50 protein-coding genes and 1 tRNA gene (1 of these 51 cut by a window edge) are annotated in these 57671 nt (G+C 41.8%); 17 read left to right on the top strand and 34 right to left on the bottom strand.

Going from position 1 to position 57671, the window contains the following annotated elements:
* Positions 1–19 precede the first annotated feature (19 nt).
* From KXV15_RS09905 to KXV15_RS09845, 13 genes are all read right to left on the bottom strand, one after another.
* Positions 20–655, bottom strand: a complete 636-nt coding sequence (locus tag KXV15_RS09905; RefSeq protein WP_240008025.1) for an HAD hydrolase-like protein — start codon at positions 653–655, stop codon at positions 20–22.
* Positions 652–1071, bottom strand: coding sequence for an acyl-CoA thioesterase (locus KXV15_RS09900; RefSeq protein ID WP_240008024.1), 420 nt, complete (start codon positions 1069–1071; stop codon positions 652–654). Before KXV15_RS09900 ends, KXV15_RS09905 begins: the two co-directional genes overlap by 4 nt.
* Before the next feature lie 104 nt (positions 1072–1175).
* On the bottom strand, positions 1176–5354 hold the full coding sequence (rpoC, locus tag KXV15_RS09895) for a DNA-directed RNA polymerase subunit beta' (RefSeq protein ID WP_240008023.1): 4179 nt from the start codon (positions 5352–5354) through the stop codon (positions 1176–1178).
* Positions 5355–5444: 90 nt separating this feature from the next.
* Positions 5445–9566 carry a DNA-directed RNA polymerase subunit beta gene (rpoB, locus tag KXV15_RS09890; RefSeq protein ID WP_240008022.1) on the bottom strand — a complete coding sequence of 1374 codons (4122 nt, stop codon included), beginning with the start codon at positions 9564–9566 and terminating at the stop codon, positions 5445–5447.
* Between the two features lie 295 nt (positions 9567–9861).
* Positions 9862–10494 (bottom strand): hypothetical protein, encoded by a 633-nt coding sequence (locus tag KXV15_RS09885; RefSeq protein WP_240008021.1) that lies wholly within the window; start codon positions 10492–10494, stop codon positions 9862–9864.
* Positions 10495–10791: 297 nt separating this feature from the next.
* A complete protein-coding gene (locus KXV15_RS09880; RefSeq protein ID WP_240008020.1) occupies positions 10792–11193 on the bottom strand; it encodes a DUF1398 domain-containing protein in 402 nt (133 codons plus the stop codon).
* Between the two features lie 125 nt (positions 11194–11318).
* Positions 11319–11696 (bottom strand): 50S ribosomal protein L7/L12, encoded by a 378-nt coding sequence (rplL, locus tag KXV15_RS09875; RefSeq protein WP_240008019.1) that lies wholly within the window; start codon positions 11694–11696, stop codon positions 11319–11321.
* Positions 11697–11745: 49 nt separating this feature from the next.
* Positions 11746–12261 (bottom strand): 50S ribosomal protein L10, encoded by a 516-nt coding sequence (gene rplJ / locus KXV15_RS09870; RefSeq protein WP_240008018.1) that lies wholly within the window; start codon positions 12259–12261, stop codon positions 11746–11748.
* A gap of 315 nt (positions 12262–12576) precedes the next feature.
* On the bottom strand, positions 12577–13275 hold the full coding sequence (rplA, locus tag KXV15_RS09865; RefSeq protein ID WP_240008017.1) for a 50S ribosomal protein L1: 699 nt from the start codon (positions 13273–13275) through the stop codon (positions 12577–12579).
* A gap of 12 nt (positions 13276–13287) precedes the next feature.
* Positions 13288–13716 carry a 50S ribosomal protein L11 gene (gene rplK, locus KXV15_RS09860; RefSeq protein WP_240008016.1) on the bottom strand — a complete coding sequence of 143 codons (429 nt, stop codon included), beginning with the start codon at positions 13714–13716 and terminating at the stop codon, positions 13288–13290.
* A 106-nt stretch (positions 13717–13822) separates the two neighbouring features.
* Positions 13823–14368, bottom strand: a complete 546-nt coding sequence (gene nusG / locus KXV15_RS09855) for a transcription termination/antitermination protein NusG (RefSeq protein WP_240008015.1) — start codon at positions 14366–14368, stop codon at positions 13823–13825.
* A gap of 34 nt (positions 14369–14402) precedes the next feature.
* A complete protein-coding gene (secE, locus tag KXV15_RS09850) occupies positions 14403–14645 on the bottom strand; it encodes a preprotein translocase subunit SecE (protein WP_240008014.1) in 243 nt (80 codons plus the stop codon).
* 94 nt (positions 14646–14739) lie between these two features.
* Positions 14740–14815, bottom strand: a tRNA-Trp gene (locus KXV15_RS09845).
* Between the two features lie 377 nt (positions 14816–15192).
* Here KXV15_RS09845 and KXV15_RS09840 point away from each other — a divergent pair.
* Positions 15193–17427 carry a TonB-dependent receptor gene (locus KXV15_RS09840; protein ID WP_240008013.1) on the top strand — a complete coding sequence of 745 codons (2235 nt, stop codon included), beginning with the start codon at positions 15193–15195 and terminating at the stop codon, positions 17425–17427.
* Positions 17428–17479: 52 nt separating this feature from the next.
* On the opposite strand, the gene KXV15_RS09835 is transcribed toward KXV15_RS09840, so the two are convergent.
* Together KXV15_RS09835 and KXV15_RS09830 are read right to left on the bottom strand one after the other, a co-directional pair.
* Positions 17480–17917 carry a hypothetical protein gene (locus KXV15_RS09835; RefSeq protein ID WP_240008012.1) on the bottom strand — a complete coding sequence of 146 codons (438 nt, stop codon included), beginning with the start codon at positions 17915–17917 and terminating at the stop codon, positions 17480–17482.
* On the bottom strand, positions 17907–18356 hold the full coding sequence (locus tag KXV15_RS09830; RefSeq protein ID WP_240008011.1) for a MarR family winged helix-turn-helix transcriptional regulator: 450 nt from the start codon (positions 18354–18356) through the stop codon (positions 17907–17909). Before KXV15_RS09830 ends, KXV15_RS09835 begins: the two co-directional genes overlap by 11 nt.
* A gap of 140 nt (positions 18357–18496) precedes the next feature.
* Here KXV15_RS09830 and aroC point away from each other — a divergent pair, with 140 nt between their 5' ends.
* Both aroC and KXV15_RS09820 read left to right on the top strand, forming a co-directional pair.
* Positions 18497–19588: a chorismate synthase gene (gene aroC, locus KXV15_RS09825; protein ID WP_240008010.1), complete on the top strand. Its 1092-nt coding sequence runs from the start codon at positions 18497–18499 to the stop codon at positions 19586–19588.
* Between the two features lie 15 nt (positions 19589–19603).
* Positions 19604–20794 carry a hypothetical protein gene (locus KXV15_RS09820; protein ID WP_240008009.1) on the top strand — a complete coding sequence of 397 codons (1191 nt, stop codon included), beginning with the start codon at positions 19604–19606 and terminating at the stop codon, positions 20792–20794.
* Positions 20795–20809: 15 nt separating this feature from the next.
* Here KXV15_RS09820 and KXV15_RS09815 read toward each other — a convergent pair whose 3' ends face one another.
* Together KXV15_RS09815 and KXV15_RS09810 are read right to left on the bottom strand one after the other, a co-directional pair.
* The gene (locus tag KXV15_RS09815; RefSeq protein ID WP_240008008.1) at positions 20810–21820 is read right to left on the bottom strand and encodes an adenosine deaminase; all 1011 of its coding nucleotides are present in this window, start codon (positions 21818–21820) and stop codon (positions 20810–20812) included.
* A 136-nt stretch (positions 21821–21956) separates the two neighbouring features.
* Complete coding sequence (locus tag KXV15_RS09810) at positions 21957–22247, bottom strand: hypothetical protein (protein WP_240008007.1); 291 nt, start codon at positions 22245–22247, stop codon at positions 21957–21959.
* Positions 22248–22411: 164 nt separating this feature from the next.
* Here KXV15_RS09810 and ubiA point away from each other — a divergent pair, with 164 nt between their 5' ends.
* Positions 22412–23350 (top strand): 4-hydroxybenzoate octaprenyltransferase, encoded by a 939-nt coding sequence (ubiA, locus tag KXV15_RS09805; RefSeq protein ID WP_240008006.1) that lies wholly within the window; start codon positions 22412–22414, stop codon positions 23348–23350.
* 15 nt (positions 23351–23365) lie between these two features.
* On the opposite strand, the gene fliP is transcribed toward ubiA, so the two are convergent.
* Both fliP and KXV15_RS09795 read right to left on the bottom strand, forming a co-directional pair.
* Complete coding sequence (gene fliP, locus KXV15_RS09800; protein WP_240008318.1) at positions 23366–24088, bottom strand: flagellar type III secretion system pore protein FliP; 723 nt, start codon at positions 24086–24088, stop codon at positions 23366–23368.
* 118 nt (positions 24089–24206) lie between these two features.
* Positions 24207–24581, bottom strand: coding sequence for a flagellar biosynthetic protein FliO (locus KXV15_RS09795; protein ID WP_240008005.1), 375 nt, complete (start codon positions 24579–24581; stop codon positions 24207–24209).
* Between the two features lie 95 nt (positions 24582–24676).
* Between KXV15_RS09795 and flgB the strand changes: the two genes are divergently transcribed.
* The 5 genes from flgB (at position 24677) to KXV15_RS09770 (ending at position 32335) form a co-directional block, all read left to right on the top strand.
* Complete coding sequence (gene flgB / locus KXV15_RS09790) at positions 24677–25114, top strand: flagellar basal body rod protein FlgB (protein ID WP_240008004.1); 438 nt, start codon at positions 24677–24679, stop codon at positions 25112–25114.
* 31 nt (positions 25115–25145) lie between these two features.
* Complete coding sequence (gene flgC, locus KXV15_RS09785) at positions 25146–25562, top strand: flagellar basal body rod protein FlgC (RefSeq protein ID WP_240008003.1); 417 nt, start codon at positions 25146–25148, stop codon at positions 25560–25562.
* 26 nt (positions 25563–25588) lie between these two features.
* Entirely contained in the window at positions 25589–25888 is a 300-nt protein-coding gene (gene fliE / locus KXV15_RS09780) for a flagellar hook-basal body complex protein FliE (protein ID WP_240008002.1), read from the top strand.
* Between the two features lie 342 nt (positions 25889–26230).
* Positions 26231–29077 carry a TonB-dependent receptor plug domain-containing protein gene (locus KXV15_RS09775; protein WP_240008001.1) on the top strand — a complete coding sequence of 949 codons (2847 nt, stop codon included), beginning with the start codon at positions 26231–26233 and terminating at the stop codon, positions 29075–29077.
* Positions 29078–29434: 357 nt separating this feature from the next.
* Positions 29435–32335: a TonB-dependent receptor domain-containing protein gene (locus KXV15_RS09770; protein WP_240008000.1), complete on the top strand. Its 2901-nt coding sequence runs from the start codon at positions 29435–29437 to the stop codon at positions 32333–32335.
* 67 nt (positions 32336–32402) lie between these two features.
* On the opposite strand, the gene KXV15_RS09765 is transcribed toward KXV15_RS09770, so the two are convergent.
* Positions 32403–34406 carry a TonB-dependent receptor gene (locus KXV15_RS09765; protein ID WP_240007999.1) on the bottom strand — a complete coding sequence of 668 codons (2004 nt, stop codon included), beginning with the start codon at positions 34404–34406 and terminating at the stop codon, positions 32403–32405.
* 294 nt (positions 34407–34700) lie between these two features.
* Here KXV15_RS09765 and KXV15_RS09760 point away from each other — a divergent pair, with 294 nt between their 5' ends.
* The 3 genes from KXV15_RS09760 to KXV15_RS09750 all read left to right on the top strand — a co-directional run bounded on the left by KXV15_RS09760 (position 34701) and on the right by KXV15_RS09750 (position 38717).
* Entirely contained in the window at positions 34701–36059 is a 1359-nt protein-coding gene (locus KXV15_RS09760; RefSeq protein WP_240007998.1) for a trypsin-like peptidase domain-containing protein, read from the top strand.
* Positions 36060–36177: 118 nt separating this feature from the next.
* On the top strand, positions 36178–37848 hold the full coding sequence (locus tag KXV15_RS09755; RefSeq protein WP_240007997.1) for a phosphate ABC transporter substrate-binding/OmpA family protein: 1671 nt from the start codon (positions 36178–36180) through the stop codon (positions 37846–37848).
* Positions 37848–38717, top strand: a complete 870-nt coding sequence (locus KXV15_RS09750; protein WP_240007996.1) for a DUF817 domain-containing protein — start codon at positions 37848–37850, stop codon at positions 38715–38717. Before KXV15_RS09755 ends, KXV15_RS09750 begins: the two co-directional genes overlap by 1 nt.
* Here KXV15_RS09750 and KXV15_RS09745 read toward each other — a convergent pair.
* The gene (locus tag KXV15_RS09745) at positions 38694–39659 is read right to left on the bottom strand and encodes a quinone oxidoreductase family protein (protein WP_240007995.1); all 966 of its coding nucleotides are present in this window, start codon (positions 39657–39659) and stop codon (positions 38694–38696) included. The two genes, KXV15_RS09750 and KXV15_RS09745, sit on opposite strands and share 24 nt — an antisense overlap.
* A 106-nt stretch (positions 39660–39765) precedes the next feature.
* Between KXV15_RS09745 and KXV15_RS09740 the strand changes: the two genes are divergently transcribed.
* Positions 39766–40620, top strand: a complete 855-nt coding sequence (locus KXV15_RS09740) for a LysR family transcriptional regulator (protein ID WP_240007994.1) — start codon at positions 39766–39768, stop codon at positions 40618–40620.
* Here KXV15_RS09740 and serB read toward each other — a convergent pair.
* The 8 genes from serB to KXV15_RS09700 all read right to left on the bottom strand — a co-directional run bounded on the left by serB (position 40610) and on the right by KXV15_RS09700 (position 48771).
* Positions 40610–41467: a phosphoserine phosphatase SerB gene (gene serB, locus KXV15_RS09735; RefSeq protein ID WP_240007993.1), complete on the bottom strand. Its 858-nt coding sequence runs from the start codon at positions 41465–41467 to the stop codon at positions 40610–40612. The two genes, KXV15_RS09740 and serB, sit on opposite strands and share 11 nt — an antisense overlap.
* A gap of 61 nt (positions 41468–41528) precedes the next feature.
* Positions 41529–42128, bottom strand: coding sequence for a CDP-alcohol phosphatidyltransferase family protein (locus KXV15_RS09730; protein ID WP_240007992.1), 600 nt, complete (start codon positions 42126–42128; stop codon positions 41529–41531).
* A gap of 642 nt (positions 42129–42770) precedes the next feature.
* Entirely contained in the window at positions 42771–43475 is a 705-nt protein-coding gene (locus tag KXV15_RS09725) for a DUF4386 domain-containing protein (RefSeq protein WP_240007991.1), read from the bottom strand.
* Between the two features lie 264 nt (positions 43476–43739).
* A complete protein-coding gene (ilvC, locus tag KXV15_RS09720; RefSeq protein ID WP_240007990.1) occupies positions 43740–44759 on the bottom strand; it encodes a ketol-acid reductoisomerase in 1020 nt (339 codons plus the stop codon).
* Between the two features lie 164 nt (positions 44760–44923).
* Positions 44924–45760 (bottom strand): nuclear transport factor 2 family protein, encoded by an 837-nt coding sequence (locus tag KXV15_RS09715; RefSeq protein ID WP_240007989.1) that lies wholly within the window; start codon positions 45758–45760, stop codon positions 44924–44926.
* Positions 45720–46400, bottom strand: coding sequence for a hypothetical protein (locus tag KXV15_RS09710; RefSeq protein WP_240007988.1), 681 nt, complete (start codon positions 46398–46400; stop codon positions 45720–45722). The genes KXV15_RS09715 and KXV15_RS09710 overlap by 41 nt, the downstream gene beginning before the upstream one ends.
* Positions 46401–46412: 12 nt before the next feature.
* Positions 46413–46955 carry an acetolactate synthase small subunit gene (gene ilvN, locus KXV15_RS09705; protein ID WP_240007987.1) on the bottom strand — a complete coding sequence of 181 codons (543 nt, stop codon included), beginning with the start codon at positions 46953–46955 and terminating at the stop codon, positions 46413–46415.
* Positions 46956–46977: 22 nt separating this feature from the next.
* Positions 46978–48771, bottom strand: coding sequence for an acetolactate synthase 3 large subunit (locus tag KXV15_RS09700; protein ID WP_240007986.1), 1794 nt, complete (start codon positions 48769–48771; stop codon positions 46978–46980).
* Between the two features lie 359 nt (positions 48772–49130).
* Here KXV15_RS09700 and KXV15_RS09695 point away from each other — a divergent pair, with 359 nt between their 5' ends.
* The gene (locus tag KXV15_RS09695; protein WP_420830579.1) at positions 49131–50330 is read left to right on the top strand and encodes a pyridoxal phosphate-dependent aminotransferase; all 1200 of its coding nucleotides are present in this window, start codon (positions 49131–49133) and stop codon (positions 50328–50330) included.
* Positions 50331–50337: 7 nt separating this feature from the next.
* Here the strand turns inward: KXV15_RS09695 and KXV15_RS09690 are convergent, their stop codons facing one another.
* Entirely contained in the window at positions 50338–50571 is a 234-nt protein-coding gene (locus KXV15_RS09690) for a hypothetical protein (RefSeq protein ID WP_240008330.1), read from the bottom strand.
* Between KXV15_RS09690 and KXV15_RS09685 the strand changes: the two genes are divergently transcribed.
* The gene (locus KXV15_RS09685) at positions 50474–51034 is read left to right on the top strand and encodes a LysE family translocator (protein ID WP_338050444.1); all 561 of its coding nucleotides are present in this window, start codon (positions 50474–50476) and stop codon (positions 51032–51034) included. The genes KXV15_RS09690 and KXV15_RS09685 overlap by 98 nt on opposite strands.
* Positions 51035–51164: 130 nt before the next feature.
* Positions 51165–51602, top strand: coding sequence for a coiled-coil domain-containing protein (locus KXV15_RS09680; RefSeq protein ID WP_240007985.1), 438 nt, complete (start codon positions 51165–51167; stop codon positions 51600–51602).
* A gap of 6 nt (positions 51603–51608) precedes the next feature.
* Here the strand turns inward: KXV15_RS09680 and KXV15_RS09675 are convergent, their stop codons facing one another.
* The 3 genes from KXV15_RS09675 to KXV15_RS09665 are packed head-to-tail and all read right to left on the bottom strand — an operon-like array spanning position 51609 to position 56239.
* Complete coding sequence (locus KXV15_RS09675; RefSeq protein WP_240007984.1) at positions 51609–52370, bottom strand: hypothetical protein; 762 nt, start codon at positions 52368–52370, stop codon at positions 51609–51611.
* Positions 52371–52387: 17 nt separating this feature from the next.
* Positions 52388–54298, bottom strand: a complete 1911-nt coding sequence (locus KXV15_RS09670; RefSeq protein WP_240007983.1) for a M61 family metallopeptidase — start codon at positions 54296–54298, stop codon at positions 52388–52390.
* A 30-nt stretch (positions 54299–54328) separates the two neighbouring features.
* Positions 54329–56239, bottom strand: coding sequence for a M61 family metallopeptidase (locus KXV15_RS09665; RefSeq protein ID WP_240007982.1), 1911 nt, complete (start codon positions 56237–56239; stop codon positions 54329–54331).
* Positions 56240–56373: 134 nt separating this feature from the next.
* Here KXV15_RS09665 and KXV15_RS09660 point away from each other — a divergent pair, with 134 nt between their 5' ends.
* Positions 56374–56991 (top strand): TIGR02466 family protein, encoded by a 618-nt coding sequence (locus tag KXV15_RS09660; RefSeq protein ID WP_240007981.1) that lies wholly within the window; start codon positions 56374–56376, stop codon positions 56989–56991.
* Positions 56992–57141: 150 nt separating this feature from the next.
* Here KXV15_RS09660 and nth read toward each other — a convergent pair whose 3' ends face one another.
* A protein-coding gene (nth, locus tag KXV15_RS09655) for an endonuclease III (RefSeq protein WP_240007980.1) crosses the window boundary here: on the bottom strand, positions 57142–57671 show its 3' portion. It continues 118 nt past the right edge of the window; the window shows 530 of its 648 coding nt (coding positions 119–648); its start codon lies off the right edge, out of view — the gene reads right to left on this strand; it ends in the stop codon at positions 57142–57144.

The following is a 57671-nucleotide window of genomic DNA, read 5'->3' as shown; positions in this document are numbered from 1 at the left end:
TCAGATTACAAACTCTAATCTACGAATCAACAACCACTTTTAAGAGTTCACCTGGATTTTCAACCAAAATATGTGCGCCAGCATTGCTTAATTCTTCTTCTTTGCCATAGCCCCATAATACGCCAATGCCATTAATTCCATTTTTGCGGGCAGCAATAATGTCATGCTCACGGTCGCCAATCATTATTGTTTCGCTTTTGTTTAGGCCATGGGTATCGATTATGTGCCCAACCAACTCTGCTTTATCATCAAATTTGCCATCAAGGTGCGAACCGTAAATTTCAGTAAAATATCCTTCAAGGTTAAATTGTTCGATATTTTGCCTTGCAAATGGAACATTTTTGGCGGTGCAAATAAATAGTTGGTGTCCAGTGTCGTTTAATTGCGCAATAATATCCGCAATCCCATCATATAAAACCGCTTCTTTTAAACCACCTTGGGCGTGAAATTCGCGGTATTTTGCAACCGCTTCTTCGACCATTTCTTCGGGAAGAATTGTGGCAAAACTTTTCCTTAAAGGTGGGCCAACCACCCAGCTCATATCAAGTGTAATTTTATCCTGATGGCCCAAAGCAACCAATGCTTTTGAATATGATTTTATAATCCCATCACCTGGGTCGATGATTGTTCCGTCTAAATCAAAAAGGATGTTCATATTAATTCTTGTAAATTAGCTTTTAGTTTTTCGGTCAATGCGCTTGCCCGACCACCGACAACATTGACCATAGTCAAAGTTGAAAGGCCGACCGCCTTCCCTTCTTGAACGGCAAGTTGATATAATTCAAATGATGAATTGCCAACTTTTGAAACTTTTACATAAATTTCAACTGGGGCGGGCCAAAAACATTCCGCCAAATAATCAACCTTATTGGTAACGACCATAAGCACATTTTCACCCGAAAATTCAGCGCCATATTGGATTAAAAACCTTGCACGCGCATCCTCTATCATCTGCACTAATGCAGTATTAGAAACATGTTGCGCAACATTTAGATCGGTAAATCTGGTTGGTACGTCAACTTTGTAGGGATAATTAGCGGGGTTTAATATTTCGGGGTCTGGTCTTGGCATTATATGATTCCGTTTTGGGTTTAGTAGTTCAACAAGCAAATTTTCGCAAACAAAAAAGGGCGCGAAACCGCGCCCTTTTGATATTCATTTCGAATTGGTTGGAATTAGTCATCCAAACCTTCTGGCAATGCCTCTTCTTCGGTGTGACGTTCATCAGAAATTGCGTTGGCATCTTGATGCGCCGCAATTGCTTTAAGACGACGAAGCGCGCCACCAGTACCAGCAGGGATAAGACGACCAACGATGATATTCTCTTTAAGACCATCAAGAGGGTCAACTTTACCGTTGACTGATGCATCGGTAAGAACACGAGTTGTCTCTTGGAACGATGCCGCAGAGAAGAATGAACGAGTTTGAAGAGATGCTTTGGTAATACCCAACAATACTGGTGAAGCAGTAGCAGGTTTAAGACCAAGTTCTTCAATACGTTTATTTTCATCAACAAGATCGATTTCGTCAACCGCATCGCCTTTGATAAAGTCGGTATCGCCGGCATCGGTGATTTCAACGCGTTGCAACATCTGACGTACGATAACTTCGATGTGCTTATCGTTGATGACCACACCTTGAAGACGGTAAACTTTTTGAACCTCTTCAACAAGGTATTCAGCCAATGCCTCAACGCCTTGAACCGCAAGAATATCTTGTGGTGCAGGGTTGCCCGCAAGGATGTGTTCACCGCGTTTAATCCAGTCACCATCTTGAACCGGAAGGTGTTTACCTTTTGGAATCATGTATTCCACTGGCTCGATAGTTTCATCATCAGGAACGATACGAATGCGGCGTTTGTTTTTGTAGTCTTTACCAAACTCAACGCGACCATCGATTTCCGCGATAATTGCGTGGTCTTTAGGACGACGTGCTTCAAACAATTCAGCAACGCGTGGAAGACCACCCGTAATATCGCGTGATGTAACACCACCAGCAGCAACACGGGCAAGTGTATCACCACCTGCAACCAATGAACCATCAGCAACAGAAAGGGTTGCACCAATTGGCAATGAATAGCGTGCTTCTTTACCATTTGGAAGTTTAACCGGCTCACCGCTATCGTCAAGAATTACGATAGACGGACGAAGGTCGGCATGAACTTTTGAACCACCGCGCCAGTCGATAACAACTTTTGAAGAAATACCAGTGTTTTCGTCAAGTTCGTCACGAGCAGAAACACCATCAATCAAGTCTTCAAGTTTTGCATGACCTGCAATCTCTGAAATGATTGGTGTTGCATACGGATCCCAATCAGCAAGACGATCGCCACGTTCGATTTTTTGACCATCTTTAACGCGAATACGGCTACCAAATGGAAGTTTAAGCGATTGACGGGTTTTGCCATCCGCATCCACAACAGACACAGACATTGAACGACCCATACAGATGATTTCGCCATTTTCACGGGTAATAGTTGCCGCGTTCTGGTATTTGATTTTACCAGACAAGCCAGCATCCATAGACGAGTTGTTAACAACCGATGCCGCACCACCGATGTGGAACGTACGCATTGTAAGCTGTGTACCAGGCTCACCGATTGATTGCGCCGCAATAACACCAACTGCCTCACCCATATTAACGCGGGTGTTACGTGCAAGGTCACGACCATAGCAAGTACCACAAACGCCGTTACGAGTTTCGCAAGTTAATGGAGAGCGAACTTTAACCGATTGAACACCCGCTTTGTCAATTGCCGCAGCAATATCTTCATCGCAATATGTATCACGCGCATAAAGAACTTCTTGAGTTTCCGGATCAACCGCATCTTCGGCAAGAACACGACCCAAAATACGTTGTTCAAGAGATACGATAACGTCCGCACCCTCGATAACAGGTTTAAGTTCGATACCATGTGCAGTGCCGCAATCTTCCTCAGTGATGATGCAATCTTGGGCAACGTCAACCAAACGACGGGTCAAGTAACCAGAGTTTGCAGTTTTCAACGCGGTATCGGCAAGACCTTTACGCGCACCGTGGGTAGAGTTGAAGTACTCAAGAACCGATAGGCCTTCTTTAAAGTTAGAAATAATCGGGGTTTCGATGATTTCGCCAGATGGTTTCGCCATCAAACCACGCATACCGCCCAACTGCTTCATTTGGTTTTTAGAACCCCTCGCACCAGAGTGAGCCATCATATAAACCGAGTTAAGCTGTTGTGAACCGTCACGAGCTTTGATTGGTTTTGCGATTTCTTCCATCATCGCATCCGCAACGCGGTCAGTACATTTTGACCAAACGTCAACTACTTTGTTGTATTTCTCGCCTTTGGTGATTTGACCATCAGCATATTGAGTTTCGTATTCGTTTACTTCTTTACGTGCTGCCTCAACCAATTCTTCTTTGGCTTTTGGAACAACCATATCGGCCATACCGAAAGAAATACCCGCTTCGAACGCTTTGGCAAAACCAAGGTTTTTCAAACGGTCAGCGAATATAACAGTCGCTTTTTGACCACAGTAACGATAAACGCGACCGATAAGGTTTGCGATCTCTTTTTTGGTCAAAACGATGTTACAGATTTCAGGCTGTAATTTAGGGTGACGCGGCAACAAATCCACAATCATGAAACGACCAGGAGTGGTTTCAATAACGCGGGTGATGTCATTGCCATTTTCGTCAACACCGTGCCAACGAACGCGAACTTTGGTGTGAACGTTTACTTGTTTTGCATCCAAAGCGGCCTCAATTTCACCCATGTTTACGAATGCGCGACCTTCACCAGGCTCACCTTCACGAACGGTTGAGATGTTATAAAGACCCAAAACGATATCCTGTGATGGTTCGATGATTGGACGACCATTCGCAGGAGAAAGAATGTTGTTGGTTGACATCATCAATACGCGTGCTTCAAGCTGTGCCTCGATTGATAATGGAACGTGAACCGCCATTTGGTCACCGTCGAAGTCGGCGTTAAATGCGGTACAAACCAATGGGTGAAGCTGAATTGCTTTACCTTCAATAAGTTTTGGTTCGAACGCCTGAATACCAAGTCTGTGTAGAGTTGGTGCGCGGTTAAGCATTACAGGGTGTTCGCGGATAACTTCATCAAGGATATCCCAAACTTCTGGCTTTTCTTTCTCAACAAGTTTTTTCGCTTGTTTAACGGTTGCAGAAAGACCTTTTGCTTCAAGGCGTTGATAGATGAATGGTTTGAACAATTCCAAAGCCATTTTCTTTGGAAGTCCGCATTCATGCAATTTCAAATCTGGACCAACGGTAATAACCGAACGACCAGAATAATCCACGCGTTTACCCAACAAGTTCTGACGGAAACGACCTTGTTTACCTTTAAGCATGTCTGCCAAAGATTTAAGAGGGCGTTTGTTTGCACCAGTAATAACGCGACCACGACGACCGTTATCAAACAATGCGTCAACCGCTTCTTGAAGCATACGCTTCTCGTTACGGATGATGATGTCTGGCGAACGTAGGTCGATAAGGCGTTTTAGACGGTTGTTACGGTTGATAACGCGGCGATACAAATCGTTCAAATCTGATGTCGCGAAACGACCACCTTCAAGTGGAACAAGCGGACGAAGTTCAGGAGGAATTACCGGAACAATTGTCATAACCATCCATTCAGGACGGTTACCAGACATCATAAACGCTTCGATAAGTTTCAAACGTTTTGCAAGTTTTTTAGGCTTAAGTTCAGTTGTACAAGCCGCGATTTCTTCACGAAGATTTTTCGCAGTTTGTTCAAGATCGATTGAAGCAAGCATTTGGCGAATAACTTCGGCACCGATACCAACAGTGAAGCTATCTTCACCATATTGGTCTTGGGCATCGAACAATTCATGCTCATCAATAAGTTGTTTTTCAGTGAATGGCGTGATGCCTGGTTCAACAACGATATATTTTTCAAAATAAAGAACGCGCTCAACATCTTTTAGCGTCATATCAAGCATTGTTGAAATACGGCTAGGCAGTGATTTCAAATACCAAATATGTGCAACCGGTGCAGCAAGTTCGATGTGGCCCATACGTTCGCGGCGAACGCGTTGCAATGTTACTTCAACACCGCATTTTTCGCAGGTTAGACCTTTGTGTTTGATACGTTTATATTTACCGCACAAACATTCATAATCTTTCATAGGCCCGAAAATACGTGCGCAGAAAAGACCGTCTTTCTCTGGTTTGAAAGTACGATAGTTAATAGTTTCAGGTTTCTTAACCTCACCTTTTGACCAAGACAAAATCTGCTCAGGCGCGGCAAGAGAGATACGAATTGAGTCAAATTGTGGCGGCAATTCCGATGGGATGCCAAAGCGGTTAGTTACATGTTGGTTCATTACCAATAGCTCCTTAAAGCCTTAAAAAATTTTGGGTTCAATTACCCGTGAAAACCTTTGTTGGTGGCGGTTACCCGCCACCAGTTTAAATTAGATGCTCAAATCGTCTTCGTAATTGTCAAGCGGCGCTTCGGTAAGGTCGATATTAAGACCAAGTGAACGCATCTCTTTAACAAGAACGTTGAATGATTCAGGGATACCGGCATCAAATTTGTCATCACCACGGGTGATTGCTTCATAAACCTTGGTACGTCCGGCAACGTCATCCGATTTAACGGTCAACATTTCTTGAAGTGTATAAGCAGCACCATAAGCCTCAAGCGCCCAGACCTCCATCTCACCGAACCTTTGACCACCAAATTGCGCCTTACCACCAAGCGGCTGCTGAGTAACAAGTGAATATGGGCCAATTGAACGGGCGTGGATTTTATCGTCAACAAGGTGGTGAAGTTTAAGCATGTAGATGATACCAACAGTAACATCACGGGCAAACGGTTCACCAGTTCTGCCGTCGAATAGGGTTGATTGACCATTCTCTTTATTACCAGTTTTATTTAGGTAATAACGAATGTCGCTTTCTTTAGCACCATCAAACACCGGTGTAGCAATCGGAACGCCGTTTCCAAGGTTTTGACCCAAAGTGATCAATTCCTCATCAGATTCTGGAAGCTCCTGATTTTCACCGTAAATGTCTTTTAGTTTTGCGATATATTTATCTTTCTCGCCCGCACGTTGGTATGCTTCTAATGCTTCGGTAACTTGCTTACCAAGACCAGAACAAGCCCAACCAAGGTGGGTTTCAAGAATCTGTCCAACGTTCATACGCGAAGGCACGCCCAGTGGGTTTAGAACGATATCAACCGCAGTACCATCTTCAAGGAATGGCATATCTTCGATTGGCGAAATGCGTGAGATAACACCCTTGTTACCATGGCGACCCGCCATTTTATCACCCGGTTGAAGTTTACGTTTAACCGCAACGAAAACTTTAACCACTTTCATAACACCTGGAAGAAGGTCATCACCTTGACGGCACTTTTCAACTTTATCTTCAAAGCGGCTGTCAAGTTCACGTTTAGAAGTTTCATAACGTGATTTGATTGCTTCGATTTCGCTCATAACTGCTTCATCAGCAAGCGCAAACTGCCACCATTGACCTTTTGAGTATTGAATAAGTGTGTCGTCAGTAATTACGCCACCAGCAAAACCTTTAGGACCTTGAACCGCTTCTTTGCCAACCAAGATTTCTTTAACGCGGCTATAAATGTTGCGTTCAAGAATTGCCAACTCGTCATCACGGTCTTTGGCAAGGTTTTCAATTTCTTCACGTTCAATTTGTTTTGCACGTTGGTCTTTTTCAACACCATGACGGTTGAATACGCGAACTTCAACAACCGTACCAGAAACACCCGGTGGAAGGCGAAGTGAGGTATCACGAACGTCAGACGCTTTTTCACCGAAAATCGCACGAAGCAATTTTTCTTCTGGTGTCATTGGGGTTTCGCCTTTTGGCGTAACTTTACCAACCAAAATATCACCAGGGTGAACTTCGGCACCAATTGCAACGATACCAGCTTCGTCAAGGTTACGAAGTGCTTCTTCACCAACGTTTGGAATATCGCGGGTGATTTCTTCAGGACCTAATTTGGTATCGCGTGCAGACGCTTCAAATTCTTCAAGGTGGATAGAGGTGAACACGTCATCACGAACGATACGTTCAGAGATTAAAATCGAGTCCTCGAAGTTGTAACCGTTCCAAGGCATGAACGCCACAAGAACGTTACGACCAAGTGCCAATTCACCAAGGTTGGTAGAAGGACCGTCGGCAATGATGTCGCCGGCTTTAACGTTGTCACCAACTTTAACCAACGGACGTTGGTTAATACAAGTGTTTTGGTTAGAGCGTTGGAACTTCATCAAACGATAAATATCAACACCAGGTTTAGTTGGGTCAGTTTCCGCAGTTGCACGAACAACGATACGTGTACCGTCGATTTGTTCAACGATACCAGTACGGCGGGCAACGATGGTTGCACCTGAATCGCGTGCCACAACCGCTTCCATACCAGTACCAACAAGTGGTGCCTCGGCTTTAACCAACGGAACGGCCTGACGTTGCATGTTTGCACCCATCAATGCGCGGTTCGCGTCATCGTTTTCAAGGAACGGAACAAGTGCCGCCGCAACCGACACAACCTGTTTAGGAGAAACGTCCATAAGGTTGATTTCACCGCGGTGCGCCATTGTCGCCTCACCTGCTTGACGAGCTTCTACAAGTTCGTGTGCAAGTGTGCCATCAGTAGCAACTTCAGAGTTTGCCTGTGCGATTGTGTATTTTGCTTCATCAACCGCAGAAAGGTAAACCACTTCTTCTTGAAGCTTGCCTTCCTCAACTTTACGATAAGGGCTTTCGATAAAGCCATATTTGTTTACGCGCGCAAATGTCGCCAATGAGTTGATAAGACCGATGTTCGGACCCTCTGGAGTCTCAATTGGGCAGATACGACCATAGTGAGTTGGGTGAACGTCGCGCACTTCAAAGCCCGCACGCTCACGAGTAAGACCACCAGGGCCCAACGCAGAAAGACGACGTTTGTGGGTAATTTCTGAAAGTGGGTTGGTTTGGTCCATAAATTGTGAAAGCTGTGATGAACCAAAGAATTCACGAACCGATGCAGTAACTGGTTTAGAGTTAATCAAATCATTCGGCATAACAGTATAGATTTCGATTGAACCCATACGTTCTTTGATGGTGCGTTCCATACGGGTTAAACCGATACGGTATTGGTTTTCCATCAACTCACCAACCGAACGAACACGGCGGTTGCCAAGGTTATCGATATCGTCAATTTCACCTTTGCCGTCACGAAGGTCGTGAAGAACGCGAAGAATTTCAACGATGTCTTCTTTGCGAAGAACGCGGTATTCGTCATCGCACTCTAGGCTTAGGCGTGAGTTCATTTTTACGCGACCAACCGCAGAAAGGTCATAACGTTCTTTTTCAAAGAACAATGACTGGAACATTGCTTCAGCAGTTTCTTGGGTTGGCGGCTCACCAGGGCGCATAACGCGGTAAATATCGGTTAATGCACCTTCACGGCTGTCATTTTTATCAAGGGTTAGTGTGTTTCTGATCCATGGGCCAGTGTTTTGACCGTCGATTGCAAGAACTTCGACATCATCAATACCGGCACTTTTCATTTCAACCAATGAAACTTGTGACAATTCTTCACCAGCTTCGGCAAAGATTTCACCAGTTTCAGGGTTAACATGGTCATACGCAACATAACGACCGATAAGGTCATCATCACCAACCAAAAGCTCTTTTACGCCGTCTTCAGCAAGTTTGTTTGCCGCACGCGCAGAAATTTTAACATGTGCTTTGGCAACCACTTTACCAGTCGCAGCATCAACCAAATCATAGTTTGGTTTTTCACCACGCCATTGTTCTGGCAAGAATGGTTTTGCCCAACCACCGTCAACACGGCGATAAGCAACAGATTTATAATAGGTTGAAAGAATTTCTTCCGGATCCATGCCCAATGCAAGCAACAATGAAGTCGCAGGCAATTTACGCTTACGGTCGATACGAACGTTGATAACGTCTTTGGCATCAAATTCGAAATCAAGCCATGAACCACGGTAAGGAATTACGCGCGCAGCAAATAGCAATTTACCAGATGAGTGGGTTTTACCTTTATCATGGTCAAAGAACACACCAGGTGAACGGTGCATCTGGGAAACGATAACACGCTCTGTACCATTTACGATGAAAGTTCCTTTTTCAGTCATCAAAGGAATTTCGCCCATATAGACATCTTGTTCTTTGATGTCTTTAATCATGTGAACTTGCTGTTCTGCTTCTGGTGCATCCGGATCGATTTCAAAAGTCACAAGGCGCAAAGTAACTTTTAATGGCGCAGCAAAAGTAAGGTCGCGGCGAATACATTCATCAACGTCGAACTTAGGACGTTCAAACTCATATGCAACATATTCAAGAGTTGCACGGTTTTGTGAATCTTTGATTGGGAAAACGCTTCTGAAAACAGCTTCGATGCCTTCATCCTTGCGTTGATCTTTCGGGGTATCCATTTGCAAAAATGCGTCATAAGAAGATTTTTGCACCTCGATGAGGTTTGGCATAGTCACGGTTTCGTGAATTTTGCCGAATGATTTGCGAATTCGCTTCTTGCCAGTGAACGACAAAGTCATTGCGCGCTTTCCTTATTTAAATTTTAATATTGTGTCTGTTTTTAAAAGAATAATCTGTTCAAAATATTGTTTGACATAACCAATTTGCGGCAATGCCATTTGTGGTAATTCCGGGCGACTGAACCCAATCTTGACCACCGTAAACATAAGACGCAAAATTGACCCATACCAAAGGGTATGAGTCGCAAAAACGCCTTGAATCAGTCAGACGCTGTGTCCCTTATAGCATTTTGGATAAAATGTGAAGAGGGGTAAGGTGCGAATTTATATAAACCATCTTAAAATCTATAATCAATTACTTTTCATTAGTATTAGTCAATTCATCGCTATCTGTAACATTGCCTATAATTTTTCGATAAGTCATTCCAGATTTTTTTTTACTGTCACGTCTATAATACATAAAATCTTGATTGAAAATTTTAGAAAGAGATTTTAGAAGCTCATAAATATCTTTATGCCTCATACCTTCGTGCCCCATGCGCTCACTTTTATCAAAAATTCTATTATAGAACGCCAGCCAAAAGGCAGCAGCACATGAGAAGCTTATATCATCGCATGGACCAATAATAGAATATAAGTCTGTACTTCTAAACAATTTTAAAGCAAGCTTCTTATGAGGCAATCCACATGCAGAAAAAAATATTCTCTTTTTATCAACGTAAAAATTTAAAATTTTTGCAAATTCATCATCGCTTATATCATCTAAAGTAAAACCAACGCCCTTTTCACTACCATGACACGAAAAGTGTAAATATCGAAAGTTTGACTTATCAAATATATCCAAAATCCTTACTAATTCTTGCTTTGTTCTAACGTAAAAATATTTTGTCTCGCATTTTCCAGATAACCTTAACATATCTTGAAGAACATAACCTTCCATACGTTTTTTTTCCTCATCTTCAAAACTCAATGATTCAATTATAAACACTTGAGACTTCGACATAGCACCCCATCCAATTCAAAGCTTTATTTAACATTGCCACCAAACACTACCTTAAAGGGATTTTAATAAAATACAATAAATTATTTACTGAATTTCAATATTGAAAATAAAAACGCCGCATCGCTTTCGATACGGCGTTAATTCTCTCAAGGTTTAGAATTAATTCGTGATGATAAGGTCAAACCTTCTACTCACTTTTAAGAAAAATCGAACTACTTTTCGGGTCTAATAGAGATAAATTATTATATATTTATGCTATTAAGCAACCTACAAAGCGTCAAATCATTTCGGAAACTCCTCCACATGGGTTTCGCCGGTGCGGCCGAAATAAACTGCGCGTCTTCCAACGAAGGAAACAATATAACCAACACAACCCGCAAGCATAATTTTTTCACAAAAACCTTTATAGGTATAACCGTCAACCTGTTGCTGCGCCTCTTTTATTGCGGCCTTGATTGCATCAACATCAAAATCATTGCCGATTTCAACTGGCACTTTATGGGTTTCAAGTTCGACCACCTCACAATTTGGCAAATAATAAAATGCTTTTGATAGTCGATAATCAATATTATAGGATTCAAACCCCGCCTCTATTAATTTACCAACAATTTGCGGAAAAATGAGCGTGTCATTCTCAGCGGCTTTTAAGCACTCTTGTGCGATATCTATTTGGTTTTGTTCCATAAGACCACTTTAATTGAATTTATAGTTTTGTATACCCACAAAGAAAAACGCCGCATCGTTTCCGATACGGCGTTAATTCTTTTAAACTTTAGATCCCGCAATAAATGCGGAATGACAAAGATGAATTATTTCAATTCAACTTTTGCACCAGCTTTTTCAAGCTGTTCTTTTAGTTTGTTAGCTTCGTCTTTAGAAACACCTTCTTTAACTGCTTTAGGAGCAGCTTCTACAAGGTCTTTAGCTTCTTTCAAGCCAAGGCCAGTGATCGCACGAACTTCTTTGATCACTTCGATTTTCTTGTCGCCAGCAGAAGCAAGCATAACAGTGAATTCTGTTTGCTCTTCAGCAGCAGCAGCAGGAGCAGCGCCACCAGCAACAGCAGCAACAGCCACAGGAGCAGCAGCAGAAACGCCCCATTTTTCTTCTAACATTTTTGAAAGTTCAGCAGCTTCAAGAACTGTAAGTGCTGATAATTCTTCAACTAAAGCTTCTAAGTTTGCCATTTTTAAATATTCCTATACTTGAACAAATATATGCAGATTTTAACAGATATTATGCGGCGTCTTTTGTCGCATAAGCATTGAAAACGCGTGCCAATTGGGCAGCAGGTGCTTGGGTAATTGAAGCAAGTTTCGAAGCAGGTGCTTGAAGCAGGCCAACAATTTTTCCACGCAACTCGTCCAAAGAAGGCAATGTTGCAAGTGCTTTAACGCCATCAGCGTTAAGAACAGTAGCGCCCATGAAGCCGCCAGTAAGAACAAGTTTATCGTTCTTTTTAGCGAAATCAGCGAATACTTTCGGTGCAACTGTTGGGTCAACCGAATAAGCAATCGCAGTTGGACCAGTTAGATATGCACCCGCGTCTTTCGCGTCGTGATTTTCCAAGGCCAACTTGGCAAGGCGGTTTTTAACCACCTTTACTGATGCACCAGCTTTAGCAGCTTCAATGCGTAGGTCTGTTAATTCCGCAACGGTAAGTCCGGCATAGTGTGCGAACACTACAACCTGATTTTCGGCGAAGACACCTTTTAGTTCTTCGACGACAACACCCTTTTGGGTACGATCCATTACGGTCTCCTTAAGGTTAAGTGGCAGGACAATCCTGACACCACGATTATGAGAGGTGAATACACACCTCCCTACTTACCTGTACCTTTTGGGATGAAACCAGACCTTGAAACAAATGTTCAAGTGAAAAACCTTCATTCCCATCTATTTAGGAAAATTAAGCCATAGGCACCTAAAGTCTCGGACAGGGTGCGGGTAAAACCCGCTTTTAACAGGGTTTCCCCTGTAAAACGCGCACTCCATATAAGAAGTGTGCGAAAAAGTCAATTTAATAAATTTCACCCCGTAATAAATACGGGGTGAGAATTAGTGAAATTATGCGTTCAATGCAGAAGCAGTATCAACTTTAACGCCTGCACCCATAGTTGAAGAAAGTGCAACTGACTTCACATAAGTACCTTTTGCGCCAGTTGGTTTTGCTTTAACCAAAGCGTCAACCAATGCGCGAGCGTTTTGAACCAATGCTTCTTCAGTGAAAGAAACTTTACCGATACCAGCGTGAACGATACCTGCTTTTTCAACACGGAATTCAACAGCGCCGCCTTTAGAATCTTTAACGGCAGTTTTAACGTCCATAGTAACAGTACCAACTTTTGGGTTTGGCATAAGACCACGTGGGCCCAATACTTTACCCAAACGACCAACCAACGCCATCATATCAGGGGTTGCGATTACGCGGTCAAAGTCAGAACGACCATTTTGCATTTCTTCCAATAGGTCTTCTGCACCAACGATATCCGCACCTGCTTCTTTTGCTTCATCAGCTTTAGGGCCACGAGCAAAAACAGCAACGCGAACGTCACGGCCAGTACCATTAGGAAGGTTGCATACGCCACGTACCATTTGGTCAGCATATTTAGGGTCAACACCAAGGTTAACCGCCAAATCAACGGTTTCGTCGAATTTTGCTTTTGCATTTGCTTTTACCGCAGCAATAGCTTCTTCGATTGTATAAAGTTTGTTTGCGTCAACAGCAGCACGAGCAGCAGCCAGACGTTTTCCAATTTTCGCCATCTCTACTACTCCTTAGTCTTTAATCTCAAGACCCATAGAACGCGCAGAACCCGCAATGATTTTCATCGCTTGTTCAACAGTGTTCGCATTTAGATCTTTCATTTTGATTTCAGCAATTTCACGCAATTGAGCTTGAGTAACTGCACCAGACTTATCACGACCAGGTTTTGAAGAACCGCTTTTAAGACCAGCAGCTTTTTTAAGATAATAAGACGCAGGTGAGGTCTTGATTTCAAAAGTGAAGCTTTTGTCTTGGTAATAAGTGATGATTGTAGGCATCGGAGTGCCTTTTTCAATCTCTTGAGTTTTCGCATTGAAGCCTTTGCAGAACTCCATAATGTTCAAACCGCGTTGACCCAAAGCTGGACCAATCGGAGGAGCAGGTTTTGCTTCGCCTGCTGGTACCTCGAGCTTAATCTGCCCGAGAATCTTCTTTGCCATGTTCCACTCCTTTTAATGCCTTTCGGCATCATGTGGTTTGGTGGTGCGGGTAACAATGGACTTTAGCCCCCTACCACCGGTTATGCCCCAAATGGGGCGGTTAAAATCAGGCGACTTTTTGCACCTGATTGAAATCCAAATCGACAGGTGTTGCGCGACCAAAAATCGAAACACCAACTTTTAAACGTTCTTTCGCATTATCAACTTCGTCAACGATACCTTCAAATGAATTGAATGGACCATCGATAACACGAATTTTTTCGCCAACTTCGAATGTAACGACCACTTTAGGACGCTCTGCACTTTCGACAGCCTGACCAAGAATTCTATCAACTTCACCCTGAGTAACCGGAACCGGACGCTTACCATGATCTGAACCAAGGAAGCCGGTAACACGCGGTGTTTCTTTTACAAGGTGATAAGTATCGTCGTTAAGAACCATTTTCACCAAGACGTAGCCAGGGAAAAATTTACGTTCTGTAACGCGTTTACGACCACGGACAACTTCGGTAACCTCTTCAGCAGGAACAAGAACTTGCTCTACCAAGCTATCAAGGCCCTTGGTAACCGCAGCTTCTTTAATAGCCTCTGCAACCTTTTTCTCAAAGTTTGAGTAGGCATGAACAATATACCATCTTGCTTTATCTGACATTTGTTAAAACCCCCTAAGGAAAACTATTGAGAAATTACTTACCGCCAAGCCCAGCCGCAAAGCTTAAAAGACCGCCGATACCATATTGCAAGATAACATCAACCAAATAGAAAAACAAAGCAGCAATCGCCACCATGATAAATACTTGGATTGAAGAAGAAACAGTCTCACCACGGGTTGCCCATGTTACTTTGCGCATCTCCGAACGTACCTCGCTAAAGAATTGCATAGGTGACGTCTTTTTCTGTGGTTTAGTTTTCTCAACCGTTTCTGTCATATCTTTTTACCAAAATTGTTTATGTCTGAACCAAATGGGGTTTTAAAACTACATTTAAAGCCCAAACACTGCTTTTGATATTAAAACTATTCGGTGGCAGGGGCGGAGGGACTCGAACCCACGACCCTCGGTTTTGGAGACCGATGCTCTACCAGCTGAGCTACACCCCTATACCGAATTAGTTTCCATCTCAAGCAATATCGCACCCAGAGCCGAGTGACTTGGGTGCGCATTGCTGCCTATGCCAAACCATTTGTATTTTTTCAAGTCCTAAAATGATAATTCTGCTGTTGAAAAATGATTCTACCCAAAAGCAGGTTAGGTTAAAGCGCAATGGCTTAATATTCATTTGGTACAAAGTTAAATAGAGTGAAAACAGAGTTGAAACGGGTGGCAACAATTGTTTATTTGTTGCACATATGTTGGTTTTTTAAATATTTTACATATGTTTTATGAATTTTTTGCAACCTTACGGTAGATAAAACCAATGAATGTCGCCAAATGATTGCCCCGAGTATTTAGACTCACTAAATCTTGGGGAACCTTCATGAAAAATATCCTTAAAACCAAGCCTAGCCTTGCGGTATTGATCGCGGCTGTTGGCGCTACAACGCTACCTTTTATCATAAGCCCAACGATGGCACAGGCGCAAACGCAAGCGCAAAATGACGACAAATCAGTTGAAATAGTGGTTGTTACTGCGCGTAAAAAATCAGAAGCCGCAAAAGACGTTCCGATTTCAATCGGTGCCCTTCGTGGGGACGCACTTACCAACGCTACTGCGGCGGGTGGTGCAACTGATATGACATTGCTTTCAGCTCGTTTACCTTCATTGGTTATTGAAAGCTCTAACGGACGGGCTGCACCGCGCGCTTATATTCGCGGTCTTGGTAATACCGACTTTGATTTGAACGCATCACAACCAGTTTCATTCGTGTATGACGAAGTTGTTTATGAAAACCCTGCCCTAAAAGGCTTCCCAATTTTTGACGTTGCAAGTGTTGAACTTCTTCGTGGACCACAGGGGACATTATTTGGTCGTAACACCCCTGCTGGTATATTGAAATTTGATAGTGTTAAGCCAGGCGATGATAGCAATGGCTATTTAAAAGCCGGCTACCGCACTTATGACGGTGTTGATGCCGAAGGTGCATATGGCGCAAAAATTACTGACACCCTGTCGTTCCGCGTTTCTGCATTATATTCACATTTGGGTGATTGGGTTAATAATACTGGCCCTGCACCAGACAAGAAAATTGGCGGTTATGATGATACTGCGGTTCGCGCACAATTATTATGGCAACCAACCGATAATTTCGACACTCTTTTAAGCGTGCACCACCGCGATGTTGATGCAACCGCGCAATTATTCCGCACCGGAATTATGACCAAGGGGCAACGTGGCGTAAATCCAGACTTTAAGTGGGATACTGTTAATTTTGATGGTGGTAATGGCAACCCGCAATCAATCAAAACCACTGGCGGCTTTATTAAATCAAACCTTCATTTTGGTGATTTAACCCTTACTTCAATTTCAGATATTGAAAATCTTGAATATTCAAGCCGTGGTGACGTGGATGGTTCAAGCCTTACCGTTCCTTTCAGCTCTGATTCTGCGGACAAGGTTGATTACCTTCAACAAATCACCCAAGAATTCCGTCTTGCTAACGACAAGGCCGCAAAATTCAACTGGCAAACCGGTCTTTATTATTTCCATGAAGATGCCAAAATCTCAACATATGGCTATTATGCCAACACCGATGATGCATGGTTTGGTTATGGCAAACAGCACCAAAAAACTGAATCTTGGGCGGTCTTTGGCTCTGGTACATATAAATTATCAGACGCCCTAAGCGTAACTGCTGGCGTTCGTTATACCGATGACAAGAAAACCTTTGGTGCAACCCGTTCAACCGATGGTTTGACCCCTACCCCAGTTTCTTTGAGCGATTCTGCGGTTTCATGGGATTTATCTGCGGTATATAAAGCAAGCCCTGATACAAACTTCTATACCCGCGTTGCACGTGGTTATCGTGCACCGGCAATTCAGGGGCGAATCTTGTTTGCAGACCCTGCTTTGGGGCCAGTTATCACCACCGCAAAATCTGAATATTCAACCTCTATCGAGGGCGGTATAAAAACTTATGGCTTTAACCGCCGCGTAAGCTTTGACCTTTCTGTCTATGCCTATATGATTGACGATATGCAGCTTACTGCAATCGGCGGTGATAGCAACGTAGCACGTCTTTTGAATGCCAACAAAGGTTATGGCAAAGGCTTTGAAGCCGAGCTTAAATGGCGTCCAACCAATAATCTTTCATTGAATGCATCGGTATCATTAAACGATACAAAAATTGAAGATTCAAAACTTGGTGTTGCCCCTTGTAGCTTTAATGTTTGTACCGTCCTTAGCCCAGTTGTAAATGGCAAAGCATTGGTTGATGGCAACCCATTCCCGAACGCACCTAAATGGATTGGAGACGTTGGCGCGAAATACACATTGCCACTTGAAAATGGCAATGATTTATATTTCCAAACCGATTGGGCATATAAAGGCGAAACCAATTTCTTCCTTTATAAATCAATCGAATATACCGAAGGCGGCTTCTGGGAAGGCGGCGCACGTGTTGGCTATATAATTGGCGACAAATATGAAATCGCCGCATATGGACGCAACATAACCAATGAAAAACGTTTGGTTGGCGGCCTCGACTTTGTTCAATTAACTGGCTTTACCAACAACCCACGCGTTTGGGGCGTTGAAGGCAAAGTTAAATTCTAATCAGTTTCATAACGCAACCTTAAAAGCCCCGCCGTCAAAAGCGGGGCTTTTTTTATTTGCGCTTTAGTTTTAATCCATCTTTGATATTTAAAGATATTAAAATAATGTTGATAGCGCCAAAAATTAATTCAATTAGGCGCAAAGTATCAACCATACCCTCTTGCCCCTTTAGTATAGTTTCATTTGAATACATAAATAAAATAATTGCCAATGGTAATAAAACTATTGCGCCATTCAATCCTATGAATGGCATACGTTTTTTCTTATTCTCAATAATTGGACCACGCATTTTTTTTGCAATTTTAAAGCCAGTTACAGCAGTAATTATAATTGCGGCAATCATTACGAACATTGTGTAAAAAATGTAGGTTCTTACGAATCCAAAAAAAGCTTTGTCAGCATTGATTTCAGTTATTAATGAAAGCGTCCAAAAACTAACAAGGCATAAAAACGCAACTATTGCAGCCGTTTTATGAACTTTACTTATCATGATTACCACCATTTATTTTGCGTAGGATGCCAATTAATTCATCATTTATTTTAATTGCCCTCAACAACTCATCTGGGGCGATTTGTGAAATAATTGAGTTTGATATTTTCATCCAAATTTCCAATGCCAATTTATGAGTATCTAACCCTTTTTGTGTTGGTACAAAGAGTTTAGATTTCTTGTGGAATTCATTTTCGTGAAATTCTGCCAATCCCAATCTAACTAAGTCATTTGCAGTTTTTTGGGTTGCTTGTCTGCTTTGACCGATTAATTTTGCAATATGCGGCACACTTAGCTGGGCTTTGCCCATACTAGCAGTTCCTAAAACTTGCCACTTTGCACTCGTGATGCCTAAAGGTTTTAAAGCAGCATCACCAATTCCGATAAAAAGTCCATTAAGTTCAAAAACCTGCAAACTAAATTCTGAGATTTTATCCATTACATTCCTCATATTGACAATATATTGTCATTTTGAATATTAATTGTCAATTACTTCGCGCAGTATATCAAAATTTACAATTGTAATTTATAAAGAAATCGGCTTTAGAGAACATAAGAATTTTATCTCAAGAGAAAATCATGTCGCACAATACATTCGGTCATTTGTTTAGGGTTACAACATGGGGGGAATCGCATGGTAAGGCATTGGGTTGCGTTATCGATGGCTGCCCACCCAATATCCCACTGACCGAAGATGATATTCAAGGTTTTCTTGATAAGCGTAAACCAGGGCAAAGCAAGTTTGTAACCCAACGGCAAGAGGCCGATTTGGTCGAAATCCTTTCGGGCGTCTTTGAAGATGATGACACAAATGGACAGGTTACAACCGGAACCCCAATTTCATTGATGATACGTAATACCGACCAACGCTCCAAAGACTATGGCGATATTGCCAAGGCATGGCGCCCAGGGCATGGCGATTATACCTATGATCAAAAATATGGTTTCCGTGACTATCGTGGTGGTGGTCGAACCTCTGCCCGCGAAACTGCGGCACGGGTTGCGGCGGGTGCGGTGGCGCGCAAAGTATTAGGTAACGGCATTGAAATCATTGGCTATCTAACCCAAATTGGGCCCCATAAAATCAACCGCGATAATTTCTCACTTGAGGAAATCAATAATAATCCATTCTTTTCACCCGATGCCGAAATAGTGCCGGTTTGGGAAGAATATTTGGACGGCATCCGTAAAAACGGGTCATCAATTGGTGCGGTAGTTGAGGTGATTGCAAAAGGCGTTCCCGCAGGTTGGGGCGCGCCGATTTATGGCAAAATTGATTCCGAGCTTGCAATGGCAATGATGTCCATCAATGCCGTAAAGGGTGTTGAGATTGGTGCGGGCTTTGGCGCGGCGGAACTTGAAGGCCCGCAAAATGCCGATGAAATGTATCTTGATAGTGACGGCAATGTTGCATTCCGTTCCAATAATAATGGCGGGGTTTTGGCGGGGCTTTCAACCGGGCAAGATATCGTGGTGCGCATGGCGATTAAACCCACATCCTCACTTTTGACCCCCGTTAAATCATTGAATCGCAAGCTTGAAGAAATCGACATAATCACCAAAGGCCGCCACGACCCATGCGTGGGTATTCGTGCCGTTCCGGTTGCCGAGGCAATGATGGCATGCGTTCTTGCGGATGCAAAGTTACGACATCGGGGACAAATTGGATGAGAAATTGGTGCTAAATTGAAAGTTACCTATATCTTTAGAATAAAGACCAAACTTATTCTTGAAGACTTTTGGCCAATAAATATAGGCAGAGGGATTATATCGTTTATTAAAAATGGTGATTTTATTGAATGTATTAAATATACTGAATCAAATGTACCAGTCGAACATGCGCCTAAATTTCATAAACCTGTGAAAGTAGGAGATATTCCCTCAATAAATCTTGATGATGCTAACCATTTTAAAATATCCAACATTATAATTTCTGCGGTCACATACCTGAAGTGCTATTTTGATATAGAATTAGCAATTGAACGGAAAGCATTTAGGGTCGAATATGAAGCAGAAACCTCGGAAGAAAATGACAAAATATTGCTCCCCTATTTTGAAAGTAAGCTTGAGCACAAACCGTTAAACCTTCCCTTTGACTTGGTTTCTAGAGCTCTTTTCTTAGCCGAAGATTCTGCAAACATGCCTCCATACTATGAGGCATCATTACTAGACGTAGCGCGTAAGTCATTGATAGACGAACGTTACATAGATTCTTTCAGATATTCATTTCTGATTATTGATGGGGTATTTGGAAATGGGAAGATAAAAAGTAATCACCTAATCAGCGAGCTTAAAAACAATAGACAGTTATTTGAGTATATTAAACAAACAAAATCAGAATGGAATACGAATCCTTTTACACGTAGTTTAAAATCAAAGAGAACGACATTTATTAAAGATTTAAACGAAGATGAAATTATTGAAAAACTAGTGGTGGAAAGAGGTTTTTTATTTCATGCAAATAAATCTAGGGTTAGCGGATGGAAGCCTCATAATCAATTAGACTATGAAGAGCTTGCCGTTTTGTCTTTACAAATAGCTATGCTAACAGCACAAAATTTTTGTCTTCCTTTATTCTCAGAACAAATCGAAGAAAAATTCAATCAAATTTCCAAAAACAATGGTGCTACAATGTCATATACAGTAGATTTCATTTTTACAAATCCTGAAGATAATATACCAAGAAAAGGAAACATGCACATAAATACCATCGGAACTCGAACACCCAATAGATTAAAATATTTACTTGCAAAACATTTTTTAGAGTGGTTTGAAAGTAACGACCCTGTTTGCGCAATATCAAATGCCGAATGTAAGTCAGATAAAGATGGACAAATAATATTTAAGCTTAATTTTACTGACAAAGAAATTTTATAGCAAATAAAATATAACCTACCCCCGTGCATAAACCTCAATCGCGCTGATTTGTTTGCGTTTTTCGGCATCAGATAAGAATGAACCTGCAAAGGAATTTTTCGCCAATGTGATTATTTCTTCACGGGTTAGATTAAGTGCCTTTTGGGTTTCATTATAGTTTTTGTTTAAATAGCCGCCAAAATATGCGGGGTCATCGGAATTTATGGTGGCGCGCAAACCCTTTGCCAACATGGTTCTAAGTGGGTGTTGTTTTAAATCTTTTACCACACATAATGAAAGGTTGGATAAGGGGCATACCGTAAGGGTTAAACCATCATTTACAATGCGTTCAACCAATGCCGTATCTTCAAGGCAGCGGTTGCCATGATCAATGCGGTCGATTTCCAATAAATCCAATGCCTCATAAATATATTCTGGTGGCCCCTCTTCGCCGGCATGGGCAACAACCTTTAGACCCAATTCTTTTGCCGCCTTGAAAACATTTTTGAATTTGGATGGTGGATGCCCAACCTCTGATGAATCGAGACCTACGCCGATAATTTTGCTTTTGTACGGTATCGCCATATGCAGGGTTTTGAACGCCTCTTCCTCACTAAGGTGGCGCAGGAAACACATGATAAGGAATGATGAAATTCCAAATTGTTTTTTCCCATCATCCAATGCCCGACTTATGCCATTTAAAACGGTTTCAAAGGCAATGCCGCGATCGGTGTGGGTTTGCGGGTCAAAGAAAACCTCAACATGTTTGCAATTATCCGCCTTCATTTTTTTGAGATAATCAAAAGTTAGGTCGTAAAAATCCTGCTCATGAATAAGGACACAGGCACCTTGATAATAAATATCCAAAAATTCCTGAAGGTTATTAAACTTATATGCGGCGCGCACTTCTTCAGGGCTGTTGAACGGGATTTTTATGCCATTTCTTTTGGCAATTTCAAACATCAATTCGGGTTCTAACGAACCCTCAAGATGCAAGTGAAGTTCAGCTTTTGGAAGACCATTGATGAAGTTTTGAAGTGCCGGCACGGCTTAATCCCCTTTATTATTTGTTGGTTTGACTTTGCCAAACTTGATGAACAAATGCAATTGCAAAAAAAGCCGCACCAACACTAAAATTGATGCGGCAAGATTTTTTAGGGGAACTTATTGTTATGGGTTTTATTTAGCGTGCATAGCATACACGTTGGTGTTTATTCTGTTTTTTCCAGCAATCTACTTTAACTACTTTGCCGTTTTTCTTGCGCACATAAACATAACGTTGATGTTTAACAGGTTTTTTATAAATATGGTGCGGCTGTGCATCATTTGGACCAGCATACATCTGACCATTCATTGGGCCATTCATTGGCACTGCAACTGGTGCGGGCTGCGGCGCGGCAAATGCCATGCCTGATGCGAATAAGATTGAAGATATTACAGACGCTGCGATAATTTTATTATTTATTTTTGTCATTTTACACCTCTTAGAAAAATTATTAACTTCCCTCGTTGCTGTATTTTTTAACGACATTATTTTATAAAGCTGTCGCCACATCCTGATTAAACTTATTTAATATTAGGCGGAAAAATTCGGCGCTTGCGATTGTGGTTTTTATAATCATTGTCTAATAAAGACGAATGAGCAACAAACCAAAAGACGCAATAAATAATAGCTTTGTTTACAAAGCGCCCGACAAGCTAAAACCATATTTGCAATTATCCCGATTTGATCGCCCTATTGGCTTTTGGCTTTTGGGCATTCCGTGCCTTATGGGGCAAGCATTAGGGCGGATTGGCGTTGGCTTTTCATTTTATGATTTATTCCTTGTGATATTATGGTTTATCGGTGCGGTCGCAATGCGGGGGGCGGGTTGCACCATTAATGACCTTGCCGACAAAGACTTTGACGCAAAGGTTGAACGCACCGCACAGCGACCATTACCAAGCGGGGCAGTAACCACCAAACAGGCCTATATGTGGCTTGGGGCGCAATTGTTTGTAGGGCTCATTGTCTTATTGCTTTTGCCAAAAGTTGCGCAAATTGTTGCGCTATGGTCAATTCCGATGTTTGTTGCCTATCCCTTCATGAAGCGGATTACATGGTGGCCCCAAGCATGGCTTGGCATGACGTTTAATTGGGGTGTTTTGGTTGGCTATGCGGCGGTTGCATCACAACTTACACCCGCGACATTTCTATTCTGGCTTGGCGGCATTTTCTGGACCCTTGGTTATGACACCATCTATGCCATGAGCGATGTGCAAGATGATGCCTTAATCGGCGTTAAATCAACCGCCCGCAAATTTGGCGATAATGCACCAAGTTGGGTCAAGGGGTTTTATATCGCAACCATGATTTGTTTTATGTTTGCGATTTTCCTTGCCGCAGAGGGTAGTTTTGCAACCCTTGCCGCCCTTCCATTTGCCGCACTTTTTGGCCTAAGTTTGAAAAAACAATATGATGCCCTTGTGGCGGGCGAAACCGATTTCACCAAGCTTTTTCGGCAAAACAAAAACGCCGGTCTTTTGATGACGGGCGCAATTGTATGCGTGGTTTTGGTAAGCTGGATAATATTTTAATCAGAAAACCCCACCCTACCCCGGTGGGACGATTTTAAAGCTTTCGACCAGGCTTTCGGCAATAAGGCGCCAGCCATCAACCAAAACAAAGAATATGATTTTAAACGGTAATGAAACCACCGCCGGCGGTAACATCATCATACCCATCGCCATAAGGATGGATGCAACCACCAAATCAATCACCAGAAACGGTATGAACACCAAAAACCCAATTTCAAACGCGCGGCGTAGTTCGGAAATCATGAAAGATGGGGTAACAACGCGCATCGGAAGCGCATTAAGATTTTGTGGGCGTGGAATTTTGCTAAGTTTGACGAATAACGCCAAATCCGCCTCACGCGTTTGTGCAAGCATAAAGGTTTTTAATGGTGCAGTCGTTGCGCCCCATGATTGTTCAAGCGTGATTTCTTTTTTGGTATATGGCACAATACCAGCGTTCCAAGCGCGCTCAAACGTTGGCCCCATGACAAAGGCGGTCAAGAATAGCGCAAGCGAAACAATAACCGCGTTTGGTGGCGCTTGTTGCAGACCAATTGCCGTCCGAAGCAGTGATAAAACCACCACAATCCGCACGAATGATGTGGTCATAATCACAAAACTTGGCGCCACCGAAAGAATGGTGATTAATGCGATGGTTTGAATAACCCGTTCGGTTAAGCCACCGCCATTCCCTAAATCGACATTGATTGATTGCGCAACCGCACTAGCAACACCAAATGACGTAAATAAAAAGCCCATCCCAAACACCAATGCCCAGTGTTTAAGAGATTTGATTAACTCGCGGCGTTCTGCCTGCGTTATTTTCTTTGTTACTTTTTCCGGCGGATTCTTCGCCGTAACAATATTCTTTGTCATTTTATGCCTGTTCGGAACGCCCCCTTAATGGGGTTATTGCAGCGACTTCGGGTTTAGTTTTTGATTTGCCAAGGTCTTTAAGGATTTTTGCGCCGTTTGGGGCAATCATTAATAATTGCTCCTCCCCGTCGATGGCGACAATCATTAATCTTGAACCCTTGGCATCCAAAAAGGTTTGTTCGATGATTTTGATTCTTTTTTCGGTGTTTTGCATGGTGAAATTACCGCTTAACCAACCATAACGCTTTGCAAGATAGGCAAACCCTGCAAGCAGTCCTATGGTAATTAATAATGCGGCAATCGCGCGAAACACTTCAAAAAACGACATTTCATCACTCAAATTAAGTGTAAAATCTCGGATGTTTCGCTTAATCAATTATTAACGGCACGTGAAATTTATTAATCCGATTTTAACCATATTTATTCATAATTATCTTGTTTAAGAATGAACAATCGCGGGTAAAAGACCATATGAGCGTTAATGATGCACCATATTTCTCAATGCTTAAAAGCAGGATGCAGTTTTTGAATGATCGTCAAAAAGTGCTTGCCGATAACGTTGCCAATGTCTCTACCCCTAAATTTACGCCCAAGGATTTGGACGAAAAATCATTTCAAAAAACCCTAAGCCGCAGCTATTCCACCGGTTCATCTGGTCCTGGTTCGATTGCCCCCGTGAATATGGTTGCCACAAGCCCAATGCATATTAACGGGACACGGGTTTCAACAACTGGCACAAAGGCCGTTAATGCCCCAGATAGCGAAACCACGTTGGACGGCAATTCGGTGGTTGTCGAAGAACAAATGATTAAAGTTGCCGATACGCGCATGAATTATGACGTTGCCCTGACCCTTTATCAAAAAGGTTTGCAATTAATGCGCATGGCAAGCAAACGGCCTGGTTCATAGTGATTGGGTTATAAGATTATGGAGCAATTAAATGCCATCAAATAATATTGCCGCTTTGAATACTGCTGCCGCTGGTTTACGTGCGCAAACTGCGCGCATGAAGGTTATTGCCGAAAACATCGCCAATGCTTCATCAACTGGTGCAAACGCTGGAAGCAACCCATATCAGCGAAAAATCGCAACCTTTGGACAAGTGCTTGACCGCGCAACCGGTGAAAAAGAAGTGAAAATGACCCGGGTTGTTGCCGATAAAAGCGACTTTAAACTTCGTTATGACCCAACGCACCCTGCGGCAGATGCCAAAGGTTACGTTAAAATGCCAAATGTGAACACGCTTCTTGAGGCAATGGACATGCGTGAGGCGCAACGTGCCTATGAAGCCAACCTTAATGTCATCGAAAGTGCGCGCGCAATCGCATCCCGCACCTTGGACCTATTAAAAAAATAACGCTTAAGAATTAAGTGGAGATATAAATGAACGCTGCTGCATTACTCGCTTCAAAAGCTTATGGTTCTTTACCAACCCCTGCCGCTAGCGGTCCACAAGTTGCACCCGCCAAGGATTTTGGTGCAATGATTGCGGAACAGGTTTCAGGCGCAATTAGCGCAAGCAAGAATGCCGAAACCCAAGCCACCGCAGCCGCAACTGGCAAGGCCGAACTTGTCGATGTTGTTACCGCGATTTCAGCCGCCGAAGTGCAAATGGAAACCATGATTGCCTTCCGCGATCAGGCAATCCAAGCCTATCAAGAAATCGCGCGGATGAGCATTTAATAACGCCAAATATATAAACCTATTATTCAACTTACCCCAAAAAGTGATTCATATATCATTGGTAATATTATCCCTTGCCGCCAATCACTACTTTAAATACATATTTATTGCAATTTTCTTTTTACTTTATAACCAATGACGTAAAATGTTTATCGGCAACCTAAAATTTACAGTAATATTACTTAAATTTTATCTTTTTCACATTCCACTATTGCGTACAAAAAAAAGCAATGGCAGCTTACGAGATTGTTACAAAAATTTTACAATAATTTTTGTCTTAGCATCAATTCTCATGGTGGCATTTATTTGAAATGTCTTTTTCTCTGGGGGGAATTATTGATTATGAAAAATCATTTAAAATATGTATTAGGCGTTAGCGGTGTCGCAATTATTATGGCTTCAATGCCACAGATTGCTTCTGCACAAACGACAAAAGAAGAAGTTGTGGTCGTTACAGGTTCAAGACTACAAGGTAAAATCGAAGGCGCCGTATCGCCTGTTGCAATTATCGATAAAGAAAAATTCATTGAAGAAGCTGTAATCGATATTGATGACCTTCTTAAAAAGCAAAATGAGTTTTCAGGCTCAGTTGGCTCGACTTCCACACCAGGCTTGACCGATGCGCAAGGTGCATCAACGCTTGATATGCGTGGTATGGGACAAAACAGAACATTGGTATTGGTGAATGGTACACGCGCCGCACCATTTGGTTTCAGAAACTCGGTTGATATCGATACAATTCCAACCACATTAATTAAACGCGTTGAAACACTAACTGGTGGTGCATCTGCGGTTTATGGTGCGGATGCGGTTGCGGGTGTTACCAACTTTATTCTTAACGATAAATTTGAAGGTCTTGAAATTTCTACAAGCGGCGGCATTTCACAACGCTCTGACAATTTATCTTCAAATCTTGGCATTACATATGGCAAAAACTTCCTTGACGACAAACTAAATCTAACCGGGTTTATTGGTTATGCAGAACGTGGCGGCATTGAACGTACCGACCGTGCATGGGCATATCCAGAATATCTTGATGGCGGCCTAAGCACGACTTCAACAACTGCGGGCGGAAACTTTAGCCGTAAAGACAATGGTTCAGTATTCAATATGACGCCATATGGTGGCGCGGCAAATAGCAAAACCTTTGCATTTAACGACACTGGCGCACTTGTTCCAACTTATGCAACTGGAATGTCGCAATACGAATCTTTTGTGAACCCTAACCAACGCTATAATGCGGCTGCTTTTGTGAACTATCAGGCATCTGACAAAATCAAATTCTGGGGTCGTGCAACAGTTTCAAGAATTAAAAATACTGGTAACTACACCTTCTCAAACCCATCTGGTTCAGTTGGCCAATATATTCTTATCAGAAAAGACAACCCATTCCTTACACCTGCACTTAACGCTGTTTTTGCAAATGCTTGGAACCGTAACTTAACTGATACTGCGGCGGGTACAGATGCTTTTACCGTGAACATGACAAAAGCACTTGCTGATTTTGGTATCCCAAGAACCGATCGCAATACACGTATAACAACCCAATTCGCATGGGGCGTAAAAGCAGAGGTTAACGACAATCTTCGTTGGGATGCAAGCGTTGTAATGGGGCATTCAGACGAAGATACTCTTCGTTATGGTGAAGGTTCACCAGCACGACTTTTACAAGCTGCAACCACAAGAACTGTAAACGGCGTTGCACAGTGCGTTGACACATCAAATGGCTGCGTTGCGGCAAACATTTTTGGTCCAAGAGCCATGAGCGAAGAAGCAGCAGCATGGATTATGGGCGACCCGCTTTATTACGGACGTAACCGTGATCAAGTTGTTGCATCGGCAAACCTTTATGGAAGCACAGAAAACTTCTTCAAACTTCCTGGCGGCGCTGTAAACTGGTCACTTGGTTATGAATTCCGCGATGAAAAAGGCGATATGTATTGGGATCCACGCATTCTAGCTGGCGACTATTTCGGTGGAACAAAACGTCAGAATGCTGGCGCAAAATTCAACCTTTCAGAAATCTATGCCGAGGTGCGCGCACCACTACTTGCGGATTTACCATTCATCAAAAAACTTGATTTTGAAGGCGCATTCCGTCATTCGGAGCATTCTCAAGCCGGTGGATATGACAATTCCAAACTTGGCATGAACTGGCAAATTGATGACAATTTCCGTATTCGCGGCTCTCGTCAAACCGTGTTCCGTGCGCCAAATATTGGTGAATTATGGGGCGTTGTGGGTTCATCAGTTGTAACAAGAACCTCTGCTTCAACAAAAATCGATGTTTGTAGCAACCCAGCAACCACAGGCGCTGATGCCGCATTGTGTATTGCAACGGGCGCACCTGCTGCACCATATACCGAAGTTTCAACTTCTTACTTTGCACCATTTGGCGGTGATCCAAATATGAAGCCTGAAACCGGCACAACCTATACAGCAGGTTTTGTTTTCACCCCGAAAATTATCCCTGGCTTCTCATTGGTTGCCGATTACTGGAACATCAAACTTGAAGATGCAATTGGTGGCTTAACCGCACAAAACATGGTCAAACTTTGCTATGTCGTTACCAAAGATGCAAACTCAACCTATTGCCAACGTATTAAACGCGGAAGCGACGGACAAATTACCGAAGTATCATTGGTTGATATCAACGTTGCCAATTTTGAAACTTCTGGCGTTGATTTCACAATGCGTTACGGCTTCAAGCTTCCAGAATATATTCCAGGTGATCGCCTTGATTTAGTTCTTGATGGTGGCTGGTTAGAAAACTTCACCAAACAAGCTTCACCTCTCGAAGCAGTTGTTAATTGTGTTGGTAAGTTTGGTGTCGCTGGTTCTTGTTCTGATTCCGGTGTAGGAAGCCGCCCAATGCCTGAATGGCGTGGCACAATGTCAGCAACATATTCTATGAAGCCAGTAAGTGTTCGTTTTGCTTGGCGTTATATGAGCGCGGTTGACAATGCGACCACTACACAGGCCGTTAAACGCATTGCGGCGTATAATTATTACGACATGGCGTTTAATTGGAAAATTAACGACAATGTTCGCGCATCACTTAGCGTTATGAACATGACAGATAAAAAACCACCAATGTTATGGTCTGCGGCGGTTGATGCCAATACTATTCCATCTAGCTATGACATTATCGGCAGACGCTATGGCTTTAGCCTTGTTTATAAATATTAATTTATAAAACATAAAAAATAAAAGACCGCCTCAAAAGGGCGGTCTTTTTTTGCCTATATATTGGGCATAGCAAATCAGTTTTTTTAGGTAGAATTTATTGTGCGTAGCACAATTAAACATATCTTCAGTGGTATTTTTCCCAAAAAATACCTATGTACAGAATAATATTTCCATTTCTGTGCCAAAAATGTCAACAATATAACAATAATTTTGTTTTTTTCATATCTGCCTATTGCCTATGCAAAAAAGCAATGGCAGCTTGGTCGTTTCTAACAAAGACTTCATTAAAAAAAGTTTTGTTATTGAGCAAAAATAAATTTGGATAAATATCCATTTTCTTTGGGGGTTTGAGATTAAATGAAAAACCATATTAAATCTATTTTGGGAGTAAGCAGTTTCGCCATTCTTGTTGCGTCAATGCCGCAAATTGCTGCCGCACAAGATACGGACAAAACATCTGCTAAAGAAGAAGTGGTAATTGTTACCGGTTCAAGCATTAAACGAAAAGTTTATGATAATGCACTTCCGATTCAGATTGTTACAAAAGCGGATCTTGAGCGTGAAGGTATTGTAAACACCGAACAGCTAATCATGCAATTATCAAGTAACGGTAACGGTCTTGATAACCTTGCGGCAAACGCAGACGTTGTTTCTGGTGCGGCACGTGGTAACAACGGTATGTCTGGCGCCAACCTTCGTGGTCAAGGTACCCAAGGCACATTGGTTCTTTTGAACGGTCGTCGTGTTGCTGCCCACGGTCTAAACGGTGGTGCGGTTGACATTAACCAAATCCCAATGGCGGCGATTGAACGCGTTGACGTTCTTAAAGATGGTGCATCGGCAATCTATGGTACCGATGCAATCGGTGGCGTTATCAACTTCATCACCAAGAAAAACTATCAAGGTCTAGACCTTTCAGTATTTGCAGATAAGACCGAAGATGGTGGCGGCGATATTTACCGCGCAAGCATTTCTGCTGGTTATGGCAATCTTGCCGACAATAAATTCAACATCATGGGAACTTTGGCATATAGCGAAAATAAAATTTTGCTAGCAAGCCAACGTGATTTTGTTGACACCTTCCAAATCGATAAAGGTTTGTCAGTTGATACACGTGGAACGCCATATGCAACAATCTTCCCACGTGCCGGTACAATCTTTACATCTTCTAGCACTGCGCCACTAATCCCTGGCTCTACAACTGTTCGCGCTTCTGGCGGTATCAACCCATTAACTCTTAACGGCATGGGTTGCGATTCAGTTGCGGGAATGGACGCATATGCATCAACACTTTGGGGTGATGCAGCGGGAACCACAAAATATGCGTGTTCTTGGGATACTGGTCGTGCGGTTGTATTACAACAACCTGTTAAAAACCTCAACTTCATTTCGCGTGCGGTTTTCAAACTTGGCGAACATGAGCTTTCTGTTGAGGCAACTGCTTCTAAAGTTGATGCGACCAAGCAATTCTCAAACATGCAATTGTCGTCAAACACAACGACTGCAAACTTTGTTTATCCACGAAATCCAATCACCCAAGCAACATATGATGAAATCTTTGATTTGTTGAAAACCAACTTTGGTGTTGCGGAATCCCTTCGTGGTCAGCCATATGCGGTTAGATGGCGTTGCGACATTTGCGGCCTAAGAACTATTGATACCGAAACCAAAACTGGTCGTTTATTGGTTGGTCTAGATGGTCCATTGGGTGAAACCGAATGGAACTACCGCACTGGCGTTTCATATGCATATAGTGAATCTAAATCTACATTGGGTAAAGGCTTCTTCTATAGCTATGACACATATGACACCAGCGGAACTAAAATCGCCAATGGCTTATTTAATGTTCTTAACAGTGGCGTTGTAAACTTCTTCCTTAAACCAGGTCAAACGCAGACACAGGCGGCAATTGATGCGGTTAACTCAACATCTGCTGAAGGTGTTGTGCTTTATGGCGGTAAATATGAAGTTACCCAATTTGATGGTTCAGTTTCTGGCCCGATGTTCGACCTTCCAGGCGGCAAAGCATATGCTGCATTGGGCTTTGAACTTCGTGAAGAAAGCTATCACTTCAATGGTGACCAACGTGCCGCTGCGGCTCGTCCTGTTATTTATAACGCGCCATTTGATGATGCCAACGCACTTCAAGGTGTAAGCCGTAGCATTAACGCTATCTATGCCGAAGTTGCGCTTCCACTTATCAAAAATATGGAATTGACGCTTGCAGGACGTATGGATCAATATTCTGGTTTTGGCGTAACAACCAACCCGAAAATTTCATTGAAATATAAACCAATTGATATGGTTATGTTCCGTGCGTCTTATAATACTGGTTTCCGGGTTCCAACCTTTAACCAATTGTTTAACGGCGTTACAGAAAGCCCATATACCGCAACAACATTTGCCGACCCGACAAAATGTTCAACTGGTTACAAGTCAAACACTACAATTCCTGGCTGCGAACCGATTACGTTTAACTATCTAACTGGTGGTAAACAGTCTCTCGGTCCTGAAGAAGCAAAACAATATAGCTTTGGTGTAGTTTTGGAACCATTCAAAAACCACACTGTCAGCTTTGACTGGTGGCATATTGATAGAACTGGAACAATCCAAATCCTAACTTTGGATCAATTGTTCTCTAACTACAATCTTTTTGTGGACAACTTTGAACGTGATGCAAATGGCAATATTGCCCGCGTTGACCAACGTTATGTAAACGCCGGTGAACAACTTACAGAAGGTCTAGAAGTTAGCTTCCGTGGCGGTGTTCCATTCTATAAAGGTAAATTGTCATATGGTATGGATGGCACTTATCTATTAGAGAAAAAATCACGCGTTCTTGAAGGCGTTCCATTTGGACCTAGCGAAGTTGGTGTTTGGACCGCATATGGCGACCTTGGCATCGAGTGGAAGCATAATCTTTATGTAACATATACCCAAGGCGATTGGAGTGGTTCATTATCACAACTATTCCGCTCTGGTTATGTTGATCAGGTTTACCCTGGTGTTGCTTCTGGCATCTTTACTGCTGCTGATGGTCATACCAAAACAGACGATTATATCACCTATAATGCTTCTGTTACCTACAAAGGGTTCAAAAACTTCACTATTACTGGCGGTGTCAAAAACCTACTTAATACTGATCCACCATTTGCGTATGCTTATTACTCAAACTCTGGTGCGAACTCTGACTGGGAACCACGCGTTGCAGATCCACGTGGTCGTTCATTCACTCTATTGCTTAACTACAAATTCTAGTAGGCATATAAAATATATAGAAAAGCCCCCAGGAATGGGGGCTTTTTTAATACCATAATTATAATTTTTATATCGCGCTTTTTAAAGTTAGCCTGAAAGACGGGGCATCAAGCGGGTGAATGTTGATATAATCAACATTATTGTTTTCAAGATTATATTTTGTGCGCGTTACGTTATTATTTGCCGACAATGGTGTTGAAAATTCTGCTTCTAGTGCGGCATCACGACTAATTTTATAATTTACAAACATGCCAATTGTGGAATTTTGCGGCACAACAACCGCTTCATCATACGAAAAATAACGGTTTCCGCTTGAAAATTTATAATATGCACCCCAATCAACCCCACTATTACCAATTTTTCGTTTAAGATTAAATTCGGTCAGTTGACGGTTGTTATTGATACGGTCCCCATTAACCTTGTCAAAGACATCGGATGAACTTTGCAGGCCATAATCAAAGCGACTTAATAGGACATATTCATCATCGCCCAGCACGAATGGGTAATTTATTTGCGCGCTTACACCGGAAAATGTTTCATCAAGACCATTTGCAAGCTTTTGGGTGCTTATTACACCGCCATTATATACCGGAATTAGGCCAATTTTATTGGGAATGATTTTATTGGTTAATTCCAAGGATAATTTAACCTGATTGGGAAAATTCTTTTCAAATTCAAGTTCAGCAACATTAACTTTTTCGGCATCCAATGAAGAGCCATTTTCCACATTACCAAGGAATGAATAACCGCCATAATAAAAGTTACCATAGTCTTTTTTGAAGGTTGCACGTAAAACAGTGCTTCTGTCTTTTGCATATTCAATTTTGATATTTGGAACATAATACAGGTTATTATCGGCAATATTATATATATTATTCCGTGTATTGCCCCACATAACCGCAAAACGCGCATTTAAAGAAAGCTTTGGCGCAAGCTGATAGCGGGTTTCGGCATATGTATTACTCATAAATTCTTCGACATTAGTGCTTGAAGAAGGCTGCAAAAATAATGCCTGATCATAATTTTCACCAGCGCCATAAAGCGAAGAGCGGTTCATTTTGCGAACCACATATTCATTGCCCAAAGAAAGTTTATTTGAACCAAAATTCGTATCAACTGCGGCGATAGATTTTACCTCAAAATATTCGCTATGGCTGAATGACATATCATAATTAGCGCTTCCGACCTCTCTGCCGGTGCTTTCATATTGTTCTTCAGTGTTGGCAAATCTGCTATTTACGGCAAATCGCCCCTTATAATCTTCGCTGCCAAAGAGATAAGACGCACTTAATTCGCTATTTTTGGATATATTATTACTGGTTCCAAATTTGCTAGTATCAATTTGGCCAACATTTTTGTCACCCCAGCCAGATGAAATATAATTCCATGCCTTTGAAAAAACGGAGGTTTTGGTATTTGCACCAATTATTAAATCATTATCGCCAATTTTTTCATTATAAACCGCCGAAAATTTTGACAACGAGCTTTGCGATTGCGAGCGGTTAAAATCGCGGTTTTCAACATTGCCATTACTTCCTAGATTTACTGAATTACTCGCGCTAATTTTGGGCGCGCTAGCAGATGCAGAAAATTCAGTTTTAATTTTATTTAGGCTAGTGAAACCGTAATAATTATTTGCAAAACGATTGGCATCGATGTTTTGCGACGGCACCACATATTTATTTGTTTTTGCCGAAAACATAGTGATATGACGGCTTACAATATTTATACGCAAAACCTCAATATTCGTTTCTTCAACAGCTTTGGTTTCCGCCTGCAATTCAATTTGATCAACAAATTCATAAGGAATCTCTGAAAGCGTATTTTTCAAATCCTGCTTTTCAGTATCAATTTTTTCACCATCAATAAAATAATCAATTTCTTTAAACTGGTTAAAGTCAATTTCTTCTTTTATTTTATCGATTACTTTTAGCGCGCTATTTTGTGATAATTGGTCAAATGATGCGATGGAATAAATTTTGACCTTATTGCCAAATTGTTCTTCAATTTTTTTATTCTTAACGAACTTATTTATAGCCTCAATATCATCGGCACGGGCAAGATTAGGCATCTGGCATAATGCCAGAATAGAGATGCCAAACCAAAATTTTGAAACCTTGCAATTCATACCAATAATCAAGCTATTTATTCTTGCGTAAACCTTTACACAATTACACCACTAATGCCAACACAGATACAAAAATCTAGTAAGCATGTTATTAATAGAAGTGTAAAATAGTCTCTAACAGAAAAGATTTCAATGTTTTAGCAAGTTTTTATAAAATCTCATTTGCAATATGCTTGATTAGATGCAATTTAGACGGCGGATCAAAAAAACAGATTCTTTCAATATTGCAGATTTTAAATGCCAAGCAGTCTAATGCGAAATAAAACCAAGATTATTGCAAAAACCCTTATTGCAGTTTCACTTTTTTCAGGAATTGTATATTTTCCTCAAATAGCACAGGCGCAGTCTTTACCAGCTAATAATAGCCAACAAGCCAATAAAAGCTTTGCGCCATTGGCAAAAAAACTATTACCAAGCGTGGTTGGGGTCAGGGCATTAAATTCTAATGCGCGCGATGCCTCACTTTTTGCAAATAAAGAGGCGACAATCGCGACAGGGTCGGGCTTCGTTTATGGTAATCAAGGCTATATTATAACTAATAACCATGTTGTCGAAAATGGCCGTGAGTTTGAAATTTCATTTAACGACAATACAATTCGCAAAGCTACCTTGGTTGGACGTGATATTGAAACCGATATTGCGGTTTTAAAACTTGTTGCCCCCTATTCCGCCCCACCGGCGGTCATTGCCAACAGTGATGCAGTTGAAATTGGCGATTGGGCAATTGCAATTGGTTCACCATTTGGATTGGGCAACTCATTTTCGGTTGGGGTAATTTCTGGGCGCAATCGTGATTTACAATCAGGGCGTTTTGATAACTTCCTGCAAACAGATGCGGCAATTAATTCAGGAAATTCAGGTGGTCCATTATTTAATGACAATGGGCAAGTTATTGGCATAAATACCGCAATTGTTGCGGGCGCAAAAGGTGGTGGAAATATTGGTATTGGCTTTGCAATTCCATCCAATATTGTAAAAAGAATTGCCGGCGACATTATTCAATATGGCTATGTACGTCGTGGTTATGCGGGTTTTCGTGCGCGCAACGCCGCACCAAATGAAGGCAACGGCGTAATTATTACTGCGGTTGATAATAATGGTTCTGGTAAAATTGGTGGGTTAAAGAATGGGGATCGCTATTTTGCCTTTAATAGCAAACCAATCAATGATGCACGACAATTGGCACGTATGGTGTCCGATACGCCAATTGGTCAAACCATTCGTCTCGATGGCTGGCGTGGAAAGCAACGGATTTATGCAAATATAAAAATCACCCTGCCCCCATCATTGCAAGCACCGCAAAATTATGGGTTTGATACCATAATCAAAACTGGCGGAATGTCGTTGCGCGCCATTAGTAACGCAGAGAAAAATAAATATGGCGCCGATGCCAATGTGATTGTTGTTGCGGTTGATCCATATAGTAAATCGAAAAGCGCAATCATGGCCGGAGACATAATAATTGAAGTTGGTGGTCAAAAAATCGGCTCCGCTGCAATGGTTAGAAATATTGTTGATGATTTATTGCGGAGAAACAAAATCGTTATTTTAAAAATAAAGCGAAATAATCGTATAATGTTACGTGTTTTTAAGTGATAAAAACACTTCAATAAGCAAAAATCTATTGCTAGTTTTCACCAAATTAGCGAAAAGCCATATTAACAAAAGCCCATATTAAGATAAGCAATGCATTCACAGCCGGAGTTTTGCCTAAATGTCTGAAGAAAAAAATTCTAATCAAAAAGATATATGGAAAACTGCACGCAATAGTGATGATATTGATGAAACTTTTGGCCGCCGCAAAAAACCCGGCATATTTGCCAAAATGGATATTTTTGGCTGGATATCCTTGTTTTTAATTGCGGTTATCATCGGCGGCTTGGGTTCAATTGGCTATCTAAGCTGGACATTTAATAAGGCTGCTAACTCAAAAAATGCTGAGGCAGAGGGGCTTGTCCCTGTTCAGGGTGATTTTGCACCAGGGCGCGCAAAAAAAGCCGATGTTTTATTCCGCCTTGCCGGACGTAAAAGAGTTGGTGAAAACCTTATGCCTGATTTGGTGGTCGCATGGATGAAATCATCTGGCTATGGCAATGTTGGCGTTTCAAAAGATGCCAATGTGACGACGATTAGTGGTTCAAAAGGCGGCAAATCATACCGTGTATTATTATCACTGGGTTCGGCAAAAGGTGGCTTTGACGCCATGCAACAGGGTCGCGTTGAAGGTGTCTATTCACTGCGTTCAATCCTTCCGACCGAAGCAGACAAATTATCGGCATATGGTGATATGACATCACCCGATAATGAAAAAGTTATTGGGCATGATGTTTCATTTGTTTTTGTAAACCCAAGCAATAATATTTCTACTTTTAACGGCGACACCTTGGGCCGCATTCTTTCGGGTGAAATCACCGATTGGTCAGAGATTTCAGACAAAAAAAGCGGTGAAATCAACATCCGCGTTGAAGAAGAAGGCGGCGATAAAAATGCAAGCCTTTTGGCAAAGCTTCTTGGCGACCGCGAATTACGTGATGCAGCAAAAACCTATAAAAGCGCTAACGAAGTAATAAAGGCGGTAGATGCCGATAAAGATGCAATTGGTTTTGCACATAAAGATGGAAACACATCAGGCGTAAAAATGGTTTCAGTAAATGAACGTAATGCCCGCGCCTTTGAACCAAATTCGTTCAATATCTCGACCGAAGCTTATCCTTTTGTTGAAAGAATTTTGCTTTATATCGGCACAACAACTTCAAACCAAGCGCTTGAAGATTTTGCAAAATTCACTTTAACAAGTGCGGGACAAGAAATTGTCGAAAAAGACGGATACGGCGCGCAAAAACTTTTGGAAGAAGGTTTTCAACCACCACCTGAAGCACCACGTGATTACACCGAATTTGCGCGTAACGCCAAACGTCTAAATTTTGACTTCCGCTTTAAAATGGGCGCAACCAACCTTGATAATAAGGCAATTGCCGATGTCACAAGGTTACAAGAATATATGACCCGCCAAGGAATAACCCAACAAAGGATTGCCCTGTTTGGTTTTGCCGATAACGTAGGTTCCCATGAAACCAACGTTGGTGTTGCCCAAGCGCGTGCAGAAAAAGTGCTTAGCACTTTGGGACAAGCGGGTATTAACCCATCTATGGTGCGGGCGTATGGCGATGTTTTACCGGTTGGCTCAAACGCATATGAAGAAGGCCGCATCAAAAATCGTCGGGTTGAAGTTTGGGTTTGCCCTCCGCCATCTTGTCCATTGGTAAGTATTGTTGAAAATCGCCCACAAGCGACACAGGAAAGCGCACAAATTGGCGTTATCCCAACTGGGGTTCACCTTGGTAAAGCCGTCAAATCAGAGGGTGAGGTTGCGCCAAAAGGCTAATGCAAGTCAATAATCATCCACTTGCACAATGGCTGCAACCACTACGCAGAATAATCAAGAATTTTATTGGTAAACTTCCGCTACCAATTGCAGAATTTTTGCTATTTGGTTTAAAAATGGCATGGTCATGCCTTTTTGCGGCAAGCCTTTTATTACTGCTTTTGCTGACGCATTATTTATGGCAACCTAATTTTGTTATTGCCCGCTATGATTTTTTGCTTGTGGCGGCAATTATAATCCAATCCATCATGCTTTGGACTAAACTTGAAAGCTTTGAAGAGCTAAAAGTTATCATGGCATACCATGTCGTTGGCACAATTATGGAAATTTTTAAAACCCATGTTGGTTCTTGGGAATATCCCGAATATTCATTAATTAAAATTGGTGGTGTGCCACTTTTTACCGGATTTATGTATGGCACGGTTGGCTCGTTTATGGCGCGGGCAATTCGGGTTTTTGAAATGTATTTCGAAAACTATCCCAAACAAATCCATACAATCATTATTGCAATTTTGATTTATATAAATTTCTTCTCCCATCACTATATATGGGATTTTCGCTATATTATTTTTGCGCTCATTGCCCTCACCTATTGGCGGACAATAATTCATTTTCGCCCAATGGACAGGGTTTATAAAATGCCGCTTTTGCTTTCGGCGATCTTGAGTTCGTTTTTTATGTGGGTCGCCGAAAATATTGGAACCTTTACCAAAACATGGATTTACCCCAGCCAAAAGCAAGCGGGGTGGCATTTGGTATCTATGCAGAAAATGGGCGCATGGTTTTTGCTTTTGTTTATTTCATTCACAATCGTAATGGTAATCTTGCGCCCAAATCAAAGGCATTTAGCCAAGCAAAAGCCTGATTGAGCCGATGTTCTTTCCAGCTTCTAATAGATTTAATGCCGCCTGATAATCAGCAAATGCGTAATCATGCCCGTGCTCAAAACCGCCTGAAGAAACCACAAAATCAAAATATTTTTTGGCAAGACTTTTGTAAATTTTAGCGTCTTCAATAAGCGACAAGATGCTGGGCCGTGAAACAAATATATTTGTAATTTCCGTAATATTTATCGGCGCAATTGGCGTAATTTGCCCAATGTTGGCAACAATGCCAAATTGCCTAACCGCCCTAAAACTATCACGCAAATTATCGCCACCAACGCCGTCAATAACATAATCAACACCTTTGCCATTTGTAATTTCCAAAACTTTTTTTACAAAGTCTTGGCTTTTGTAATTAATCACATGGTGAGCCCCATTTGCTTGGGCAATTTCTGCCTTATAATCATTGCTTACTGTTGCAAATATTTCGATACCAAGATGCGCCGCCCATTTGGTAAGAATTGTGCCAAGCCCACCCGCCGCACTATGAACAAGAATTTTCATGCCATTCTTTGGTTCTATAACATGAAATAAAAGCGCCGCCGCAGTAAGACCGCGCAGAAAATTACCTGCCAATAATTTGGAATTAATTTTGGTTGGGATTTTTATAATTCTTCGGGCATCAATATTACGATATTGAACATATGATCCGATAGGAAAACCCGCATATGCAACAATGTCACCAATTGTAAAACCAGACACATTTTTGCCAATTGCGGAAATTTCGCCCACCGCTTCGACACCCAAAACGCCGGGTAAGTTTGGAAATTTATAAATCCCGTCTCGGAAATATATATCAACAAAATTTACCCCAATTGCGCTTTGTTTAATTTGCACTTCATCATCATTTGGTGGTTGAATTGCCTGTTCCAAAATCTCTAAGTTCTCTGAATTTCCGTATTGTTTCAAACTGATAATTTTATTCATTTTATTCTCCTGAATTCAAATATAGCCTTGAAATTCACTGTGGAAAATTGCATAAATATTCGCATCAATTGCGCATAAATGCACAATAAAATTAACAGAGGTAAATATGGATTGGCAGGATTTAAAAACCTTTCTTGAGTTTTCTAATAATTTAAATCTGTCAAAAACCGCTGTATCATTGGGGGTTGACCATTCAACCGTGGCACGGCGCATCAAAAATCTTGAACAAAGCCTTGGGGTTCAATTACTTGAACGCACCAATAAAACGGCACGCCTTACATCATCTGGAATCATAATTGCCGAATCTGGCAAAGCGATGTTTGATACCGAATTAAAAATTAAACGTGATATTGCACGCCTTGACCCCGATATGCAGGGCAAGGTTCGGATTAGTGCACCGCCATCATTTTCAAAAATAGTTTTACCCGCAATTATCACCGAAATTGTGCAAAGTTTTCCCGCACTTCAAATTGATATCAATGCCGCTTTGACCCATGCGGATTTAAATGCCATGGAGGCAGACCTTGCAATCAGGCTTTCTAAACCATCCGAACCAAATTTTGTCCCGGTAAAGGTTGGGGAGTTTGGCTTTAAACTTTATGGCACTTTTGATTATCTAAAACATACCGCAACCGACAATATACGATACATTGCCTATCCCGATGATTTTAATCATTACCCGCAACAAAAATGGATTTTGGATAAATTTGAAAAAGAAAAAATCGTGCTACAAAGTGAGGATATTTTTGTTCAGGCCGAGGCGGCAAAACTTGGTCTTGGGCTTGCGCTTTTGCCAGATTATGTTGCCAATGAATATCCCGACCTTATGAGCGTGCCGATGAAATATCATTATCCAAAGCGCGAAGTGTATTTAATCATTCACGAGGATATGCGCAGCACGCCCAAATATCGCGCTGTTTTTGATCTTTTAAAAAACCGCTTGAAAGAAACTAAATTTTAAGGCCGCAAAAACCCAAAACACTTATAAGATTTCCCGAAACAATGCGGGCCGGTGCACGCGCGGCAACAATTGGCTTTGCCATATAAGCAATGCCGAGACCAGCACGTTCAATCATCATCAAATCATTGGCGCCGTCACCAATCGCAATTGCGTCTTTTGCGTCAATTCCTTTGGTTTCGCAAAGATATTCAAGGCGGGCAAATTTCGCCTCTTTACCCAAAATCGGCATTTTAACCTCGCCTGAAAGGGCATTATTTTCATAGATAAATTCGTTTGAATTGTCTTCGTCAAAGCCGGCCCAATCGCGTACACGCTCGGTAAAAAATTTAAAGCCGCCGGAAACAAGTGCGCAATACGCCCCCGCCTCTTTTAAACCCGCAACCATTTCAACCGCACCTTCATTAAGTGCCACACGGTCATCAAAGCATTCTTGCAAGGCATCCATCGATAGCCCTTTTAACATCATGACACGCTCTTTTAATGCGGCTTCAAAGTTTAATTCACCCGCCATTGCACGTTCGGTGATTGCCGAAACCTGTTCCTTTTTCCCCGCAAAATCGGCAAGCTCGTCCAAGCATTCGCAAGATATAATGGTTGAATCCATATCGGCGATAAAAAGTTTTTTAGGACTTGGGGCAATAGTTGAATAATCAAGTCCTAAATCCGCAAGCTTTTCCAAAATTGTCGGCAAAATAGTGGGCGCAATATTATGCGTAACGGTCAAGATTTTTCCCGCAACCGAAACCTCTTCATCATGCCCATCATCCGCCGCCTTTATTAAAGCAATCGCATCATTAATTGCATCTTCGCCAATGTGGGAAATAATGGTTAGGGTTTGGGTGTTCATTTAGGTTTGCCTTTAAAAAAAATTCCGCCATCCACTAAAGGCATTGTCACAAGTTTTCAATCTATATATTTACTTTTGACATTTGTTTTCTGGCTTCTTTAAGCTGTAAAGCCACAAAAATATTTTTTATATCACATTTCCATTCTGGAATAATAAGCATTATTGCCATTGCTTCTAATTGTGAAATTATTCCAATAAAAAGTGTTACCCAAAATAAAGTATCAATTTTTCCATTTATAAAAATTGATGAAATCATCGCCCACAGGAATAATGTAAATATCTTTGAAAGAAGATGGTGGGGTGATGCCTCACGTTTGAATCTTATACGACTTATGGCACGTGTCACAAGCTCCATTCCACCAAGGACAGCCAACATTATCCAAGCCGTGTTTAAAATTGATGGGTATAGAATGAACAAGCCTATTGCCGTCATAAGCCAAAAGACAACATCAACACGACTATCCCAAACCCGAAGCCGATCGGTAGCGATATTATATTTTCGCGCGATTACCCCATCAAAAATATCGGATAAAACCCCAAGCGCCAACAAGGTAACACAAATAATTGATGCAAACTTAGCATGCAAATGACATGTGGCAAAAATGACAATCCCGCAAATAAACCTAAATATGATTAGTAATGTTGGAATTTGCCGCTTCATAAACAGGTTAGATACAATTACCCAAAAAATGAGAAGATTTTTTCAAAAATAATTCCGATTATAACCAATGCAATAATCATTATTTCAAAGTAATTGAATAAAACCATCGCTGCAATGCCCCACTCTAGAATTAAATGGCTTGAATTAACTTTTGAAAAGCTAATACAAGTATTTTACGCGTGCAATAATTATCTTTAAATCACGATGCCAAATATTTTTTAAGTGCTTTAATGCCTAATTCCATAAGCACAAATAAGCGAAAAAAATATAAAGACCAAGCAATATTGGTAAAACTAAAATAAACCAAAGAACATCAACCGTAGGCAACACCATCAAAGCCACCTCAAAAAACATATACATGCCTCTAAATGCTTAGCATAATTCAAATAACATCATGTTTTTAAATATTTTTTTAGGGATTTAATACCCAATTCCATCAATGTAAAAAGTTGAATAAGCATATATATAGCAACAATTATTGGTAAAGATAAAAAAATCACCAAAAAGCCAATTGTCGGTGCGGCCATAAAATCCCCCATAAATTGAATTAAAGCTAAATACATTTTTTGAATTAATCAACAAAAAAGGCCGCCTAATAGCAGCCTTTTCTATAAATAATTTGCCTAAAACAAAATTGTAAAATCACTTTACGGTTTTTAAGCTTATGCCTTTGTATATCATCCATAAACTAAGTGCCAATTCGGCAAAAAAGCTGATTTTTAATGCGGTGCCACCGATTAATGATTGAAAGCCAGGATAAACAAACCAACTGAAACTATTGGCAAAATATGATACCCCAAATAAAATTGCGGCAAATGCAATTATCTTATGGAAATATTCTGATTTAAACATCAAAACACCGATGATAACATTGTTAAACGCAAATAAAATCAAAGAGATATGATAGATTAAATTATGCGTCTTTAATGATAATAATGCCAAGGTTGCCAATTGACTTGTGTCAAAAGTCTGAAGATAGTTTTGTCCATTTGTTAAAAGCACTGGTAGGAAGTGAAAAACCGCCCCGATCGCCAAAATGGTTACGGCAACAATCCTTATTAATGCGGCCAATAATGAAACTTGTTTGTTTACTGGCTTTAGAAGGAAATAAATACAAACTGCGGCAATAATATCAAATGTTACCGTCATAATATCGGAAACCGCAGCCCAACGCCAAAGCGTCATATTTTCGGCAATATTTTTAACCGTAATTTCCGCATTTTGACCATCTGTCAAACCACCCCTAACAACGCCTTCGGAAAACACGCCGGTTATTATTACGCCCAAATAAGCCAGACCGCCGAATAATGATAAGTTTTTTATTGTGGAAACTTCGGATTTTTGCATCACACACCCCGCTTTTTTGTTGGTTATTTAACCTATATAGCAATACTTAGTGTAGTATATAACCAATACACCAAATATGTCAAACCAAAGTTTCTAACAAAAAAGGCCGCATAAGCGACCTTTTAAAATTATTGTATATTAGGATTAAGCACCCAGCCATTTTGTGAGGGATTTTTAGCCTAGTAGCAGGAAGCAAGTGAAGCAAATATTGGACATATTTGCGAGCGAAGCTGACGCACTAATAGGCAAAAAGACCCACAAATTTTAGTTTTTAGCTTTATCAACCAATTTGTTTTTACCAATCCAAGGCATCATTGCGCGAAGGCGACCGCCAACTTCTTCGATCTGATGCTCTGCATTTAGGCGACGGGTTGCTTTGAATGATGGCGCACCAGCGCGGTTTTCAAGCATCCAATCACGGGTAAAGCGACCGGTTTGAATGTCAGTAAGAACGCGTTTCATTTCCGCCTTAGTTTCAGGGGTAATGATACGTGGACCAGTTACATATTGACCGTATTCAGCAGTGTTAGAGATTGAATAATCCATGTTTGCGATACCGCCTTCATAGATTAGGTCAACGATAAGTTTAACTTCGTGAAGGCATTCGAAATACGCCATTTCTGGTGCATAGCCAGCTTCAACAAGAGTTTCAAAACCAGCGCGGATAAGCTCAACAAGGCCACCGCAAAGAACAACTTGTTCACCAAACAAGTCGGTTTCGCATTCTTCGCGGAAAGTAGTTTGGATGATGCCAGAACGACCACCACCAACGCCAGAAGCATAAGCAAGCGCAGTTTTTTCGGCATTGCCAGAAGCATTTTGATAAATCGCAAACAAGCAAGGAACGCCGCCACCTTTTAGGTATTCACCACGAACAGTGTGGCCAGGGCCTTTTGGTGCAACAAGTGCAACGTCAACGTCTTTTGGCGGTTGAATAAGTTCAAAGTGAACGCTGAAACCGTGTGCGAAAAGCAAAGTCTGACCAGCTTTTAAATATGGGCCGATTTCCGCTTTATACAAATCCGCCTGACCTTCATCAGGGGTAACAATCATAATGATATCAGCAGTTTTTGCCGCTTCGGTAACTGAAACAACTTTAAAGCCTTCGCCTTCTGCTTTTTTCGCAGTAGCAGAACCTTCGCGCAATGCAACGACAACATTCTTGCAACCAGAATCACGCAAATTAAGTGCGTGAGCATGCCCTTGAGAGCCATAACCAATAATTGCGATGGTTTTATCTTTGATAGAACCTAAATCCGCATCCTTATCATAATAAACTTGCATTCTTCTCTCCAGTTAGAATCTTTGGCCAATTATAATTTTGGCCAGTTTGAGCATTGGCGCAAAATAATATTGCTTATTTTTAAAATTATTGGGGTTCATTTGCGCTTTTTTTCCAAAAGGTCAAGCAAAAAGGGCAAAAAATATGCTAAATTAAGCAGGAAGTATTAATTCACCGTCCTTCCAAAGGCATCTTTTAGCTTTTTGGCTGACAAAGCGGGGTTTTCTTTTGCGCCCGTTGCCTGTGCGCTTGATGGTTTAGCCGGCAAAACCGGTGCTGGCATGTCTTTTCCGGCGGCAAGTTCGGAAACAATTTTCCATACGCCCTGCTCTTTGCGCCATACCGCAAGATAACGACCGCTAGAAAGTAATTGTGTGCCACGATATATTTTATATGCCCCCCAAGACGAGCCACCATTTGCCGATGCCATTGCTTTTTCTGGCACCCTGACAAGGGTAATGGCGGTTGGGAAGTCTTTAAAGCGTGCCTCGGCGGAACTTACACCTTCGGGCGTACCACCATCGGCGTCATACAAAACCCCGGCTTTTGATAAATGTTTTGCATATGCCGCCAAAGGTCCATAATCGCTAATATCAGAGGCAAGGTGCAAATCAACCGCAACCAATTCTTGGCTTTGATCTTCGGCGGTAACATTTGTAACGACCGTCTTTGTTGGCGCTTTAAAAACAGTCTGTGATGAGGGTTGATTTACTTCGGGCGCTTTGAAAGTTGGCGTAATATTGTTCTTGGTTGGTGTTTTGGTTGCCACAACTTTTGTCGGCACAACTTTTGTTACGGTTGGTTTTGTAACCGGCGCCTTAGCATTAGCAGGTTTTGTAGTTTGAGCAGGTGTTTTGACAACAGGTTTTGCCGGCCCCCAATCGGGCACTTGCGCCGCGACACTTGTACAAAATGTAATACTGGCACAAAATAACGGCGCAACCGCCATCAAAGCGATATTTTTAATGTGCAGTGTCTTTCTTGGGCGCATCTTTTTTACCAAACATCTTCTCCCCCGGTGGGGCAAAACCATCAATAGATATATTCTTTAGAACTGATGGAATTCGGTAATCGAAATCCGCCATCAACTCGCGTATTCTTTCGTCATCATAACGGGTTATGACGCATTTATTTAATTTAGGGGCAGCAATTTCAATAATTGCCTCAGCAGGAATTGCGATTTCCTTTGCTAACAATGTTGGTTTTGGCTTACCCCAGATTTTGGCATCTTCAAAGGAATTTACCAAGGAAGCCGCCTGTTCGTATTTTAAATCAGATTCTTCAAATTTTGCAGCATTTTTTTCAAAAACACCAACCTTAACATGTCCCGCAGTTTTGGTATTAGGCGTATTGAAAGTAATGCTGATTGATTTTTGGTCAATTGGACGCAAAACCAAGATGCGGTAAATTGCCTTGTCCTTGTCGCTTAAAAAAAGTGGCCCAGAAATTTCAAATGCTTTTAGGATCTCAGGCTTGGCATAAACACCTTCGGCAGGCGAAGTGCAAAGTTTCATACGTGGGTCGCCATCAACCCCCATAAACATATTTGCCTCTTTACCGTGAATTGGAACAAATTTTAGAACAGCGACAATCGCCACCAAAACAACCAAAATCGCGGTGAATATTTTCCACTTGAGATTCATATAAAACTACCTTTAGACTTTGCCTTTTCCACGACGGATGGTGGCAACCCCGGTTCTTGATACTTCTACCAGACCCAAAGGTTTCATCATAGATATAAAATCATCAAGTTTTTTTGAACTTCCTGTTAATTCAAACGTAAAATGTTCAAGACCTGCGTCCAAAACTTTGGCTTTGAACGCATCCGCAAGACGAAGTGATTCGACACGGTCATCGCCCTTGCCCGCCACTTTGATTAATGCCAGTTCGCGTGAAAGGGCATCACTATCGCCGTGGAAATCAATAACGCGCTTAACCGGAACAATGCGGTTTAACTGCGCCTTGATTTGCGCCAATGTTGCCGATGTACCAGAGGTAACAATGGTAATACGTGATGTATGCTTAGCGTGATCGGTCTCCGCCACAGTCAAGCTTTCGATATTGTAACCACGTGCAGAAAATAAACCGACCACACGCCCCAAAACCCCCGGCTCGTTCTTCACAATAACCGCCAAAGTGGTTCTGATAATTTCGGGTTTCTCTTCTGAGATAAAATATGCACTTGCTGGTTGGTTCATTGTTCTACCCTTAATATTTTATTTAAACGAGTTTTTTTCCTGCATCGGTGATAACGCTGCCGATATCGCCCAAATCATCCGGCATAAGCATATCATTATGTGCCTTGCCTGATGGAATCATCGGGAAACAGTTTTCAATTTTTGAAACGCGGCAATCCACAATTACTGGGCCGTCATAATCAATCATTTCCTTGATTTTGGCATCAAGCTCGGATGGTTTATCAATGCGCAAGCCCAAGCAGCCAAAAGCTTCAGCCATTTTAACAAAATCTGGCAATGAATGCGAATATGAATGTGAATAACGTTCACCATGCAATAATTGTTGCCATTGGCGAACCATACCCATCCATTCATTATTCATGATAAAGATTTTAACCGGTAAATTATATTGAATTGCGCATGAAATTTCCTGCATTGTCATCTGTACGGACGCATCACCCGCAATATCAATAACCAATGCATCAGGATGCGCCTTTTGCACGCCCACCGCAGCAGGCAAACCATAACCCATTGTCCCAAGGCCGCCAGATGTCATCCAACGGTTTGGCTCTTCGAAATGGTAATGTTGGGCCGCCCACATTTGGTGCAAGCCAACCTCGGTAGTGATGTAGGTTTCGCGGTCTTTGGTTAGTTCGTACAAACGCTCAATGGCGAATTGCGGGATAATAATGTCATCAGAGTTTTTGTAACCAAATGAATTACGCGCGCGCCAACCATTGATTTCATTCCACCATGGCTCAAGGTTTGGACGTTTACCTTTATGGTTTTTCCATTCCTCTACCAATGCTTTGGTGGCAATACCCGCATCGGCAACGATACCAATATCAACCTGAACATTTTTGTTGATTGACGATGGCTCAATATCAATGTGGATTTTCTTTGAATTCGGGCTAAAGGCATCAAGGCGACCTGTAACGCGGTCATCAAAACGCGCACCGATACAAAGCATAACATCACAATCATGCATAGTAAGGTTTGCCTCATAAGAGCCGTGCATCCCAAGCATTCCAAGCCAATTTTTGCCGCTTGCCGGATATGCGCCCAAGCCCATCAAGGTTGATGTGATTGGAAAATTGGTAATTTTTACAAATTCACGCAATGCTTCTGATGCTTCTTTACCGGCATTGATAATACCGCCACCGGTATAAATTACCGGCTTTTTTGCCTTGGCAAGTAAATCAATCGCCATTTTAATGGCAGGCATATAAGGTTCGGTAATTGGATCATATTCAAAGTCTTTGTAGGAATTCTTGCCTTTGAAAATAGTTTTCCCGAATTGAACATCTTTTGGAATATCAATAACCACCGGACCAGGACGACCAGTTGTGGCAATATGATATGCCTCGTGAATAATCCCTTCAAGGTCATCAACCGATTTAACAAGATAATTATGCTTTGCCGCCGAACGGGTAAGACCTGTTGTGTCCGCTTCTTGGAAAGCATCCGTACCAATTAGATGCGTTGGAACCTGACCACACAAAACCACCATTGGAATTGAATCCAAAAGCGCATCAACAATACCCGTAATCGCATTGGTAACACCAGGGCCAGAGGTAACAAGAACCGTGCCGCACTTTCCAGTCGAGCGGGCATAACCTTCCGCCATATGGCTCGCACCCTGTTCATGGCGCACAAGGACGTGGGTAATATAGTCTTGCTGATAGAGCGCATCATAAATCGGCAGCACTGCGCCGCCCGGATAACCAAAAATCGTGTCCACGCCCTGCTCACGCAATGCGTTTACAATAATTTCTGCACCTGAAATTTCTGTGCCAATCAATTTATCATTCGCCGATTTGTTCTTTGAACTAGACATAATTACCCCTGCCTGTTGCGTACATAATTAAAACTTTGTTGAAAAACATTGCCCTGAAACGAAAAATGGGGCTTTAAAAGCCCCAAATTTTCGCATACCCCTGAAAAATAATTCTCAGAAGCACACGTTCACGATCACGACAAGATTTGCATAAGTTTTCATATCTCAAGCAATATATTTGCGCGCCCTGCATGTCAAGTAGTTTATTGAGGCAAAATTCACCTCGAAAACAGTTTTTTTGTCGCATGGGTGCAAACTTTCGTCTCATTTGTGCAATTTTTGGAAAACTTGTTTTGCAATTTGGGGCAAGCTTGATTATAGAGACCCACAGTTCCCAACCGCAATGAATGGAGATTAATGTGGAACCTTCTAATGCTTTAAAAAGAATCAAACCTTCACCAACTATTGCCGTGTCTGCAAAAGCGCGTGCTTTAAAGGCAGAGGGTCGTGACGTTATTGGTCTTGGCGCCGGCGAACCCGATTTTGATACGCCACAAAATATCAAAGACGCCGCAATAAAGGCAATTAATGAAGGTAAAACCAAATATACGGATCCAGATGGCATTCCTGAGTTAAAGGCGGCTGTTTGCGCAAAATTCAAACGCGAAAATGGTCTTGATTATATCCCTGCACAAATTCACGTTTCAACAGGCGGCAAACCTGTTTTATATAATGCCTTGGCCGCAAGCATTAATGAGGGTGACGAAGTTATTATTCCTGCACCTTATTGGGTCTCTTATCCTGATATGGTTTTATTATGTAATGGCACGCCAGTTTGCGTTTCAACTAAAGAAGAAAATGGCTATCGCCTAACCGCAAGTGAATTAGAGGCTGCAATTACCCCTAAAACAAAATGGGTCATCATCAATAGCCCTTCTAACCCAACCGGTGCGGCATATTCAAAAGACGATTTGCGCGCTTTGGCAGATGTGCTTTTAAATCATCCGCAGGTAATGATTATGACCGACGATATGTATGAGCATTTGATGTATGACGGCTTTGAATTCTTTACTATCGCACAGGTTGAACCAAAACTTTATGACCGCACCCTTACCTGCAATGGTGTTTCTAAAGCCTATGCCATGACTGGCTGGCGCATTGGTTATGCGGGTGGCCCACAGTGGTTAATCAAAGCAATGGGAAATATGGCATCACAAACAACTTCTAACCCTTGCTCAATTTCGCAATGGGCAGCAGTTGAGGCATTAAACGGCCCGCAAGATTTCCTTGAAGAACGTAAAGCAGTTTTCAAAGCGCGTCGCGATTTGGTGGTTTCAATGTTGAACCAAGCAACTGGTCTTAATTGCCCAACACCAGAAGGCGCATTCTATGTTTACCCTTCTTGTGCTGCATTAATGGGCAAAAAAACCCAAAGCGGTAAAGTTTTGGAAAATGACGAAGATTTCGTAACGGCACTTCTTGAACAAGAAGGCGTTGCGGTTGTTCATGGTTCTGCATTCGGCCTTGGCCCTGCATTCCGTATTTCTTATGCAACCGATACTGAATCACTAACCAAGGCATGTGAGCGAATTCAACGTTTCTGTGCATCATTGACGTAAGAAAATTCTAGGTAAGTTCTTTTAAAAGGCCTTGGAATTTTCCAAGGCCTTTTTTGTTGTAGGTAAATATGGTTTTCGATTTTTCACATCTTTTCGGATATTCAATCGTGGCATTTGCCATGGCTTCAAGCCCTGGCCCAAACATGATGTATTTAATCTCGCGCTCAATCTCCCAAGGGGCAAAAGCGGGTTTTATCTCGATGATTGGGGTGCAAACCGCGTCAATAATTTTCATTTTCATGTCGGCTGTTGGGGTTTCGACATTAATAATGAATATTCCCTTTGCTTTTGATTTAATAAAATATGCGGGTGCTATTTATATTTTATATCTGGCATGGCAGGCAGTTCACCCCAATGCAAAGTCAATTTTTGAAGTTAAAGAGCTTCAGACCGATAGCCCCAAAACCCTTTATTTAATGGGATTTTTTACCAATATACTAAACCCCAAAGCAATGGTTTTGTTTGTTTCAATATTACCACAATTTATAAACACCAAAATCGGGCATTTATATTTTCAATTTTTCTGCCTTGGGTTAATTCAAATTTTCGCAAGCCTTTGTATGAATGGCATTGTGATTTTTAGTGCGGGTTCATTGGCACGCTTTTTCAAAGATAATCCCAAATGGATAAAAATACAAAAATGGGTTTTGGGTGCAATCTTGGCATTTGTTGCATTTAAAATTTTGACCGAACACGCAGGATAAAGGCAAAGAAATCGAGCTACAATAAATTGTGCGACAATATTTCGTTTAAAGCCCCTATTTTCCCACTCGTCAAAATTAAATTCTGTGTTAGTCTCTGCGAAATAATAACCTTTTATAATGGGTGGGAATTATGAAAAAGATTTTTATTGCGGGTTTTGTTGCCATTATCGCTGGCGTATCCTTTGCCAATGCACAGATAGCTCCACAAATTAATGCGCCGCGCGTCAATAATAACAATGCGGTAAAATCCAACATGGTGGTTGCACCGACTGACTATGAAGCTGAATATCGCAAACTTAAGGCGCGTTATGATGCCCTTACCCAAGAAAATGCCAATTTAAAAAATCAAATTACCCAATATACAAGCCTTGGTGGATCATTGGTTCATGCCTATTGCACTGATAACATAAGCCACACAACAGCAGGTGCACAGCAAGATTGCACGGACGCCGGCTATTCATGCCAACCAATTACCGGCCTTTGCAATACAAGATGCAACACACAAGATGATTGCGCGCCAAGCCATTTATGCGATGATGAAAAACACGTTTGTGTTTTAAACCATTAGCTAATTTCAAGGGAAATAATCGCCGCATTCTGGCAAAGTTTTTTGCGGGATATAGGTGTTTTGTTTCCCATCAAAATGAAATGTGGTTTTTACCGTGCAATCAGGGTCATTTTGCCAGACAAGATCCTTTTTGCGTAGCTTCTTCCCGCTATTATCGGCATCAAGGCTTGCGCCAACCGGAAAATTTGCGGCAGTTGAAGAATATTCAAAAACCGGCAAACCGTTTACGAATTTTTGGGTTGGCTTGAAAGTGGCATCAAACCTGTATTCATCATGACAGGCGAAATTTCGTGCATTATATTCCTCTTCGGAAAAACATGCGCGTATCATTTTATAGCCATAAGTTGGCAAATCGAGAACACTTTTTGCCCCCTCGCCCGCTTTGAAATGTTCTGAATAATAAAGGTTTAGGACATCACCACTTGCGCCACCACCTGAATACATATCTGATGAATGGGTAAGAGTGCCAAAAAGAGCGGATTTGATAAATTTAGTCTTGGCATCCATCACAAGATAAAGCTTGGGATAGATGTGAATTTCGGTGCCACCAAAACCCGCCTCTTCACTATCACCAACGGGGATTTCGATTTTTTCATTCTCTAATCCCGATTTGATGATATTTATATAAAGCGTGTTTTTACCGTCCTGATTAACCATCTCAAGGCAGAATTGCCCCTGTCGGCTACACATTTTTTCATTTTCTGCCGCTTTGTCTTTGGCAAGAATAATGGTTTCAACAATCAGATTATCTGGAGGTAATGCGGGCATATTATTTCAACGGCAATCTATTTTAGGGGTTCTAGTAATTTATCAAGCGCACCTGGCGCACCAGTTTTTTCAAAATGCGGGTATTTCATGCCCTCATGATAATCAATCTTTATGACGCTATATGTTTCGCCTGATTTGATGATTAATTCCAATGGGTTTTTGCTGTCTTTTGCCCCATTAATTTGCTCAATAGCGGCATCTTTCGACCATGGCTTCCCATTAATTGCAATAATTTTATCGGCATTAGTAAGCCCCTGTTTAAAGGCTAGTCCATCCCACATGACATTTACAATTTTACCGTCATTGGCAACAGCCATCCCAAGAGTGTAATTTAAATTAAGCGTCTTGGCGCTATTTTCGCCCTGTTTGATATAAAGATTTGGCTTGTCATTATAAACAAGTTTATAGCCACTTGCGGCAAAGCCCGCCAATGGCGCACCATCAGCATGACCGTAAAGACGCTCATTCAATAATTTGCCCCAATCATAAGGGGTAATATCATTAAGGGTTTTTACAACGTCTTCGAATTTATAGGTAACTTCGCCATAATCGCCATTTTTCAAACCAAAAAAGGCCTTGGCAAAATCATCAATGCCTTTTTTGCCCTTTGAAAGCTCACGGATTTTGGCATCAACTTCTATCCAAACCAAAAGCCCCTCATCATAATAATCCTCTGAACGCTGGTACGATACCCAACCCTTTGGCGCACGTGGCGTAATGATAGGGTCATTGGTGGTGTCAATAAGATCGCGCCATTCGCGCGCCTTGCGATTATCAAGATAAGCGGCAATTGCAGCATAGCTTTCAAGAGTTTCTTCTTTGCTATAAAGCCCAGAACGCGCACCCAAAACATAGCCCCAGAATTGGGTCTGCCCCTCATAAACCCACAAAAGTGAATCCTGCATTGGTGTGCGATAATCGGGTGTCCATAAATCGGCACCACGGCGGAACTTTCCATCCCATGAATGCGTATATTCATGCGGCAGAAGGTTTCTGTCATCAAGGGTTGAATCCCAATCGGTGAAATAACCGGTTCCGACACCATCCTCGGATGAACGGTGATGTTCAAGGCCAATGCCACCCAATTTATCAGACAGACTTAGGAGGAAATCATAATGATCATAATGCTCTGCACCAAAAGTTTTTACCGCCTGCTCGACCAATTTTTTATGTGGGACGATTTGTTCTGGTTTCGCCTCAAGATATTTTGGCTCATCGGCAAAAATATTTAGCGTTACCTTTGGACTTAGATCAATTTTCTTGAAATAGCGCCCAGCAAGCATTGGTGAATCCACAAATGTATCATAGGACACAGTTTCGTAAGTTATTGTATCGCCATTGGTTGATGTTGGGCGAAGCGCCGTTGCCGCCTTCCAATCCTTTGGTAATTTAACCGTCCAAGAAATTGGGATATTGCGCACATAATAACCAGCAGGATATAGCGATATACTGTTGGTCTGAAGGCTCATCATTTCTGGGGTCACTTCCATCCGCCCCTGATTTTCTTGGGTTGGTGAAAGATATTGGTATTCAAGTTTTAGTTCTTTAACACCTTCTGGCACGTCAATATGAAATGCAAAAACATCAATTGTGTCACGCACCCATTCAATTTTTTTGCCATCACCATAGATTTTAAGGCCAGCAAGTTTTTCAATTGCCCCACTTGCGGAATGATTTCCCGGAAGCCATTTGGGGTATAATAAAACCTGATGCCCTGATTTTTGCACAGGTATGGTTTGGTCAATATTGATAATGCCTTGCTTGGTATTGGTGGCATCGACATATAATTTCATAGTTCCATTAAACGGAACATCCATTGCCGCCGGTATGGTTTCCACAATAGGAAGCGCAGTTGGGGCCGAATTTTGCGCAAAAGCAGAAAATGGAATTAATGATACGAATGCAAGCAATAGTATTTTCTTTTTCATTGTAATTTCCAAAATTTTTTAAAAGGCAATTTATTTTAAAGGTTCAAGCAATTTATCAAGCGCACCCGGCCCACCAGTTTTTTCAAAATGCGGGTATTTAATGCCACCGTGATAGTCGATATTTATAACCTTGTATAAACCCGACGCCAAAACGATTAATTGCAATGGTTCTTTAGCGTCCTTGGCAGCCTTTATTTCATCAATTGCCGCCTCTTTTGACCACGCCTTGCCATTTATTGAAATGATTTTATCGCCAATTGCCAAAGTGTTTTTAAAGGCAAGACCGCCCCAAATTACGGAATTTACCGCGCCATCATTCGCAACCGACATACCAAGAGAGTAATTTAGGTTTAAGAATTTTCCACGACCTTCAACATCTTTGATATATTCATTTGGCTTGTCATTGAACACTAATTTATAACCGCTTGCGGCAAAGCCTGCTAATGGCGCACCATCGGCATGTTCAAACAAGCGGTCATTCAATAATTTGCCCCAATCATATGGAGCAACAGTATTAAGAGTGCTTACGACATCTTCAAATTTATAGGTATCCTCACCATAGTCACCATTTTTAATACCAAAAAAGGCCTTGGCAAAATCATCAATGCCTTTTTTACCTTTGGTAAGTTCACGGATTTTGCCATCAACCTCAATCCAGACCAACATTCCTTCGTTATAATAATCTTCGGAACGTTGATAAGATGTCCAACCCTTTGGCGCACGTGGTGTGATTATCGGGTCATTGGTGGTGTCAATAAGGTCACGCCATTCGCGCCCTGCCCGCCCGTCAAGATCGGCGGCAATTGATGCATAAGCATCAATGGTTTGCTCTTTGGTAAATAAACCCGAACGCGCACCCAAAACATAGCCCCAGAATTGGGTTTGCCCCTCATAAACCCACATTAATGAGTTTTGCATTGGGGTGCGGTAATCCGGTGTCCATAAATCGGCACCACGGCGGAACTTACCATCCCAAGAATGCGTATATTCATGCGGAAGAAGATTGCGCGAAGAAAGACTGGTTGCCCATTCGGTGAAATAACCACTTTCAACCCCATTTTCAGAAGAACGGTGATGTTCAAGGCCAATTCCGCCTAATTTATCGGAAAGGCTAAATAAGAAATCATAATGGTCGTAATGTTCAGCGCCAAAGGTCTTTACCGCCTGTTCGACCAGTTTTTTGTGAAGTTCCATCTGCTCTGGTTTATATTCAAGATATTTTGGGGCATCGGCAAAAATATTTAGCGTTACCTTTGGGCTTAGCTCTACCTTTTTGGAGTAACGACCAGCAAGAATTGGTGAATCTACAAACACATCATATGGCACGGTTTCATAAGTGATTGTGTCACCATTGGTTGATGTTGGCCTAAGTGCCGTTGCCGCCTTCCAATCTTTTGGTAATTTAACCGTCCAAGAAATTGGGATATTGCGCACATAATAACCCGCAGGATAAAGCGAAACACTATTCCCCTGAAGGCTCATCATATCGGGGGTTACTTCCATCCGTCCTTGATTGGGTGCAGTTGGCGACAAATATTGGAATTCAAGTTTCAACTCATTCACGCCATCCGGCACATTGATATGAAAGGCATAAACATCAACCGTGTCGCGCACCCATTCAATTTTTTTGCCATTGCCATAAATCTTTAGGCCGGCAAGTTTTTCCACCGCACCACGCGGCGCGTGTTTACCCGGTAGCCATTTTGGAAAAAGCAAAACTTGTTCACCAGTTTTTTGAACTGGAATCGTCTGTTCAACATTGAAAATCCCTTGGTCAATATTGGTAACATCAACGTTTAACTTCATCGTGCCTTTAAATGGAACATCCTGTGCATCTGGAATGGTATTGATAATTGGCGTTGCCATTGGCGCAGAATTTTGCGCCATTGCAGAAAATGGAATTAATGATGCAACAGATAGGGATAAAAGAATCTTTTTCATAATCTTCCTGATATGATGACAATTGATGATGTTATAACGATAATCTGTGTGAAATTCACTGTCTAGCCATTTTGTCGCCTTGAATTATAGGAATGGCAATAATAAAGAACAGTTTGCAATCAAGAGACTAAATAATGACCATAAAAAACCTATTCACCACAAAATTTTACCGTGCCCCAATTGGTGGCAAAGATGTTGAAGAATTACGCGACGACCTGCGCGATTGTTGCTATCTGCTTTCAGAAGAGGATGAGGCCGGCATAAAATGGTGTGAAGAGAATAATTATCGTGGTTATACTTCATATTCGTCATTAAACGACCTTGATATTCGTTTTACCCCGTTTGGTGAGCTTAAAAAGCGTATGGATAAACATGTCGCAAAGTTTGCCAAAGAATGCCATTTTGACCTTGCAGGGCGCAAACTTATCCTTGATGCATATTGGGTGAATATTTTGCCGCCTTTATCATTCCATTCAAGCCATATTCATCCGCATTCGGTGATTTCCGGCACTTTTTATCTGGATTTACCTGAAGGTGCATCGGCCTTAAAACTTGAAGATCCGCGCCTTAACATGATGATGGCGGCCCCAACCCGCACAAAAGATGCACCCGAAGAATTGCAGCCGCATGTTTTTGTTTTACCTGATGAAGGTGACATCATGCTTTGGGAAAGTTGGCTTCGTCACGAAGTTGTACAAAATCTGGCCGAAGTTGAACGGATTACGATTTCGTTTAACTATCGCTGGGGGTAACTGCTTCCCTTGAGGGAAGCTGTCTCCCAAAGGAGACTGAAGGGTGTGTCGACGTTTCATAACACATAAAAGTAAGTAATTATACCGCAGCCTTTGCCACCCTTCCGACAAAATGCTTTGCATTTTGCCACCTTCCCTCAAGGGAAGGAGCTAAAGACTTGCCGTCTTTTCTTTAAACTGGCAAAGCCCGATAATGCTGCACATATTGCATTTTGGTTTGCGGGCAACACAAACATAGCGACCATGAAGAATTAGCCAATGGTGCGCACCCAATTTATATTCATTGGGAACAATTTTTTCCAAGCCTGCCTCAACCTCATCAGGGGTTTTGCCTGCCGCAAGTCCCGTGCGGTTTGAAACACGAAAAATATGGGTATCAACGGCAATTGTTGGCTGGTGGAATGCCTCATTCAAAACCACATTGGCGGTTTTACGCCCCACACCTGGCAAGGTTACCAATTCATCACGGGTTTGCGGTACTTCGCCACCAAACTTATCAACCAAAATCTTGCACATTGCGATGCAGTTTTTTGCCTTTTGCCGCCAAAGACCAATGGTTTTTAAATATTCCCCCAAGCCGTCTTCACCAAGTGCAAGCATTTTTTGCGGCGTATCATATTTTTCAAATAATGGTTTGGTTGCCTTGTTCACACCAACATCGGTCGATTGTGCCGAAAATG

Source organism: Pseudaquidulcibacter saccharophilus (assembly GCF_019455445.1).
Classification (GTDB): domain Bacteria; phylum Pseudomonadota; class Alphaproteobacteria; order Caulobacterales; family Aquidulcibacteraceae; genus Pseudaquidulcibacter; species Pseudaquidulcibacter saccharophilus.
Note: the sequence above shows the minus strand (reverse complement) of the source record. Positions and strands in the feature narration are given on the sequence as shown.

Coding starts and splice junctions, on each gene's coding strand:
- rplJ (WP_240008018.1), bottom strand. CDS start 12,261: ATGGATCGTACCCAAAAGGGTGTTGTCGTCGAAGAACTAAAAGGTGTC.
- KXV15_RS09670 (WP_240007983.1), bottom strand. CDS start 54,298: ATGAAAAAGAAAATACTATTGCTTGCATTCGTATCATTAATTCCATTT.
- KXV15_RS09835 (WP_240008012.1), bottom strand. CDS start 17,917: ATGATAAGTAAAGTTCATAAAACGGCTGCAATAGTTGCGTTTTTATGC.
- fliE (WP_240008002.1), top strand. CDS start 25,589: ATGAACGCTGCTGCATTACTCGCTTCAAAAGCTTATGGTTCTTTACCA.
- KXV15_RS09755 (WP_240007997.1), top strand. CDS start 36,178: ATGTCTGAAGAAAAAAATTCTAATCAAAAAGATATATGGAAAACTGCA.
- rplK (WP_240008016.1), bottom strand. CDS start 13,716: ATGGCAAAGAAGATTCTCGGGCAGATTAAGCTCGAGGTACCAGCAGGC.
- KXV15_RS09725 (WP_240007991.1), bottom strand. CDS start 43,475: ATGCAAAAATCCGAAGTTTCCACAATAAAAAACTTATCATTATTCGGC.
- ubiA (WP_240008006.1), top strand. CDS start 22,412: ATGAGCAACAAACCAAAAGACGCAATAAATAATAGCTTTGTTTACAAA.
- flgC (WP_240008003.1), top strand. CDS start 25,146: ATGCCATCAAATAATATTGCCGCTTTGAATACTGCTGCCGCTGGTTTA.
- KXV15_RS09900 (WP_240008024.1), bottom strand. CDS start 1,071: ATGCCAAGACCAGACCCCGAAATATTAAACCCCGCTAATTATCCCTAC.
- KXV15_RS09700 (WP_240007986.1), bottom strand. CDS start 48,771: ATGTCTAGTTCAAAGAACAAATCGGCGAATGATAAATTGATTGGCACA.
- KXV15_RS09690 (WP_240008330.1), bottom strand. CDS start 50,571: ATGAAAATGAAAATTATTGACGCGGTTTGCACCCCAATCATCGAGATA.
- rpoC (WP_240008023.1), bottom strand. CDS start 5,354: ATGAACCAACATGTAACTAACCGCTTTGGCATCCCATCGGAATTGCCG.
- KXV15_RS09745 (WP_240007995.1), bottom strand. CDS start 39,659: ATGAATAAAATTATCAGTTTGAAACAATACGGAAATTCAGAGAACTTA.
- KXV15_RS09660 (WP_240007981.1), top strand. CDS start 56,374: ATGACCATAAAAAACCTATTCACCACAAAATTTTACCGTGCCCCAATT.
- KXV15_RS09765 (WP_240007999.1), bottom strand. CDS start 34,406: ATGCCTAATCTTGCCCGTGCCGATGATATTGAGGCTATAAATAAGTTC.
- KXV15_RS09905 (WP_240008025.1), bottom strand. CDS start 655: ATGAACATCCTTTTTGATTTAGACGGAACAATCATCGACCCAGGTGAT.
- KXV15_RS09760 (WP_240007998.1), top strand. CDS start 34,701: ATGCCAAGCAGTCTAATGCGAAATAAAACCAAGATTATTGCAAAAACC.
- KXV15_RS09880 (WP_240008020.1), bottom strand. CDS start 11,193: ATGGAACAAAACCAAATAGATATCGCACAAGAGTGCTTAAAAGCCGCT.
- KXV15_RS09775 (WP_240008001.1), top strand. CDS start 26,231: ATGAAAAATCATTTAAAATATGTATTAGGCGTTAGCGGTGTCGCAATT.
- rpoB (WP_240008022.1), bottom strand. CDS start 9,566: ATGACTTTGTCGTTCACTGGCAAGAAGCGAATTCGCAAATCATTCGGC.
- KXV15_RS09680 (WP_240007985.1), top strand. CDS start 51,165: ATGAAAAAGATTTTTATTGCGGGTTTTGTTGCCATTATCGCTGGCGTA.
- rplL (WP_240008019.1), bottom strand. CDS start 11,696: ATGGCAAACTTAGAAGCTTTAGTTGAAGAATTATCAGCACTTACAGTT.
- KXV15_RS09685 (WP_338050444.1), top strand. CDS start 50,474: ATGATGTATTTAATCTCGCGCTCAATCTCCCAAGGGGCAAAAGCGGGT.
- rplA (WP_240008017.1), bottom strand. CDS start 13,275: ATGGCGAAAATTGGAAAACGTCTGGCTGCTGCTCGTGCTGCTGTTGAC.
- KXV15_RS09770 (WP_240008000.1), top strand. CDS start 29,435: ATGAAAAACCATATTAAATCTATTTTGGGAGTAAGCAGTTTCGCCATT.
- KXV15_RS09840 (WP_240008013.1), top strand. CDS start 15,193: ATGAAAAATATCCTTAAAACCAAGCCTAGCCTTGCGGTATTGATCGCG.
- serB (WP_240007993.1), bottom strand. CDS start 41,467: ATGAACACCCAAACCCTAACCATTATTTCCCACATTGGCGAAGATGCA.
- KXV15_RS09730 (WP_240007992.1), bottom strand. CDS start 42,128: ATGAAGCGGCAAATTCCAACATTACTAATCATATTTAGGTTTATTTGC.
- nusG (WP_240008015.1), bottom strand. CDS start 14,368: ATGTCAGATAAAGCAAGATGGTATATTGTTCATGCCTACTCAAACTTT.
- KXV15_RS09810 (WP_240008007.1), bottom strand. CDS start 22,247: ATGACAAAAATAAATAATAAAATTATCGCAGCGTCTGTAATATCTTCA.
- KXV15_RS09830 (WP_240008011.1), bottom strand. CDS start 18,356: ATGGATAAAATCTCAGAATTTAGTTTGCAGGTTTTTGAACTTAATGGA.
- KXV15_RS09740 (WP_240007994.1), top strand. CDS start 39,766: ATGGATTGGCAGGATTTAAAAACCTTTCTTGAGTTTTCTAATAATTTA.
- KXV15_RS09675 (WP_240007984.1), bottom strand. CDS start 52,370: ATGCCCGCATTACCTCCAGATAATCTGATTGTTGAAACCATTATTCTT.
- aroC (WP_240008010.1), top strand. CDS start 18,497: ATGTCGCACAATACATTCGGTCATTTGTTTAGGGTTACAACATGGGGG.
- KXV15_RS09710 (WP_240007988.1), bottom strand. CDS start 46,400: ATGAATCTCAAGTGGAAAATATTCACCGCGATTTTGGTTGTTTTGGTG.
- flgB (WP_240008004.1), top strand. CDS start 24,677: ATGAGCGTTAATGATGCACCATATTTCTCAATGCTTAAAAGCAGGATG.
- KXV15_RS09750 (WP_240007996.1), top strand. CDS start 37,848: ATGCAAGTCAATAATCATCCACTTGCACAATGGCTGCAACCACTACGC.
- fliP (WP_240008318.1), bottom strand. CDS start 24,088: ATGGGCTTTTTATTTACGTCATTTGGTGTTGCTAGTGCGGTTGCGCAA.
- ilvN (WP_240007987.1), bottom strand. CDS start 46,955: ATGAACCAACCAGCAAGTGCATATTTTATCTCAGAAGAGAAACCCGAA.
- ilvC (WP_240007990.1), bottom strand. CDS start 44,759: ATGCAAGTTTATTATGATAAGGATGCGGATTTAGGTTCTATCAAAGAT.
- secE (WP_240008014.1), bottom strand. CDS start 14,645: ATGACAGAAACGGTTGAGAAAACTAAACCACAGAAAAAGACGTCACCT.
- KXV15_RS09665 (WP_240007982.1), bottom strand. CDS start 56,239: ATGAAAAAGATTCTTTTATCCCTATCTGTTGCATCATTAATTCCATTT.